Raw genomic sequence first — 56,918 nt, 5'->3', positions numbered from 1 at the left:
TTCTCGGGGGAGAGGCGCCCGATGTAGCCGACGAGCGCCTCGTCGGCGCCGAGTCCGGCGCGGACGGCCTGCGCGTAGGGGGAGGAGCGGCGGCGCGGGTGGAAGCGGTCGCTCTGCACGCCGCGGCCCCACAGCGCGGTGCGCTCGATGCCGGCGGCGGCGAGGTCGTCGAGGGCGCTGGTGGAGGGGGCGAGGGTCAGGTCCGCCCCGGCGTGGATCTGGCGGATCACCCGCCAGGCGAGGGCGCGGGCGCCGCGGATGCCGTAGCGGGCCGCGAATCGCGCGACGTCCGTCTGGTAGATCGCGACACTCGGCACCCCGAGCCGGCCGGCCGAGGCGATGGCGCGGGCGCCGAGGAGGAAGGGCGAGGCGACGTGCACCACGTCGGGCTCGAAGTCGGCCAGCTCCCGGGTGAGGGCGAGCGTGGGGATCCCGACCGGGAAGTCGCGGTAGGCGATCGCCGGATGCTCCACGACGCGGTGGCCCGCGTAGTGGCCCGGCGCCCCCGCGGCCGGGCAGACGACGAGCGCCTCGATCCCGCGCTCCGCGAACTCGTCGAGCACCCGCAGGACGCTCGTGGTCACGCCGTTCAAGGACGGCAGGAAGCTCTCGGTGACGACCGCGACTCTCACGCCCCGGACGCTACGGCGGCGGGATGAACGGCGGCGCGCGCCCGGGTGAACGGACGGTCGCGCTCGGGCTCCCTTGTATCCTGCGGACATGACATCACCTGAGACCGATGGCCGCGCCCCGCTCGACCGCTTCTACAGCGTGATCCCCGCCGGCGGGATCGGCTCGAGGCTGTGGCCGCTCTCCCGGGCCGACGCCCCGAAGTTCCTGCACGATCTGACGGGGTCGGGACAGACCCTCCTCCGCGACACCTGGGACCGCCTCGCGCCCATCTCGGGCGCCGACCGGATCATGGTCGTGACCGGGCGCGCGCACCGCGCCGCCGTCGAGGAGCAGCTCGAGAGCCTCGAGGACCTCAACGTCGTCCTCGAGAGCGAGCCGCGCGACTCGTCCGCCGCGATCGGCCTGGCCGCCGCCATCCTCGAGCGCCGCCAGCCGGGCGTGATCATCGGCTCGTTCGCCGCCGACCACGTCATCAGCGGTCAGCAGCTGTTCCACGACGCGGTCGCCGAGGCCGTCGTCGCGGCGGACGCGGGCTACATCGCGACCATCGGCATCACGCCGACCGAGCCTGCCGTGGGCTTCGGCTACATCCGCACGGGGAAGCACCTCGGGATCGACGGGGCGACCCACACGCTCGCCGTCGACTCCTTCGTCGAGAAGCCCGACGCCGACACCGCGCGCGCCTACCTCTCCAGCGGTCAGTACCTCTGGAACGCGGGCATGTTCATCGCCCGCGCCGACCGCCTCCTCGAGGAGCTCGGCCGCGCGAAGCCGAAGCTGCTCGCCGGACTGCTCGAGCTCGCCGCCGCGTGGGACACCCCGGAGCGCGGCGCGGTCGTCGACCGCATCTGGCCGGGCCTGGAGAAGATCGCGATCGACTACTCCGTCGCCGAGCCGGCCGCGGCCGCGGGCAAGCTGGCCGTCGTGCCGGGCCACTTCTCCTGGGACGACGTGGGCGACTTCGCCTCGATCGCGAAGCTGCACTCGAGCGGGCTCCGCTCGGACCTCGCCATCCTCGGCGAGGACGCCCGCGTGCTGGCCGACTCCGCGACGGGCATCGTCGTCAGCGGCGGCAACCGCACCATCGCCCTCATCGGAGTGAAGGACATCGTCGTCGTGGACACCCCCGACGCGCTCCTGGTGACCACGACCGAGAACGCCCAGAAGGTCAAGGGCGTCGTCGACGCCCTGCGCCTCTCCGGCCGCACCGACGTCCTCTAGCACTCCGTCCCACCCGTCGAAGCGCGGCCCTCCCCTCGGAGGCGCCGCGCTTCGCCGTTCCGCCCCTCGCCTCATGCGCGTGCGGCGGTCCCGATACGCCGTACGCGCGGCCACTCGACCACCCTCGATGACGGCCTCGGCAGTCCCGCTCGGTGCTTGAGGGCGGGTCTCCGCTCGCGCGGCCACTCGACCACCGTGGAGGAGCACCACGTCGTGCACGACCGCGCGCAGCGCGGAGCTCCCCCGAGCACTCTCGACGTCCGGCAGCAGGGGAGAGGGCCGCGAGCCGGAATCGCGTGCCAGCGATTCAGGCCAGCCCGACGCGACCCGCTCTGCGGAACGCACCCGTCGCGAAGCCGACCGCGCCGAGCCGCTCCGCGGCTCGTATTCGAGCACAGCCGCCCGCACCCCGCGACACGCTCCGCGTGTCGCGAAGATCAACACTGTGTAACTCTTCCTGACCACCACCGTCCGGGCGGCTGAGCGGCTTGTCACATTGGGTAACGTGTGGGAATCGACGCCCTGCTGCGCTCGTCGCGCGGGGCCGCATTCCTGGAGGACGACATCTTGACTATCACCTCGCGTAAGGCCGCGTTCGGCGGTCTCGCCGCCCTCGGCGTCACCGCGCTTCTCGCCGGTTGCGCCTCCGCCCCCGAGGAGAGCGGCTCCAGCGCCGCCGCCGGTGGCGACTTCCTGCCCTGCATGGTCTCCGACGCGGGCGGGTTCGACGACAAGTCGTTCAACGAGCTCGGCTACAACGGCCTCGTGAAGGCCTCGGAGGACCTCGGCGTCACGCCGAAGACCGTCACCTCGGAGTCCGAGACGGACTACGCCCCGAACCTGACCAGCCTCGTCGACCAGGGCTGCAACCTGATCATCACCGTCGGCTTCGCGCTGGCCGAGGCCACGTCGGCCGCGGCCGAGGCGAACACGGACATCGACTTCGCGATCATCGACGACGCGTCGATCGACCTGCCGAACGTCAAGCCGATCACCTTCGACACCTCGCAGGCGGCGTTCCTCGCCGGCTACACGGCTGCGTCGTACTCCAAGACCGGCGTCGTCGGCACCTACGGCGGCCAGCAGTTCCCGACCGTCACGATCTTCATGGACGGCTACGCCGACGGCGTGAAGTACTACAACGAGCAGAAGGGGAAGGACGTCAAGGTCGTCGGCTGGGACGTCGACGCGCAGACCGGCTCCTTCACCGGTGGCTTCGCGGCGGGCGTCGAGGCCAAGTCGGCCGCGCAGTCGCTGATCGACCAGAACGCGGACGTCATCCTCCCCGTCGGCGGTCCGATCTTCCAGTCGGCGATCGAGGCGATCCGCGATTCCGGCAAGGACATCGCGATGGTCGGCGTGGACGCGGACCTGTACGAGACCTACCCCGACGGCGCCGACCTGTACCTGACCTCGATCCTCAAGGGGATCGAGGCCGGCACGACCGACGTCACCAGCTCCGCCGGAGCCGACGACTTCGACCCCACTCCCTTCGTGGGCACCCTCGAGAACGACGGAGTCGGCATCGCGCCGTTCCACGACTTCGAGTCGAAGGTCTCGGGCGACCTGCAGGGCGAGCTCGACACCATCAAGGCGGGCATCATCGACGGCTCCATCACCGTCACCTCCCCGTCCGCTCCCGCGGCGTCCTAGCCGTCTCCTCGAAGAGGCCGGCGGGCCCGAGCACACCTCGGGCCCGCCGGCCTCTTCGTCGGTCCGGCGGGCGGATCGGCTCCGCTGCGTCCCTCGATCCCGGCTGACGGCGCATCGTGGCGCGAACCGAAAGTTAGATTGGTCCCATGAAGCTCGAACTGCGTGGCATCACGAAGCGCTTCGGCGCGCTCGTGGCCAACGACCACATCGATCTCACCGTCGAACCCGGTGAGATCCACTGCCTCCTCGGCGAGAACGGCGCGGGCAAGTCGACGCTCATGAACGTGCTCTACGGCCTGTACCAGGCCGAGGAGGGGGAGATCCTGCTGGACGACGCGGTCCAGCACTTCTCCGGTCCGGGTGACGCCATGAAAGCGGGCATCGGGATGGTCCACCAGCACTTCATGCTCGTCCCCGTGTTCACCGTCGCCGAGAACGTCATGCTGGGCCACGAGGAGACGAAGGCCGGCGGGCGCCTGGACCTCGCCGCCGCGCGCGCCCGGGTGCGCGAGATCTCGGACCGCTTCGGCTTCGACGTGGATCCCGACGCCCTGGTCGAGGACCTCCCCGTCGGCGTGCAGCAGCGGGTCGAGATCATCAAGGCGCTCTCGCGCGACGCCCGGGTGCTCGTGTTCGACGAGCCGACCGCGGTGCTGACCCCGCAGGAGACCGACGAGCTGATCGCGATCATGCGCCAGCTGCGCGCGGCCGGGACCGCCATCGTCTTCATCACGCACAAACTCCGCGAGGTGCGCGAGGTCGGAGACCGCATCACGGTCATCCGCCTCGGCAGAGTCGTGGGGGAGGCGTCGCCGACGGCGAGCAACGCCGAGCTCGCCTCGCTGATGGTGGGCCGCGCCGTCGAGCTGACGGTGCAGAAGGAGCAGGCGGTGCCGGGCGACGAGGCCCTCGTCGTCTCGAACCTCACCGTGCGCGACGCCAACGGCCAGGCCGTCGTCGACGACGTCTCCTTCGAGGTCCGCCGCGGCGAGATCCTCGCGATCGCGGGCGTGCAGGGCAACGGCCAGACGGAGCTCACCGAGGCGATCATGGGCCTGCAGGAGCGGGTCGAGGGCTCGGTGACCCTGGACGGGCGCCGCCTCGACGGGCTGTCCGTGCGCCGCGTCCTCGAGTCGGGGGTCGGCTTCGTCCCCGAGGACCGCACCGAGGACGGTCTGGTCGCCGAGTTCACGATCGCCGAGAACCTCATGCTCGACCGCAGCGACCGCGGTCCGTTCGTGAAGGGACTGGGCCTGCGGCTCAAGGAGCTCGAGCGCTTCGCCGAGGAGCGGGTGCGCGAGTTCGACGTGCGCGCCCAGGGGATCGGCACCCACGTCGGCCGCCTCTCCGGAGGCAACCAGCAGAAGGTGGTGCTCGCGCGCGAGCTCAGCCGGGAGCTGCGGCTGTTCATCGCGGCGCAGCCCACCCGCGGCATCGACGTCGGCTCCATCGAGTTCGTCCACAAGCGCATCGTCGAGACGCGCGACACCGGGGTCCCCGTGATCGTGGTGTCGACGGAGCTCGACGAGGTCGCGGCGCTCGCCGACCGCATCGCGGTCATGTACAAGGGCGGGATCATCGGCATCGTCCCCGCCGACACGCCCCGCGAGGTCCTGGGGCTCATGATGGCCGGGCAGACGCCCGCCGAGAAGGGAGCGGCGGCGTGAGCGACGCGCAACTGCCCGCGGTCGATCCCGACGCGGAGACCGAGAAGGCGTCCGGGCTCGAGCCCGGCCAGAAGCCGGATCAGGAGGTGCGCCCCGGCCCGCTCGAGAGCGGCGCCTCCCGCGTCCTGCGCGAGATCCTCTCCGGCACCGCGCTGATGTCGGTGCTCGCCGTGCTGCTCTCCCTCATCGCGGGCGGCGTGCTGATCGCCGCGACCGACAAGGACGTCCAGGCGGCGTCGGGCTACTTCTTCGCCCGGCCGCTCGACACCCTGCAGGCGATCTGGCAGTCCGTCTCCGGTGCCTACTCCTCGCTCTTCCAGGGCTCGGTCTACAACTTCCGCCGCGAGGGCTTCGCCAACGGCATCAAGCCGCTGACGGACACCCTGGCCTTCGCGACCCCGCTGATCGCCGGCGGCCTCGGAGTGGCGCTGGCCTTCCGCGTCGGCCTGTTCAACATCGGCGGCCGCGGCCAGATGCTGATCGCCGCCGCCTGCGCGGGCTGGGTCGGCTTCTCCTTCGACCTCCCGTGGGGCGTGCACCTGATCGTCGCGCTCGCCGCCGGCATCCTGGGCGGCGCGCTCTGGGGCGGACTCGTGGGACTGCTCAAGGCCCGCACCGGCGCGCACGAGGTGATCCTCACGATCATGCTCAACTACGTCGCGTTCTACCTGATCTCCTACCTCCTGCGGACGCCCGGCGCGCTGCAGGCGCCCGGCTCGAACAACCCGAAGTCGCCCGGGATGAAGGAGACCGCGGTCTTCCCGGCGCTCCTCGGCCCCGGATACTCGCTCACGCTCGGCTTCGTCTTCGCGGTCCTCGCGACCGTGTTCGTCTGGTGGCTCCTGAACCGCTCGACGATCGGCTTCAAGTTCCGCGCGGTGGGGGAGAACCCGCACGCGGCCCGGGTCGCGGGCATCGACGTGAAGAACAGCTACGTGTACGCGATGCTGCTCTCCGGCGGCCTGCTCGGCCTCGCCGGCAGCGCCCAGGTGATGGGGACGGTCACGACCGGCTTCACCTCCGGGATCGACGCGGGCATCGGCTTCGACGCGATCACGGTCGCGCTGCTGGGCCGCTCCCGACCCTGGGGCGTGTTCTTCGCCGGCATCCTCTTCGGCGCCTTCAAGGCGGGCGGCTACTCGATGCAGGCCGCCGAGGGCGTGCCGATCGACGTGGTCCTCGTCGTCCAGTCGCTGATCGTCCTCTTCATCGCCGCGCCGCCACTGGTGCGCGCGATCTTCCGCCTCCCGACGCCCGGGGCCGCCCCGAAGCGCCGCAGCCGCCGCACCTCGGAGGTGTCCGCATGAGCACCGCCGTCGCCACCGCCCCCGACCGCGTCGTGATCCGCAGCTGGAAGGCGCCGATCGCGTTCGGCGTCTTCGCGCTGCTCGCCGTCGTCCTCTTCGTGGCCCTCGGCCGCGACGGGACGAGCTCGTTCCGCCTCGCCGCGGGGACCGACTTCTTCGCGCTGCCGGACATCCCGTTCCCGACGCGGGGGACGGGAGTGGTCGTCGCGATCCTCCTGGTCGCCCTGGCCGTCGCGTCGGCCGCGCTCACCCGCGCCGGCCGCCGGATCCCGCTCTGGCTCTCGGCGGTCTTCGCCCTGGTCTTCCTGATCGGGTTCCTCGTCTGGGCGTCGGCCGGTGCCGCGCTGCCCGTCTCGGGGCTGCTGCTCGGGACCGTCGGGCTCGCCACTCCGCTGATCTTCGGCTCGCTCGGCGGCGTCATCTCGGAGCGGGTCGGAGTCGTCAACGTCGCGATCGAGGGGCAGCTGCTCGCCGGCGCCTTCACCGCGGCGATGGTCGGCTCCCTCACCCGCCAGCCGGTGCTCGGCCTGCTCGCGGCGATGGTCGCGAGCGTCCTGGTGTCGTTCGTGCTGGCCGCCTTCGCGATCAAGTACCTGGTCGACCAGGTGATCGTCGGAGTCGTGCTGAACGTGCTGGTGACCGGCCTGACGAGCTTCCTCTACTCCCAGGTCCTCTCCGCCGACGCGTCGACGTTCAACTCGCCGGTGAAGTTCGACCGCCTCCCGATCCCGGTGCTCAGCCAGGTGCCGATCGTGGGCGCCGTCCTGTTCAACCAGACGGTGATCGTCTACCTGATGTACTTCGCGATCTTCGCGGTGTGGTGGGGCCTGTTCAAGACCAAGTGGGGCCTCCGCCTGCGCGCCGTCGGCGAGCACCCTCAGGCCGCGGACACCGTGGGCATCGATGTCGCCCGCACGCGCTTCTGGAACGTCTCCCTCGCCGGGGCGATCGCCGGAGTCGGCGGCGCGTACTACACGCTCGACGCGGTCGGCGCGTTCGGCAAGGAGATGACCGCGGGTGCGGGCTTCATCGCCCTGGCCGCCGTCATCTTCGGCCGCTGGGACCCGATCAAGGCGACGCTCGCGTCGCTGCTGTTCGGCTTCGCGACCAACCTGCAGAACGTGCTCGGCGTCATCGGCTCGCCCGTGCCCAGCGAGTTCATGCTGATGCTGCCGTACGTCGTGACGATCTTCGCGGTGGCCGGTCTCGTCGGCCAGTCCCGCGGACCGGCCGCCGCCGGCAAGCCGTACCTGAAGTCCTGAGAGGAGCCGTCGTGACCGACATCGACTGGGAGGCGCTGCGCGAGGCCGCACTCGAGGCCATGAGCCACGCCTACGTCCCGTACTCGAAGTTCCCCGTCGGGGTCGCCGCGCTCGTGGACGACGGCCGGACGATCTCGGGCTGCAACGTCGAGAACGCCTCCTACGGGCTCACGCTCTGCGCCGAGTGCGCGCTGGTGTCCTCTCTGCACATGACGGGCGGCGGCCGGCTCGTCGCCTTCACCTGCGTCGACGGGAAGGGCGGCGTCCTGATGCCCTGCGGGCGCTGCCGCCAGCTGCTCTTCGAGCACTCGGCCGAGGGCATGCTCCTCCAGACCGTGTCGGGCGTGAAGACGATCGACGAGGTCATCCCCGACGCCTTCGGCCCGCGCACGCTCGAGGCCTACGCCGCCTCCTAGCGCCGCCGTCACCGCCCACTCCCGAACCGAGGACTCCGCATGACCCGCACCACCCCCGTCGAGGACTTCGACGCCGTCGACATCATCCGCACCAAGCGCGACCGCGGCACGCTCTCTACCGCGCAGATCGACTGGCTGATCGACGCATACACCCGCGGCTACGTCGCCGACGAGCAGATGGCGGCCTTCGCGATGGCGGTCCTGCTGAACGGGATGGAGCGCGACGAGATCCGCGACCTCACCCTGGCGATGATCGCCAGCGGCGAGCGCATGCGCTTCGACGGACTCGGCAAGCGCACGGTCGACAAGCACTCCACGGGCGGGGTCGGCGACAAGATCACGCTGCCGCTGATGCCGCTGGTCGCCTCCTTCGGCGTGGCGGTGCCCCAGCTCTCGGGACGCGGGCTCGGCCACACGGGCGGAACGCTCGACAAGCTGGAGTCGATCCCGGGCTGGCGGGCCGACCTCGGCAACGAGGAGATGCTGGAGCAGCTGCGGACGGTCGGCGGCGTGATCTGCGCCGCGGGCTCGGGCCTGGCCCCCGCCGACAAGAAGCTCTACGCGCTCCGGGACATCACCGGGACCGTCGAGGCGATCCCGCTGATCGCGTCCTCGATCATGTCGAAGAAGATCGCCGAGGGGACCGACGCCCTGGTGCTCGACGTGAAGTTCGGCTCCGGGGCGTTCATGGTCGACATCGAGCGCTCGCGGGAGCTGGCGCGGGCGATGGTCGACCTCGGCAACGACGCGGGGGTGCGGACCACCGCGCTGCTGACCAACATGAACGTGCCGCTCGGTCTGGCCATCGGCAACGCGAACGAGGTGCGGGAGTCTGTCGAGGTGCTCGCCGGCGGCGGCCCCTCGGACGTCCGGGAGCTGACGCTGGCCCTGGCCCGCGAGATGCTGGCCCTCGCCGGGCAGCCGGACGCGGACGTCGAGCGCGCCCTCGACGGCGGAGCGGCGATGGACACCTGGCGCGCGGTCATCCGCGCTCAGGGAGGGGATCCGGAAGCGGCGCTCCCCGAGGCCCGTGAGACCCACGTCGTGGTCGCCGAGCGCGACGGCGTCCTGGTGGAGCAGCAGGCGCTGCCGTTCGGCATCGCCGCCTGGCGCCTGGGCGCCGGACGCGCCCGACAGTCCGACGCGGTGCAGCACGCGGCGGGGATCGACCTGCACGCGAAGCCGGGCGACCGCGTCCGCGCGGGCCAGCCCCTGCTCACGCTGTCGGCCGACGAGCCGGAGCGCTTCGCCCGGGCGCTCGAGGCGCTCGACGGTGCCTACCGGATCGGCGACGACGGCGACGAGGTGCTCGACGGCGGCCCCCTCGTGGCGGAGCGCGTCTCCTAGCCCCGCGCCGCCCGGCACGGAGGAGGCGCCGCCCGGCGAGCCGCTCCCGCCGACCCTCTAGGGTGGTCGGCGAACCACCGCCGACCCGCGAGGAGCACCGTGACCGATCAGACCGAGGAGTACCTCCTCCCGGGCGAGGGCGTCCTCATCGACGAGCTCCCCAAGGTGTCGCTGCACGACCACCTCGACGGAGGCCTGCGGCCCGGGACGGTCCTCGAGATCGCCCGCGAGACGGGCGTGCCGCTCCCGGCCGAGGAGCCGGACGCGCTCGCCGAGTGGTTCCGTGCCACGGCCGACTCCGGCTCCCTCACCGACTACATCGCCACCTTCGAGACGACGGTCGCCGTGATGCAGACCGCGCCGGCGCTCGAGCGCGTGGCCCGCGAGTTCGTGCTCGACCTCGCCGCCGACGGAGTCGTGCACGGCGAGGTGCGCTGGGCGCCGGAGCAGCACCAGCGCGCCGGGCTCTCGCTCGACGCGGCTGTCGAGGCGGTCCAGGAGGGGCTGCAGCAGGGCGTGCAGGAGGCGGCGGCGCAGGGACACCGCATCCGCGTCGGCCAGCTGATCACCGCGATGCGGCACGCCGACCGCTCGCTCGAGGTCGCCGAGCTGGCGCTGCGCCACCGCGAGCGCGGTGCGATCGGCTTCGACATCGCCGGAGCCGAGGCGGGCTTCCCCGCCTCGCGGCACCGTGCCGCCTTCGAACTGCTGGCGGCGGCGCACTTCCCGACCACGGTCCACGCGGGGGAGGCGGACGGCCTCGACAGCATCCGCTCGGCCCTGCTCGACGGCCGCGCGCTGCGCCTGGGTCACGGCGTCCGGATCGCGGAGGACATCCGCATCGAGCGCCAGGACGACGACGCGAGCTACGTGACCCTCGGCGAGCTCTCGGAGTGGGTGAAGGATCGCGAGATCGCCCTCGAGCTCAGCCCCTCCTCCAACCTGCAGACCGGAGCCGTCGCGGCGTGGGGCGCCGAGCTCGCCGACCACCCCTTCGACCTGCTCTACCAGCTGGGCTTCCGCGTCACGGTGAACACCGACAACCGCCTGATGAGCGCGACGACCCTCAGCCGCGAGCTCGCCCTCCTGTCCGACGCGTTCGGGTACGACCTCGACGACTTCGAGGCCTTCCAGCTGAACGCGGCTCACGCCGCCTTCCTGCCGCTCGACGAGCGCCGTGAGCTCGTCGAGACGATCAGCGCCGGCTTCGAGGCGGCCTGACGGTGCCGCTCGACGCGCTCCCCGAGGAGGCGGTGGCCCTCCGCCACTCCGCCGGATCATGGCGGGAGGCGGTCCTCGAGGCGGGCCGTGCTCTCGAGCGGACCGGTGCGGTCGACGCCGCCTACTCCCGCCGCATGGTCGAGCAGGTCGACGTGCTCGGGCCGTACATCGTCATCGCGCCCGGGCTCGCCCTCGCGCACGCCCGGCCCGGCAACGATGTCCTCGCGGACGGCCTCTCCGTCGTCACGCTGGCCGAGCCCGTTGCCTTCGGCCACAGCACCAACGACCCGGTGTCGGTCGTCATCGGGATCGCCGCCACCCAGGCGCACGGACACGTCGGCTTCGTCTCCGGGCTCGCCGACGTGCTCAGCCGTCCGGACGCGGTCGGCGCCCTCGCCGCCGCCCGCACCGTCCGCAGCATCAACGCCGTCCTCACCGACAGCAGACCGCACCACCCGCACCACGGAAGAAGCGCATGAAGATCGTCACCCTCTGCGGCGCCGGAATCGGCACCTCCGCCATCCTCAAGCTCGGCGCCGAGCGCGCCCTCGAGACCCTCCACCTCGAGGCCGAGGTGATCGCCTCCGACCTGGCCTCCGTCGACGCGCTCGCCGCCGACGCGCAGGTCATCCTCACCTCCGGCGAGCTCGTCGACCGCATCGGCCGCACCTTCGCCGAGGTCGTCGTCATCGACAACTACCTCGACCAGAACGAGATCACGGAGAAGATCGAGCGGGCGCTGGGCTGAGTCCGTTTCTGAGCCGCTCCCTGCGCGGCTCAGCGCGGTCGGCCTCCCGACGAGGCGCGTTCTCAAGAGCGGGTCGCGTCGGGCTGCCTCGAATCGCTGGCACGCGCGGTGCTCGACTCTGAGCCGCTCCCTGCGCAGCTCAGCGGGGTCGGCCTCCCGACGGGGCGCGTTCTCAAGAGCGGGTCACGTCGGGCTGCCTCGAATCGCTGGCACGCGATTCTCGGACGCGCCCTCCACCTTGCGGGGAGGGGGCGCCCCTGCCCCTGCTGGTCGAGTGGCCGCGGAGCGGCGTGCCGGGAGCCGGCTTCCCGCGCGGACGGCTGCTCGGACCTCGGGGGGTCAGCGGGCGGCGAGCTGCTCGAGGACGGTGCGGATCAGGCGGCGGGCGCGGGCGGGGGAGAGGCGGGCGGGCCGCTCGGACGCGCGGGAGACCGCGATGCCGTCGAGGACCGCGAGGAGCAGCGCGGCGTCGTCGGCGCCGAACGACGCTGCGGGATGCGCGGCGCGCAGCAGCTCCAGGACGACGTCCTCCGTGCGCGACCAGCCGGCGGCGTGGATCGCGCGGATCTCCGGATCGGTGCCGGCGCGGGAGGCGAAGGCGGTCCACACGATCGCGTCGGGCACGTCCTCGTCCGCGACGCACGCGATCTCGTCGCAGAAGACGCGCAGCCGCACCTCGGCCGAGGGTTCGGCCTCCAGGCGGCTCCGCATCCGCTCGCGGAAGCGCTCCTCGACCCGGGCCATCGCGCCGGCCAGCAGCGCCTGCTTCGTCGGGAAGTGGTGCTGGACGGCCCCCACCGAGACGCCGGCCTCGGCCGCGACGGTGCGGATGCTGAGGTGCTCCGCCCCGCGGGTCGAGAGGACGGCGACGACCGCCGAGAGGATGTCGCTCCTGCTCTCGCGCCGATCCGGCATGGCGTCCCTCTCGTTCGACTGCTCGAGCAGGCTACGCTCTCGGACATGACCAATACGACCGTATTGCCGCCCCGTGCCGGAGCCGGCCGCCGCATCGCGACCCTGGACGTCGTCCGCGGTGTCGCGATCATCGGGACCCTCGGCACGAACATCTGGATCTTCTCCCACCCCTGGGGGATGCTCGGACTGCTCTCCGTTCCGGTGACGCCGGAGACCTCCTCCTCCGCCGGGACTGCGCAGCTCCTGCTGATGGCGCTGGCGCAGGGCAAGTTCCTCGCCCTCCTCTCCCTCGCCTTCGGGGTGGGCCTCGCGATCCAGCATGCCTCCGCGGTCCGGCGCGGGACGCGCTGGCCGGGCCGCTACCTCTGGCGCGCGACGCTCCTCCTCCTGGACGGCGCGGTCAACTACGTGCTGATCGCGGAGTTCGACGTCCTCATGGGATACGCCGTCACCGGAGCGGTCGTCGCCTGGCTGCTGCTCACCCGGCCGACGACGCAGCGCCGCGTGATCCTCGTCTGCGGCGCTCTGCACGTCGTCCTGATCTCGGCGCTCGTGGCGCTCGTGGCGGCGAGTCCGGACGGTGCCGGACAGGGGCCGACCGGCCGGAGCCCCTACGCGGACGCGTCGTTCCTCGGCCTCGCCCTCTTCCGGCTGCAGAACGCGGGCGTCTTCCGTGCGGAGCCGGTGCTCATCGGGCTCCTCAGCCTCGCGATGTTCCTCCTCGGCGCGCGCCTCCACCGGGCGGGGGTCCTCGCCGCCGAGGGCGCGTCGCTCCGCCGCCGCCTGATGGTCCTCGGCGCCCTCGCCCTCCCCGTCGACCTCGCGCTGGGCGTCGGGGGGAGCGCCGCCGGTCTGCTCGCCGAGCGCTACCTCGTCGCGCCCCTGGTCGGGCTCGGCCTGCTCGCGGCCCTCGCCGAGGCCTGCCTCCGCCGGGGCGCCGAGGGCTGGGCGGCACGCCGGGCGCGGGAGGTCGGCCGGGTCGCCCTGAGCGCCTACCTCCTGCAGAACCTGCTCGGCGGCGCCCTCTTCTACGGCTGGGGACTCGGGCTGGCGGTGACCGCCGCGCAGTGGCGCGTCCCGGCGACCGTCGGAGCGTTCCTGCTCATCGCGGCGGTCGTCGTGCTCGCGGCGCACCTGTGGCTGCGCCGGTTCGAGCTCGGTCCGGTGGAGTGGCTCTGGAAGCGGGGCGAGCGGATCGGTGTCCGCGCGCCCCGCTGACCGGAGGGGGACCTACGCGAGGAGCTCCGCGGCGCCGGTGCGCAGGGCGGCGAGGCGGGACGAGACGGCCGACCGGCGGGCGTCGGCGTCGGAGTCGTGCGACCAGGCGTCGAGGTAGAGCTTGACCTTCGGCTCCGTACCGCTCGGGCGCGCGATGAGACGGGCACCGTCCAGGGAGAAGCGGAGCGCGTCGGTCGGGGGCAGCGCGCCGCCCTCGGCGAGCAGGTCCTCGCTCCGCTCGACGGCGAGCCCGCCGATCGCGGTCGGAGGCGTCGCGCGCAGTCCGGCCATGATCCGGCCGATCTCGGAGAGGTCGGTGACGCGGAGCGAGATCTGCTCCGATCCGAAGAGCCCGAACCGCTCGGCGAACGACTCCAGCTCGTCGTCGATCGTGCGCTCCTCGGCGGCGAGCGCGCTCGCGAGGGAGAGGAAGGCGAGCGCGGCCGAGACGCCGTCCTTGTCGCGGACCGTCCCGGGGTTCACCAGGTAGCCGAGCGCTTCCTCGTAGCCGAAGACGAGGTCGGGGACGCGCGAGATCCACTTGAAGCCCGTGAGCGTCTCGGCGAAGTCGAGGCCGTAGTCGGCGGCCACGGCACCGAGGGCGGGGGAGGAGACGATCGAGCAGGCGAGCGCTCCTCCGGTGCGGCCCTCTCGGCGGGCCTGCTCGGCGGCGCGCCAGCCGAGCAGCGCTCCGACCTCGTTGCCGGTGAGGCGCCGGAAGCCCTCCGGGGCGGAGGCGTCGGGCACGGCGGCGGCGAAGCGGTCGGCGTCCGGGTCGTTCGCCACGATCAGCTGCGCGCGACCGGAGCGCGCGGTCGAGAAGGCGAGGTCGAGGGCGCCCGCCTCCTCAGGGTTCGGGAACGCGACCGTGGGGAACGCCGCGTCGGGCTCGATCTGCTCGACCACGACGGCCGGCTCGTCGAAGCCCGCCGCGGAGAGCACCCGGTGCGCCGTCTCCCAGCCGACCCCGTGCATCGCCGTGTAGACGATGCGCAGCGGAGCGGACTGGCGGCCGACGGCGGCCGTCGCCTCGATGTAGGCGGCGACCACGGACTCGTCCGCGAGCCGGTACTCGCCGCGCGGAAGCTCCGGAACGCGCCGGTCCCGCGCGACCGCGAGGATCCGCTCGGCGATCTCGGAGTCGACCGGCGGGACGATCTGCGAGCCCTCGTCGGCGCCGCCGAGGTACACCTTGTAGCCGTTGTCCTGCGGCGGGTTGTGGCTCGCCGTGACCATCACTCCGGCGTCGGCACCGAGGTGGCGCACGGCGAAGGCCAGCACGGGGGTGGGCAGGAGCCGGGGCAGCAGCACCGCGTCCACGCCGGCGCCCGCCATCAGCGCGGCGGAGTCCTCGGCGAAGACGCGCGAATTCTTCCGGCCGTCGTAGCCGATCACGACCACGGGCCGCTGGACGCCCTGCGCCAGCAGGAAGTCGGCCAGGCCGACGGCGGCCTGCGAGACCAGCACGCGGTTCATCCGGTTGGATCCCGCCGCGATGGCGCCGCGCAGGCCCGCGGTGCCGAACGCCAGGCGGGCGCCGAAGCGGTCCTCGAGCTCGGCGCGGGCGGAGGCGTCGCCCGAGTCGGAGGCGGTCAGCAGGCCGACCAGCTCCTCCCGCGTCTCCGGGTCGGGGTCCTGGGCGAGCCAGGCCTCGGCGAGCTCCCGGACGTCGACGCTCACAGGGCCCCCGTGATCCCGGCGAGCAGGCGGGCGAGGTCGTCCTCGGCGTCGCGGCCGGCCTCGAGCACCTCCTCGTGGCTGAGGGGGGTCTTCTGGATGCCGGCGGCGAGGTTCGTGATGAGCGACATGCCCAGCACCTCCATGCCCGCCTCGCGTGCGGCGATGGCCTCGAGGGCGGTCGACATGCCGACGATGTGGCCGCCGATGATCTTCGCCATCTGCACCTCCGCCGGGCTCTCGTAGTGCGGCCCGCGGAACTGCACGTACACGCCCTCGTCCAGCTCAGGACGCGTCCCCCGGGCGAGGTCGCGCAGGCGCGAGGAGTAGAGGTCGGTGAGGTCGACGAAGGTCGCGCCCTCGAGCGGCGAGTCGGCGGTGAGGTTGATGTGGTCGCTGATCAGCACGGGGGTGCCGGGCGTCCAGTGCTCCTTGATGCCGCCCGCGCCGTTGGTGAGGATCATCACCGTCGCGCCCGTCGCGGCGGCTGTGCGGACGCTGTGCGCGACGCGGCGCACGCCGTAGCCCTCGTAGTAGTGGGTGCGGGCGCCGATGATCAGTGCCCGCCTGCCGGTGGGGAGCAGGACGGAGCGCAGGGTGCCGCCGTGCCCGTGCACGGCCGGCTTCGAGAAGCCGAGGATCTCGGTGGCCTCCACCGTCGCGGTCGTCTCGCCGATCGCGTCGGCGGCCTTGCCCCAGCCGCTGCCGAGGGTGAGGGCGATGTCGTGCTTCTCGACCCCTGTCGCCTCGGCGATCTGAGCGGCCGCGCGGGCCGCGATCTCGAAGGGATCGGCGTCGGGGGCGTCGAGGGGGTGCAGGGTCTGGTCGGACATCCTCCCACCCTACCGACGGGCTGCGCGGCGGCGGAGGGCGACTCCCGCGGCCGATCCGACACTCCGCGATTGGGCGAACACTCAGCGAGAGAGGACAATGGGAAGCATGGCTTACGAGTTCGAGCGCGCGCAGAGGATCGCTGTACTCGGAGGGGGGCCGGGCGGCTACGAAGCCGCCATCGCGGGAGCGCAGCTCGGCGCCGAGGTCACCCTGGTCGAGCGGGTCGGAGTGGGCGGCTCGGCCGTCATCACCGACGTCGTCCCGTCGAAGTCGCTCATCGCGACGGCGGAGGCCACCAACGCCATCGGCGAGGCCGCCGACCTGGGCGTGCAGTTCTTCACCCGCTCGGAGCAGAACAAGCCGGTGCGCCCGGACGTGGCGGTCAACCTGGCGACGGTGAACAAGCGCCTTCTCGGCCTCGCGCGCCAGCAGTCCGAGGACATGCGCGCGAACCTGGTGCACCACGGCGTGCGCATCGTCCAGGGGGACGGGCGCCTGGACGGATCGAACGCCCTGATCGTCTCGACGGCGGCCGGTGGCGAGGGCATGGACTTCGACCGCATCGAGGCGGACACGATCGTGGTCTCGGTGGGCGCCAGCCCGCGTGTGCTCCCGACCGCGGCTCCCGACGGCGAGCGCATCCTCAGCTGGACCCAGCTCTACAACCTCAAGTCCGTCCCCGAGCACCTGATCGTGGTGGGCTCCGGCGTGACCGGCGCGGAGTTCGCCTCCGCCTACCGTGCGCTCGGCGCCCGCGTGACCCTCATCTCCTCCCGCGACCAGGTGCTGCCCGGCGAGGACGCCGACGCGGCCGCTGTGATCGAGAACGTCTTCAAGCGCAACGGCATGGTCGTGCTCTCGAAGTCGCGCGCCGACCGCGTCGAGCGGACCGAGAAGGGCGTGCAGGCCGTGCTCTCGGACGGACGCGTCGTCGAGGGCTCGCACTGCCTGATGGCCGTCGGCTCCGTGCCGAACACGGCGGGCATCGGCCTCGAGGACGCGGGGGTGCAGCTGACGGAGTCGGGGCACATCCGCGTCAACCGCGTCGCCCGCACCAGCGTCCCCTCGATCTACGCGGCCGGGGACTGCACCACGTTCCTCCCACTCGCCTCCGTCGCCGCCATGCAGGGCCGCACCGGCGTGTTCCACGCCATGGGCGACGCCGTGAACCCGACCGAGGTGCGCAACGTCGCGGCGAACATCTTCACGCAGCCCGAGATCGCGACCGTCGGGTGGAGCCAGCGCGAGATCGAGGAGGGCATCGCGCAGGGTGAGATCTACAAGCTCCCGCTCGCCGCGAACCCGCGGGCGAAGATGATGGGCATCCGCGACGGCTTCGTGAAGCTGTTCGCGCGCACCGGCTCCGGCACCGTCATCGGAGGCGTCATCGTCGCTCCGAAGGCGAGCGAGCTGATCTTCCCGCTCGCCCTCGCCGTGGAGCACCGCCTGACCGTCGACCAGGTCGCGCGGGCCTTCACCGTCTACCCGAGCCTCACCGGCTCGATCTCGGACGCTGCGCGCGCCATGCACATCGTCACCTGACGCGCCCCTCCGCCGGGCCGCGCGCGGTGCGGCCCTTCATCGGCAGAGCGCGCGACCGGGAATCGCGTGCGAAGCGATTCACGGCAGCGCGACACGGTCCGCTCTGCGGTATCCCTCACGTCGAGGAGCCGACCGCGCCGGGCCGCGCGGGGAGCGGCCCGGAACAAGCTCAGACGATCTGGAGGAGCACGTGTCCCGCGGGGACGGTCGCTCCGGCCGTCGCGTCGAGGCCCTTCACGACACCGTCCTTGTGGGCGGTGAGCGGCTGCTCCATCTTCATCGCCTCGAGGACGACGACCAGGTCGCCGGTGACGACCGTGTCGCCCTCGGCGACGGCGACCTTGACGATGGTGGCCTGCATGGGCGAGGCGACGGTGTCGCCCGTGACGGTGCTGACGGAGGAGGAGCCGCGGCGCTTCGGGGAGGCGGCAGCGGCCCCGCGGGCGGGTCCCGAGCCGACCAGGTCGCCGGGGAGCGTGACCTCGACGCGGCGCCCGTCCACCTCGACGACCACGTTCCGGCGGGCCGCCGGCTCGTCGGTCGCTCCGGGCTCGCCGCTCCAGGCCGGGATCGTGTTCTCGAACTCGGTCTCGATCCAGCGGGTGTAGATCGTGAAGGGCGCGCCGCCCTCGGGGGCGAAGGCCGGGTCCTCGACGATCGCGCGGTGGAAGGGGAGGACGGTCGGCAGCCCGGTGACCTCGAACTCGGCGAGGGCGCGGCGCGAGCGCTCCAGCGCCTGCTCGCGGCTGTCGCCGGTGACGATCAGCTTCGCGAGGAGCGAGTCGAAGGAGCCGGAGATCACGTCCCCGGCGACGACGCCCGAGTCGACGCGGACGCCGGGTCCGCCGGGGGCCTTGAAGACGTGCACCGGGCCCGGAGCGGGGAGGAAGCCGCGGCCCGCGTCCTCGCCGTTGATGCGGAACTCGAAGGAGTGGCCGCGGGGCGCCGGGTCGTCGTAGTCGAGCACGCCGCCCTCGGCGAGGCGGAACTGCTCGCGCACGAGGTCGATGCCGGTGATCTCCTCCGACACGGGGTGCTCGACCTGGAGGCGGGTGTTCACCTCGAGGAAGGACACCGTGCCGTCCTTGCCGATCAGGAACTCGCAGGTTCCGGCGCCGAGGTAGCCGACCTCCTGCAGGATCGCCTTCGAGGCGCGGTAGAGCTCGGTGTTCTGCGCGTCCGTCAGGAACGGCGCGGGCGCCTCCTCGACGAGCTTCTGGTGGCGGCGCTGGAGGGAGCAGTCGCGGGTGGAGACCACGACGACGTTGCCGTGCGCGTCGGCCAGGCACTGGGTCTCGACGTGGCGCGGCTGGTCGAGGTACTTCTCGACGAAGCACTCGCCGCGGCCGAAGGCGGCGACGGCCTCGCGCGTGGCCGAGGCGAACAGCTCCTCGACCTCGTCGCGCTCGCGGGCGACCTTGAGGCCGCGACCGCCGCCGCCGAAGGCCGCCTTGATCGCGACGGGGAGGCCGTACTGGTCCACGAACTCGAGCACCTCGGCGGCACCGGAGACGGGGTTGAGGGTTCCCGGGGCCAGCGGCGCGCCGACCTTCTCGGCGACGTGGCGGGCCGAGACCTTGTCGCCGAGGCGCTCGATGGCCTCGGGGCCGGGCCCGATCCAGATCAGGCCGGCGTCGATGACGGCGCGGGCGAAGTCGGCGTTCTCGGCGAGGAAGCCGTAGCCGGGGTGCACGGCGTCGGCACCGGAGCGGCGCGCCACCGAGAGCAACTTGTCGATGACGAGGTAGGTCTCGGCGCTGGTCGTCCCGCCGAGGGCGTAGGCCTCGTCGGCGAGGCGGCTGTGCACGGCGTCGCGGTCCTGGTCGGCGTAGACGGCCACGGAGGCGATCCCGCTGTCGCGGGCGGCGCGGATGACTCGGACGGCGATCTCGCCCCGGTTGGCGACGAGCACCTTCGTAATCTTCGGCATGGTCCCCAACCCTAGGGGGCGGCTCCGCCCGGCCCGGCGCGGCTCACCACAAAGAAGCGGAGGGCCTTCGTCGGTTCCTCACAAGGGCGGGACGGGCCTCAGCGGTTCCAGAGCGCGGTCCAGTCGACGCCGAGGCTCCGCACCAGAGTGCGGAGGGTCGGCACCGACATCCCGATCACCGTCGAGGGGTCGCCCTCGATCGCGGTGATGAAGCCGGCGCCGCGGCCGTCGATGGTGAAGGCGCCGGCCACCTCGAGGGGCTCGCCGGTGGCGACGTAGGCGTCGATCTCGGCGTCGTCGATGTCGTCGGCGAACGTGACGGCGGCGGAGGTGACCGCTCCGGCCTCGGCGACGATCCTCCCGCCGCGGTGGTCGACGAGCCAGTGGCCGGAGTGGAGGCGGCCGGTGCGTCCGCGCTGGGCGCGCCAGCGCTCCCGGGCCCGCTCGGGCTCGTGCGGCTTGCCGTGGACGACGCCGTCGAGGACGAACGCGGAGTCGCCGCCGAGCACCAGACCGTCGATGTCCGGGCGCAGGACGGCGTGCGCCTTGGCGCGGGCGAGCAGCGAGACGGTGGCGTCCGCGTCCAGCGCCGCGCCCCGCTCCTGCTCGGCCCGGGCGACGGCCGCGGGCTCGTCCACCTCGGAGGGGACGACGACGGGCTCGATCCCGGAGGCCCGCAGCAGCGCGAGGCGCGCGGGGGAGGTGGAGGCGAGGTAGAGGCGCACGAGGGCTCCCTGCGGCCGGGCCCACGCTGTGGGATGCTCGACGGATGGCACAGACCCCGTCCCGAGCATCCGCCCGCCCCGACGGGGCCGACGACGCACTCGGGACCGAGATCGAGCTCGACATTAGCAACGTCGCCCACGGCGGCGTGTTCGTCGCCCGGCACGAGGGCCGCGTCGTCTTCGTCCCGGACGTCCTCCCCGGCGAGCGCGTGCGGGCGCGGATCAGCGAGGTCCGGCACGACAGCTTCTGGCGTGCCGAGGCGCTCGAGGTGCTCGAGGCGTCCGAGCACCGGGTGGAGCACGTCTGGCCCGAGGCCGCCCTCGACCGCCGCCCGGGGGAGCGCGTCGGCGGCGCCGAGCTCGGCCACGCCGACCTGGCCTACCAGCGCGAGCTGAAGCGCCTCGTGCTCGTCGACTCCTTCTCCCGCTTCGCCCGTCGCGAGGTCGAGGTGGAGGTCGCGCCGATCGGCGGGGACGACGCGTCCGGCGGCCTCGGCTGGCGCACGCGGAACCGCCTCCACGTCGACGACGACGGACGGGTCGGCCCCTACGCGGCACGCAGCCACCACGTCGTCACCGTGGAGTCGCTGCCCCTCGCGACCGCCGATTCCTCCCTGGCCGCACCGCTCGGCGAGCGCCTCGCTCCCGGCTCGGTGGTCGACCTCGTCGACGCGGCCGGGTCCGAGGGAGCCGCGGTGCTCGTGCACGACCCCTCCGACAAGCGCGCCCGCCGCGACCGCACGGTGGTGAGCGAGTTCGTCGCAGACCGCACCTTCCGGGTCGACCGCACCGGCTTCTGGCAGGTGCACCGCGGAGCCGCCGCCGCGCTCTTCGAGGCCGTGCAGGCCGCCGTCGACGCGGACGCGGCGGACCCGTCGGCCGCCAACCACGACCTCTACGGCGGGGTGGGCCTGCTCGCCGCGGCGCTGGCCGACCGCCTCGGCGCCGGAGTGCGCGTGACCAGTGTCGAGAGCGACTCCCGCGCCACCGAGCACGCACTCGAGAACCTGGCCGACCAGGTCGGCGCCCGCGCGGTGACCGCCCGCGTCGACCGCTACCTCCGCGACGTCGTCGCCCAGGCCGATGCGCGCGAGCGGGCGCGGTGGCGCGCGGCGACCGTGGTCCTCGACCCGCCGCGCTCGGGCGCCGGCCGGGCGGTCACCGACGCTCTGACGGAGCTGCGGCCGGCGCAGCTCGTCTACGTCGCCTGCGACCCGGTCGCGCTCGCCCGCGACGTGGGCGCCCTGACCGGGGCCGGCTACGAGCTGGAGCGCCTCGAGGGCTTCGACCTCTTCCCGCACACCTCCCACGTGGAGGCCGTTGCGCGACTGGTCCGCCGAGAGGACTGACCGCGGGCCCGCGCCTGCGTACCATGGGCGGGATGGAGCCCCACGTCGACGCAGCCGAGGCCCCGCGCGTGCGCGTGGCGATCGTGGACGACCACGAGTCGGTGCGCCTGGGCGTGGCCGCCGCCGTCGAGAGCGCGGGGATGCAGGTGGTCGCCGCCGCCGAGACCGTCCAGGCCCTCGAGAGCACGATCGGCGGCGCCGAGATCGAGGTGCTCGTCCTCGACCTGTCCCTGAACGACGGCTCGAGCATCACCAGCAACGTCAAGTGGGGGCAGGTGCGCGGCTCCGCTGTCCTCGTCCACAGCATCGCCGACCGCGTCGTGGCCGTGCGGGAGGCGCTCGCCGCGGGAGCGGCCGGCGTCATCCCGAAGTCCTCGCCCATGTCGACGGTCGTCGCCGCCATCCGCACGGTCGCCCGCGGCGAGGTCCTCAACAATCTGGAGTGGGCCTCGGCCATCGACGCCGACGACGACTTCGCGCGGGCCGTGCTCGGTCGTCGCGAGCGCGACGTCCTGCACCTCTACGCCTCGGGGCTGCCGCTGAAGCTTGTGGCCGAGCGGCTGCAGATCTCGGTGTCGACGGCGAAGGAGTACCTCGACCGGATCCGCGACAAGTACGTCGAGATCGGCCGTCCCGCCCCGACGAAGGTCGATCTGCTGCGGCGCGCGGTGGAGGACGGCATCCTGCCGGGCATCGACCCGGACGACGGCGATGGCGGGCGCTGAGGCGCCGATCGCCCGCCGCAACGCCGGGCGCGAGCGGATCGACCGGATCATCAGCACGGTCGTGTCGTTCTTCGGCTTCGGCTTCGGCGTGCAGACCGTCCCGCCGATCCTCGCCCAGCTGCCCCTGCTGCGCCCCGAGGTGGCCTGGCCGGTGCTGGTGCTGGTCTTCGGATCGCTCACCGCCGCCGTGGTCACCGCCGTGCTGCGGCGGGGCACGCGGATCACGGCGGTCCTGGTCGCCGTCGGTGTCCTCATCGCCCTCCTGACCTGGCCGGCCGCCGTCTCCACCGGGGGCGCGGACCGCGAGACCCCGTGGATCTGGTACCTGCTCACCATCGGCACCGCTTTCTGCACGATCGCGGCTCCCCTCCGGATCGCGATCGCGTACGTGTCGGTGACGACCGTGCTCTTCGGGCTGCTGCGCGTCCTCCCCTCCGGCGGCGGGGCGGAGCCGACCCGCGCGATCCTCGACGCCGCCTACGTGGGCATCGTCGGCTTCGTGATGCTGGTGCTGATCACCGTGCTCCGGCAGTCGGCCGACCAGATCGACCGTGCGCAGACCACGGCCATGGAGCAGTACGAGGCGGCGATGCGCCAGCACGCCGGCGAGGTGGAGCGGGTCGAGGTCGACGCCCTGGTGCACGACAACGTGCTCGCGACGCTGCTCTCCGCCGCCTCCGCCGAGTCGCCGGCCGAGCGCGCGCTGGTCTCCTCGATGGCGCAGCGCACCCTCGCCGTGCTGCTGCCCGACCACGAGCCGGAGCCGCCCGAGGGGATGGTCCCGCTCGAGCTCCTGCAGCGCCAGCTCGCCCACGCGGCGTCCACCTTCGGGACCGAGATCGCGGTCGCGACGGCCGCCGGAGTGGATCCGCGCGCGACGACGCTGCCGCGCCCGGTGGCCGAGGCGCTGCTCGGCGCGGTCTGGCAGGCGCTCGCCAACAGCGTCCAGCACGCGGGTCCGAGCGGCAGCGTCCACCGCGCCGTGCACGGGCTGCTGGGCGACGGCGCGGTGGAGGTCGTGGTGGAGGACGACGGACGCGGCTTCCGGCTCGCCGACGTCCCGCGCGAGCGGCTGGGCATCCGGCTCTCCATCCTCGAGCGGGTGCACAACGCGCGGGGATCGGCGCGGGTCGACTCGACTCCGGGCGAGGGCACCCGAGTCGTCCTCTCCTGGCGGGCGGACGCGGGAGGAGGGCCGTGATCGCCTACCCGCGCCCCCTGCTCCAGGCGCTCGGCGCCGGCTTCTCGCTGTACCACGTGGTGCTCGCCTTCTTCTCCTTCCGCATCTCCCCGGCCACGCCGGCCGACCTCGTCGCGGTCGCGCTGTACGTCGCGGCGACCGTCGTCGCCCTCTGGCCGGGAGCGACGACCCGGCTCGCCCTGCCCGTCGCGGTCGGGATGACCGCGGTCGCCGTCGCGCTGCCGCTGCTGGTCGCGCCGTCGCTCGATCCGGGCGCCTCCAACGGCTACTCCACCTGGTACATCGCCGCGGTCGGCACCCTCATGACGATCGTGTGCGCCCGCCGGCGCGCGGCCTGCGCCTGGGTCGGCGTCGGCTTCCTGATCGTGCACACCGTGTTCTGGGCCGGCCCGGCCGCGCTGGCCACTCTCGGCGTCGTCGGGGGGATCGCCTGGGTCGCGATCGCGCAGCTGCTCATCGTCGAGCTCGGGCGCGCGGGCTCCGAGGCGCGCGTGCTCGAGGCGGCCGAGCGCGCGGCCGCGTCGTGGCGGGCCGCGGAGGAGGCGCACCTCACGGAGCGCGAGGTCCGGCTGGAGCAGACCCGTGCCCTCGCCGCCGACATGCTGCTGCGCATCGCCGAGCCGGGACCGGGCCTCACCGACGAGGAGCGGCGCGAGTGCCGGCTGCTCGAGGCGGCCGTGCGCGACGAGATCCGCGGCCGGCGGCTGCTGGACGACGAGGTGCGGCGTCTCGTGCTCGACGCGCGGCGGCGGGGGGTGACCGTGTCGGTGCTCGACGACGGCGGCCTCGACCGCACCTCCGAGGGCGAGAGCCGACGGGTGCTGGGGGAGCTCGCCCAGGCTCTGAGCGGGATCCGCGAGGAGGTCGACCGCGTGGTGGTGCGCACCGCGTCGGCCGACTCGGCCTCAGCCGTCACGGTCGTGGGCCTGCGGACGGCCGGCGACGGCAGCGCGGGCGCCCTCGGCTCCGACGACGCCGGGGACGAGGTCGACGCCTGGGTCGAGATCCGGCGCGACGGCGTCGGCGGACGGGACGTCTGAGCGGCGGAGAGCGCGCGGGAGGGCGCGGCCGTCCGCACCCGCAGCGACCGACGGCGGCCCGGGGCGGAGGGCGTGCGGATGTCGGATCGGTGCCGCGGGCGGGACGCTCCGGCTCTCAGCACAGCTCCGGTCTCGGCGCGCCCGGTCTCTCGGAGCGGACCGATCGTCGGCGCGGCACGAGGGTGAGCAGAGCCGTCGTGAGCAGTGCCCGTCGAGCGCAGAGCGCGTGATGAGAAGAGCCTGTTAACGGAGTGCGGCGGGCCGTCCGCTCCTCCGAAGAGGGGGCCCGGCCCGCCGTCAAACCCCGAGTGAGGGTAACAACCCGAATATTACCCTCACTCGCCCCCAACACACCCGCCTGCTTACCCTGGTCGGCGAGTGATTGGCGGTGCCCCTTCCGAAGGAGGAGCACCGTACGTCCACTAGTGTGCTCGCTCCGCCAGGAGGCGCATAGTCAGCACTTTAGGGGACTAATCGGGGGACAAATTTCACGTTCCGCGTCGCGGATCGCTCGTTCCCCGACGGGCTGCGTCTGCGAGTCCGCTCAGCCGGAGAAGGAGCGCCACGCTCCCGGTGCCGGCCGCAGCGGCCCGCGGACCGCCGCGGCGCGGTCGTTCCAGCCCCCGCTGAGCTCCTGCGGGGTCTCCGGCTCGGCCTCGGTGCGCGAGGTCACTGCGGTGACGACGGCCGTGACGGCGGCGATCTCGGCGGCGTCGAGGCCGGGGGTGGAGATGACGACGGCGGGTGCGGAGTCGGAGGCGGTCATCCCGTGACGCTATCGCATGCCGTTCACGGCGCCGGTCGGCGGGGCATGGCTATGCTGACGCCGGATGCCGCCGGAGCGTCGTCCGTCCGTTGCGAACAGGAGCGTCCCCGCATGCCGACGTGGTTCCCGAGGAGCGGTGCCGCGGCGCTGCGCCCCCTGCGTCTGCTGGTCCGGAGGTCGCCTGCGGCCGTCTCGGTCGTCCTGGTCCTCCTGGCCGCGAGCGCGATCACGGGGACGCTCGTCGCCCCCGCGGGAGCCGAGACGACGGCCTGGTGGGCGGCGGGCCCGATGACGACCCTCGACGGCCGTCCCTGGACGGCGGTGACCGCCCTCCTGATCGCGGCGGATCCGCTGCAGCTGCTCCTGGACGTCGTGCTGGTGCTCCCGATGCTCCTCGCCGCGGAGCGCCGCCTCGGCTCGGCCCGCACCCTCCTCGCCTTCCTCGTGACCGGCGCCGTCGGGATCGTCGTCGGGTCCTCCGTGCAGTCGATCGGCGCTCTCGCCGGCGAGTGGTGGGCGGGCGACACCGTCGGCGACCACACCTTCGACCCGCTGATCGGCGCGGTCGGCGCCCTCATCGCCTCGACCGCCTTCATGGGCGCTCTGTGGCGTCGCCGGCTCCGGGTGACCGTCTTCGCCGTCGTGCTGATGTTCGTGCTCTACGCGGGCGACTCCGCCGACGCGTACCGGCTCCTCGCGGGCGGCGCGGGGCTCGTGGTCGGCGCGGTGCTCGCGCGGGGAGTGTCGGGGCTGCGTCCGCAGCGTCCGGCGCCGAGCTCGCACCGCGAGTCCCGGGGGCTGCTGGCGGCGGTCGTCGTCGTCACCGCCATCGGTCCGCTCGTCGCCGTCCTCTCGGACTCGGGCTACGGTCCGTTCTCGTTCCTCGGCCGACTGCTGCAGAGCGCCTTCACGGGGACGACGGACCTCGAGGACCCGTGCAGCCGCGCCCTCCGGCACTGCGCGCACCACGTGAAGCTGAGCCTGGTCGCCCCCGGGCCGATCCTGCTGACGTTCGTCCCGCTCCTCCTCCTGCTCGTCGCCGCCTACGGCCTGCGCTCCGGGCGCCGCCTGGGCCTGCTGCTGGCGGTCGGGGTGAACATCGCGATCGCGATCCTGGAGGTCTTCTCCCTCCAGCGCGCCGCCCGTCACCCCGAGTTCCTGTACTACGCCGAGTACCTGCTCTGGGTGGCGACGACGGTGCTGGTGCCGCTGGCCGTCGTGGCGATGCTCGTGATCGGGAGGAGGCACTTCCGCATCCGCGCGCCCCGTGCCGCTGCGAGGCTCTGGACGCGGGTCGTCGCCATCGCCTTCGTCGTGTCCCTCGGCGGCTACCTGGCGCTCTCGGCAGGCGTGCGCACGAGCTTCGAGCCGCTCCTGGGCCTCGGGAGACTCCTCCTGGACGGGCTGCTGCGCTTCGTCCCGGTGAGCTTCCTCGGCGGCGCCGGACTGCTCGCCGTGCCGCGGGAGCCCGTCGCGCGGATCGTCTTCGAGTGGGTCGGCCCGGTGTTCTGGCTCGTGGTCGTCGTCGCGGTGGTCGCCCTGCTCCGGGCCACCGACGTGCAGCGGAACCGCGGCGACGAGGCGCGGTACCGCGCGCTCCTGTCCCTGCACGGCGCCGGCAGCCTCGGCCACCAGGGGACCTGGGAGGGCAACGCGCACTGGATCTCGGCCGACGGGACCGGCGGAGTCGCCTACCGGGTGATCGGCGGCGTGGCGATCACCCTCTCCGACCCGGCCTGCGCTCCCGAGCGGCGGGAGGAAATCGTGGCCGAGTTCGTCCGGTTCTGCGACGAGAGCAGCTGGACGCCCGTGTTCTACAGCATCCACGACGAGCTGCTCCCCGTCTTCGACCGGCTCGGCTGGTCGCGCCTCTCGGTCGGCGAGGAGACGGTCATCGAGCTCTCCTCCTTCGAGCTCACCGGCAAGCGGTGGCAGAAGGTGCGCTACCCGCTCACGCGCGGCATCAAGCTGGGCATCGAGGCGCAGTGGACCAGCTGGCCCGAGCTCTCCCTCGGCATGGCCAACCAGATCGTCGACCTGTCGGAGCGCTGGGTCGCCGAGAAGGCGCTGCCCGAGATGGGCTTCACCCTCGGTGGCATCGACGAGGTCCGCGATCCCGACGTCGCCCTCCTGCTCGCGGTCGGACCGGACGGCGTGCTGCAGGGGGTGACGAGCTGGCTGCCCGTGCACCGGGAGGGTCGCGTGGTCGGCTGGACCCTCGACTTCATGCGCCGCTCCGACGACTCGATGCCCGGGATCATGGAGTTCCTCATCGCCTCCGCGGCGCTGCGCGTCAAGGAGGAGGGTGCCGAGTTCCTCTCGCTCTCGGGCGCACCGCTCGCCACCGCACCGGTCGAGGAGGGGGAGGAGCCTCCGGAGCCGACGGTCCTCTCGCGCCTGCTCGAGTTCCTCTCGCGGACGCTCGAGCCGGCCTACGGCTTCACGTCGCTGTTCCGCTTCAAGGCCAAGTTCCACCCGCGCTACGCGGGCCTCTGGATGACCTACCCCGACGCGCTGCAGCTGCCCCGGATCGGAGCCGCGCTGGGTCGCGCCTACCTGCCCGATCTCTCCGCCTCGCAGGCGCTGGCGTTCGCGCGGGTGGTCGGGGCGAAGCCGGAGGAGAAGCCGTCGGAGGCGCCCGGGGCGAAGCCGGATGCTCCGGCCGCGAAGGCAGGCGCTCCAGCGGTGAAGGCGGGTGCTCCGACAGCCGAGCCGGACGTTCCTGCGGTGAAGGCGGGTGCTCCGGCTGCGAGGGCGGATGCCCGGGAAGCGGAGCTCGATTCCGCGACAGGGAAGCCGGACGCTCCGGCCGCGGAGCCGGTCGCTCCCGTCGTGCGGCCGGATGCTCCCGCGGAGTCCGCTGCCCGACGGACCGGCCCCGGCTCCTCCGACTGATCGTTCCGCCCCTCCGCCCCGTGAGGAGGTGGGCGCAGCGGAACGCGGCGGCACGGACGGTCTCCCGTCTCCTGCCGCGGCGTCCGAGCAGGCCGGGTCAGAGCGGGATGTTGCCGTGCTTCTTCGCGGGCAGGTTGGCGCGCTTGGTGCGCAGCGCCCGCAGCGCCTTGATGACGGAGACACGCGTCGCCGAGGGCTCGATCACGCCGTCGAGCTCGCCGCGCTCGGCCGCGAGGAACGGGCTCGCGACGTTGTAGGTGTACTCGTTCGCCAGGCGCGTCCGGACGGCTGCGACGTCCTCGCCGGCCTCCTCCGCCTTGCGGATCTCGTTGCGGTAGAGGATGTTCACCGCGCCCTGGCCGCCCATGACGGCGATCTCGGCGGTCGGCCACGCGAGGTTGATGTCGGCTCCCAGCTGCTTGGACCCCATCACGATGTACGCGCCGCCGTAGGCCTTGCGCAGGATCACCGTGACCAGCGGCACGGTCGCCTCGGCGTAGGCGTAGAGCAGCTTCGCGCCGCGGCGGATGACGCCGGTCCACTCCTGGTCGGTGCCGGGCAGGTAGCCCGGGACGTCGACCAGGGTCAGGATCGGCAGCGAGAACGCGTCGCAGAAGCGGACGAAGCGGGACGCCTTCTCGCCCGCCTCGATGTTCAGCGTGCCCGCCATGGCGCTCGGCTGGTTCGCGATGATGCCGACGGAGCGGCCCTCGACGCGGCCGAAGCCGATCACGATGTTCGGCGCGAACAGCGGCTGCACCTCGAGGAAGTCGCCCTCGTCGACGATGTGCTCGATGACGGCGCGCATGTCGTACGGCTGGTTCGGGCTGTCCGGGATGACCGTGTCGAGGAAGCGGTCCGCGTCGGTCGTCTCGAGGTCGACCTCGGTCTCGAAGACGGGGACCGGCGACAGGTTGTTGTCCGGGAGGAAGGAGAGGAGCGTCCGCGCGTAGTCGAGCGCGTCGTTCTCGTCGCTCGCGAGGTAGTGCGAGACGCCCGAGATCTTGTTGTGGGTCAGCGCACCGCCGAGCTCCTCCATTCCGACGTCCTCGCCGGTGACGGTCTTGATCACGTCGGGCCCGGTGACGAACATCTGGCTGGTCTTGTCGACCATGATCACGAAGTCGGTCAGGGCGGGGGAGTAGACCGCGCCTCCCGCGGCCGGGCCGCAGATGATCGAGATCTGTGGGATCACGCCGCTCGCCGCGGTGTTGCGGCGGAAGATCTCGCCGTACTTGCCGAGGGCGACCACGCCCTCCTGGATGCGCGCTCCGCCGGAGTCGAGGATGCCGATGATCGGGACGCCGGTCTTCAGGGCGAGGTCCATCACCTTGATGATCTTCTCGCCGGCCACCTCGCCGAGCGAGCCGCCGAAGATCGTGAAGTCCTGCGAGTACACGGCGACCTGGCGGCCGTGGATGGTGCCGGTCCCGGTGACGACGGCGTCGCCGTAGGGGCGCTTCTTCTCCATGCCGAAGGCGTGGGTGCGGTGACGGACGAACTCGTCGAGCTCGACGAACGAGCCCGGGTCGAGGAGGGTGTCGATCCGCTCGCGCGCGGTCATCTTGCCCTTGGCGTGCTGCTTCTCGATCGCCGCCTCGCCACTGGCCGTGACGGCCTCGTGGTAGCGGTTCCTGAGGTCCGCGATCTTCCCCGCGGTCGTGTACAGATCGGGCGCGGGACGTTCGGTGTTCGCGGTCACCCGCTCACCATACCGGCGGGGCGGACGCCTCCTCTTGTCGCACTCGCACAGGGAGGGCCGCTCCGAACGGGAGGATCCGGACAAGGGCGGGCCGTCGCGAGCGGCGCTCAGAGCGGCCTCGCGGGAGCCGCCGCTACCGTGGCGGCATGCTCCTCCCGCTCTCCTCCGCCGTCTCCCCCCGCGTCGTCGCGCTCGAGTCGGCGGGGTCGACGAACGACGAGCTCCGCGAGCGGGCGGCCGCCGACCCCGCCGCGTGGCCGCACCTCTCCGTCGTCGCCACCGGCGACCAGCGAGCCGGGCGCGGCCGGCTCGGGCGCGTCTGGCAGGCGCCCGCGGGCCGCACGCTCGCGGCCTCGACTCTGGTCGACGCCTCCGCCCTCGGCGCCGAGGCCTCCGGCTGGCTGCCGCTCGTGGCCGGCGCTGCTCTCGCCCGGGCCCTCGCACCCCTCGTCGACGGGGACGTCGCCGTCAAGTGGCCCAACGACGTCCTGATCGACGGCCGGAAGGTCGCGGGGATCCTCGCCGAGCGCCTGCCGGACGGGCGGGTCGTCGTCGGCACCGGCGTGAACCTGCTGCTGACGGAGGCGGAGCTGCCGGTCCCGACCGCCACCTCGCTCGCTCTCGCCGGAGCGCGGACGACGAGCGCCGACGAGGTGCTCGCCGCGTTCCTGACCGGGTTCCAGGCACTGCTTGCTCCGCTGCTCGCCCAGGGCGACGCCGAGGCCTCCGGTGCGGCCGCCGCCGTCCGCGCCTCCTGCGGCACCCTCGGCACGCACGTCCGGCTCGAGCTGCCCGACGGCACGCAGGAGGAGGGGACCGCCGCCGCACTCGCCCCGGACGGCTCGCTCCTGCTCGAGCAGGGCGGTGCGCTGCGCTCGTTCCCGGCCGGCGACGTCACGCACCTGCGCTCCTGATGGCCAGGGCCGACCCCGCCGACCGCGAGCTGGCGCGGCTGACCCCGCGCGCCCGCCGGGCGGTCGCACCGGTCGTCGGCCTCCTCCTGCTCACCTGGACGGGCTTCTACTTCGCCGCGCAGTTCGAGCTCGCCCTGCAGCGCTGGATCATCGGGCTCGGCACCGCACTTCTGGTGCTTCTCCTCTGCGCTCCCGGGATCGCGGGCTGGGCGAGCGTGCGCTACCGCGTCACCGCCTCGGGCCTCAGCGCGCGCCGGGGCGTGGCGTCGATCCGGCGGGCCGAGGTGGTCTTCGATCGGAGGATGGAGGTCGCGGTCGAGCGCACCCTCGGCCAGCGCCTCGCGCGGTGCGGCGACGTCCGGATCCTGCAGGCGGGAGCCGAGGTGTTCGTGCTGCGGGACCTGCCGGACCCGGAGCTCACGGCCGACCTGCTGCGGGAGGCGATCGGCGCGGCTCCCGCTCTCGAGCAGGAGTGGCCGCCGCCCGCGTGAGCGCGTCGGGGCCTCGGTAGCATGGAGCCGCCCCGCGCCAGCGGGCGGAGACGGAGGAGCGCCATGCGCGTCGGCGTGATCGGGGGCGGCCAGCTCGCCCGGATGATGATCCCCGCGGCGGTGGAGCTCGGCATCGAGATCGCCGTGCTCGCCGAGAGCGAGGGCGCCCCGGCGGGGCTCGCCGCGACACGGGTCGGCGACTACCGCGACGAGGCGACCGTGCTCGCCTTCGCCGAGACCGTGGACGTGGTGACGTTCGACCACGAGCACGTTCCCCAGCCGATCCTCCGCGAGCTCGTCGCCCGCGGCGTCGCCGTGCACCCCGGCCCCGACGCCCTGCTGTTCGCCCAGGACAAGCTGATGATGCGGCGCCGCCTGACCGAGCTCGGCGTGCCCGTGCCCGAGTGGGCCGAGGTCTCCTCCGCCGAGGAGCTGGGGGCGTTCCTGGCCGAGCACGGCGGCAGCGCCGTGGTGAAGACCGCGCGCGGCGGCTACGACGGCAAGGGCGTTCGCGTGGTGCGCGGCGCCCACGAGGCGGACGACTGGTTCACCGCCCTCGCCGAGGACGGCCGGGGCGGCTCGCTCCTGGTCGAGGAGCTGGTGGGCTTCCGCCGCGAGCTCGCGCAGCTCGTCGCTCGGCGCCCCTCCGGCGAGAGCATCCTCTGGCCGGTGGTGGAGTCCGTGCAGCGCGACGGCGTCTGCGCCGAGGTGATCGCTCCGGCCCCCGCGTCCGCCGGCCGGCTCGCGGCCGCCGCGGCCGAGATCGCGCAGAAGATCGCCGACAGCCTCGGGGTCACCGGCGTCCTGGCCGTCGAGCTGTTCGAGACGACGGACGACCGGATCCTGGTCAACGAGCTGGCCATGCGCCCGCACAACAGCGGCCACTGGACGATGGACGGATCGACCACGTCGCAGTTCGAGCAGCACCTGCGCGCGGTCCTCGACCTGCCGCTCGGCGCGACGGGCTGCCGCGATCCGTGGACCGTGATGGTCAACGTGCTCGGCGGCCCGGTGGGGGAGTCGCTGACCGACCGCTACCCGCGGGTGCTCGCCGATCACCCGGGCGTGAAAGTGCACAACTACGGCAAGGAGCCGCGACCGGGCCGCAAGGTCGGGCACGTGAACGCCACCGGCGACGACCTCGACCTCGTGGTCTACGAGGCTCGCGCGGCGGCGGCCGTTCTCACGGACTGACCCGTACGATGGTCGCCGTGACGAGCCTGCCGACCTCCCCGACCCCTGCCGGAGCCCTCTCGTGAGCGCGGACGCGCTCGTGAACGGGCCCGCGCCGCTCGTCGGCGTCGTGATGGGGTCGGACTCGGACTGGTCCGTCATGCAGGCGGCGTCCGCCGTCCTCGCCGAGTTCGGCGTGGCGCACGAGGTCCGCGTCGTCTCCGCGCACCGCACCCCGGAGGCGATGATCGCGTACGGCCGCGAGGCCCGCGGCCGCGGCCTGAAGGTCGTCATCGCCGGGGCGGGCGGAGCCGCCCACCTCCCCGGCATGCTCGCCGCCGTGACCTCGCTCCCCGTCGTCGGAGTGCCGGTCCCGCTCGCCCGCCTCGACGGGCTCGACTCCCTCCTCTCGATCGTGCAGATGCCGGCGGGCGTCCCCGTCGCCACCGTCTCCATCGGCGGAGCGCGGAACGCCGGACTGCTCGCGGTGAAGATCCTCGCGACGGCGGACGACGCCCTCTCCGCAGCGCTCGACGCCTTCGCCGCCGACCTCGAGGTGCAGGTCGCCGCGAAGAACGACGCCCTGGTGGCGGGCCTGTGACGGCCGTCGCCCTGCCGCTGCGGCACCCGGACGTCGCCTCCCGCGCCTTCATGACGCGGCGGGCGTGGTGGCTGCTGATCGTCAACCTGCTGGTGCCCGGGTCCGCTCAGGTCCTCGCGGGCAACCGCCGGCTCGGGCGCCTGGGGCTCGGCTTCACCCTCGGGCTCTGGGTCGCCCTCCTGGTCGCGGTGCTCCTCTACTTCGTCTTCCCGACCGGCCTCTACACGCTCGCGACCTTCGACCTCTCGATGCTCGCGCTCCAGGCCGCGCTCGTCGTCTACGGGGTGGTCTGGGCCGTGCTGACGCTCGACACCCTCCGCCTGATCCGCGTCGTCCGGGTGCGCCCGCGGATGCGCGGTGTGCTCGCGTTCGCGACGATCGCGCTGATGGCGGTCTCGGTCGGCACCACCGCCTACGGCACCTACCTGCTCGGCGTGACCCGGGGGACGCTGTCGTCGATCTTCGGCGGCGGAGCGATCGAGCAGCCGATCGACGGCCGCTACAACGTGATGCTCCTCGGCGGCGACGCGGGAGAGGACCGCGACGGTCTGCGCCCCGACAGCATCTCGGTGGTCAGCATCGACGCGTCGAGCGGCAAGGCCTCGATCATCGGCGTCTCGCGCGAGTTCGTCGACTTCCCGTTCCCCGAGACCAGCCCGATGCACGAGCTCTATCCCGACGGCTACGACACCGACAACTGCGCCGTCGACGTCTGCAAGCTCAACTCGGTCTACACCGAGGTCGAGCTGAAGCATCCGGAGCTCTACCCCGACGCCGTCGACCACGGCAGCGAGCCCGGCATCGAGGCGATGCGCGACGCGGTCGAGGGCATCCTCGATCTGAGGATCCAGTACTACGCGCTGATCGACATGGAGGGCTTCGCCCAGCTGATCGATGCGCTCGGCGGCATCGACATCGACTACGTGGCCGACGAGCCGCTGCCCCTGGGCGGGCTGCCCGACTCCGACGGCGTGATGCAGGGGGTCAACCAGTGGATCGATCCCGGGCACTGGCACTTCAACGGCGAGCAGGCCCTCGCCTACGCCCGCTCGCGCTACACCACGAGCGACTACGACCGGATGGCGCGCCAGCGGCAGGTGCAGGAGGCGCTGCTCGCCCAGTTCGAACCGGGCAACGTCCTCGCCGAGTTCCAGGACGTCGCGTCCGCCGGGTCCCAGGTCATCAAGACGGACGTCCCGCAGGGGATGCTCGGCTACTTCGTGCAGCTGGGGCTCAAGACGAAGTCCCAGCCGGTGGATCCGATCGAGCTGGTCCCGCCGGCCGTCGACCCGGAGGACCCGGACTACGACGTCGTGCACTCGCTGGTGAGTGCCGGACTGTCGGGCGACTCCGCGCCGTAGAGGGCCGGGTGCCGCACGCCTCAGAGGTCGGCGTGCAGCGCCCAGACGCGCTCGGCGGAGTCGCGCCAGCTGAAGGCGCGGGAGCGGTCGCGGCCGGCCACCGACATCCGCTCGCGCAGCCCGGTGTCGGCGAGCACGCTGCTCATGGCGAGGGCGAGGCGGTCCGGATAGTCCTTCGCGTCGCCGCGCTCGACGGCGACGCCGGCGTCCGCGGCGACCTCCATCAGCGCGGGGTCGTCGGAGTGCACCACCGGCACTCCGAAGTGCATCGCCTCGAGCACGGGCAGGCCGAAGCCCTCGGCGATGCTCGGGTAGACGAAGAGCGTGGCACGGGAGAGGACGACGGCGAGGTCGGCGTCGCTGAGGACTCCCAGGGCGCGCACGCGCGTCTCGTCGAGGCCCTGCTCGTCGGCGACGGAGGCCACGTCCAGGTCGCCCCAGCCGGTCGGGCCGACCAGGAGCAGCGGGATCGCCGGCGCGGACGCTCCTCCGAAGGCCGCGATCAGCGAGACCAGGCCCTTGCGCGGCTCCAGCGTGCCGACGCTCAGCACGTACTCCGGGGGGAGGCCCAGCGTCGTGGCGCGCTCGTCGGCGTCCTCCGGGACGACCAGGCCGGAGCCGACGGCTCCGCCGATCACGCGCAGTCGATCGCCGAAGTCCATCAGCTGGGCGAGCTGGTGGGCGACCGCGTGAGTGGGGACGACGACGGCGTCCGCGTGCTTGCGGGCGCGCTTGGCCATCGCCCGGTGCCACTTCGCGCCGTGGGGGGTGAGGGTCTCGGGATGCGTCCACGGCACCGTGTCGTGGATCGTGACGGCGATCTGCTCGCCCTCGCTCCCGTCGTGGCTGCGCAGCGGGGCGAAGAGGCTCGGGGCATGGATCATGCCGCCGCCGGCCGGGATGGCGATCCCGTACTGCCAGGCGCGCGAGAGCTCGCGGCGCCCGAGCGGCAGCCGGTGGATGCGCGCGAGGCCGGGCAGGCGCAGACGCAGCTCCTCCTCCTTCTCGGGCGGGTGGGCGGAGACGACGGCCTCCACCTCGCAGTCGCGGGGAGCCGTCGCGATCAGCTCGCGGGTGAGCTCCTCGGTGTAGCGGCCGATGCCGCCGGGCACGCGGGCGAGCATCTGGTCGACGACGACGCGGAGAGTGGTGGTCACGGGGTCACCGCCTCGAGGGGTGCGGCGGCGAGCGCGTCCTGCCAGGAGCGCAGCGGCGGCAGGCCCGCCCGGCTCCAGCCGTCGTGGCCGAGGACCGAGTAGGCCGGACGCGGAGCGGGGCGGACGAACGAGCCGCTGTCGGTCGGGCGCAGGCGCTCGGGATCCAGGCCCGCCTTGGCGAAGACGGCACGGGCGAAGCCGAGCCAGGTCGTCTCGCCGGAGCTGGTGCCGTGGTAGACGCCGGCCGGGGCCTCCGCGTCGACCAGCTCGATCAGGCGCACGGCGAGGTCGGCGGTCCAGGTGGGCTGGCCGTGCTGGTCATCGACCACGGTCAGCGTCTCGTGCGCGCCCGCCAGTCGCACCATCGTCTTCGCGAAGTTGCCGCCGTGCTCGCCGTAGAGCCAGGCCGTGCGGACGACGTAGCCGCGCTCCGGGTTGGCCTCGAGCACCAGGCGCTCGCCCTCGGCCTTCGTGCGGCCGTAGGCCGAGATCGGATTCCGGGGGTGGTCCTCGGAGTACGGGGTCGTCGCGGAGCCGTCGAAGACGTAGTCGGTGGAGACCTGCACGAGTGCGGCTCCCGTCTCCGCGGTGGCGAGGGCGAGGTTGCGCGCTCCGACGGCGTTGACGCGGTGCGCCTCCTCCTCGTCGGTCTCGGCGTCGTCGACGCGGGTGTACGCGGCGCAGTTCACCACGGCGTCGTGTCCCGCGACGGCGGCGCGCACGGCGTCGAGGTCGGTCACGTCGAGGTCGGAGCGGCCGAGGGCGGTGCTGGGGCGGGAGCCGAGGGCCGCGCGCAGGTCGGTGCCGAGCATGCCGGAGGCGCCCGTGATGAGGAAGGTCACCTCCTCATCATGCCCGAGCGGTCCGTCGGCCGACGATCGGCGCTCCGGCACGCCGCCGGGTGGGGCAGAGAGGCGTCGCGGGCCCGTGACACGCCGTCGTTACACTGGCGACCGTGCAGATCCGAGAGCTCGACATCCCCGACGTCTACGAAGTGACTCCGCGCCAGTTCCCCGACGATCGCGGGGTCTTCTACGAGTTCTACCGCTTCGACCGCCTGGCCGAGAAGGTCGGGCACCCGCTCTCGCTCCGGCAGGGCAACACCTCCGTCTCACGGCGCGGCACCGTCCGCGGCATCCACTTCGCGCAGATCCCGCCGTCGCAGGCCAAGTACGTCTCGTGCTTCTCCGGTGCGGTCCTCGACTACGTGATCGACGTGCGCGTCGGGTCGCCGACCTTCGGGCGCTGGGAGTCGATCCTGCTCGACGACGTCGACCGCCGCTCCGTCTACATCGCCGAGGGGGTCGCGCACGCCTTCGTGGCGCTGACCGAGGGCGCCGTGGTCTCGTACCTCGTGAACGCCACCTTCGACCCGGTGCGGGAGAAGGGGATCGACCCGCTCGACGAGCAGATCGGCCTGCGCTTCCCGGAGGAGGCCGGCGAGCTGCTTCTCTCGCCGAAGGACACCGACGCACCGACGCTGGCCGAGGCCGAGGCGCAGGGCCTGCTGCCGACCTGGGACGAGGCGCGGGCCTTCTACACGGAGCTCGACTCCGCGTCCTGACCGCCGATCCGGTGGGCGGGCCGATCGGCGCCGGCCGGGCGGCCCGCCCGACCGGAGCGGATCAGCTCTTCGAGCGCAGGCGCATCAGCGCGACCCGGGCGCCCAGCCCGGCGCGGACCGCCGCACGGATCGGCGCCTGGTACCAGGCCCCGTATTTCTGCGCGAGGTAGAGGTAGGCGCTGCGGTGGTGGACCGCGAGCATCCGCGCCGAGGCCAGGCGGGTGGAGTGCCCGCCGAGGTGGGAGACGACCGCGTCGGCGAGGTAGACGTTGGTCCACCCGCGCTGTCCGAGCGAGTCGCCCAGCTGGACGTCCTCGAAGTACATGAAGTAGCGGTCGTCGAACCCGCCGATCTCCTCGAAGGCCGTGCGGCGCACCATCACGCAGGCGCCGGAGAGCCAGCCCGCCTCCATCCGGCCGTGGCGGAGGGTCTCGACCGCGCGCGAGCGCCGGTAGGTCGCCGACCACGGGTTGCCGGGCCAGACGTGGGCGAAGACGGCGTGCCCGACGCCCGTGCCGAGCGAGGGCAGAGCGCGGGCGGAGGGGTAGATCGTGCCGTCGGAGTCGAGGATCCGGGGCCCGATCGAGCCGATCCGGTCGTCCGCCGTCGCGGCGGCGTAGAGGGCGTCGATCGAGCCGGGGAGGAAGACCGTGTCCGGGTTGGTCACCAGGATCCACTCGACCTCGGGTCCGAGGCGGTCGACCGCGTAGTTGACGGCCCGGCCGTAGCCGAGGTTCTGCCCGGTCTCGTGGAACTCGACCTGCGGCAGGCGCTCGACGACGCTGCGGACGGAGTCGTCCGTGGTCAGGTTGTCGACCACCACGATGCGCACGTCGTGCTCCGTCGCCTCCGGCACGGACTCGAGGCACGCGCGGAGGACCTCACCCGAGAAGTGGGTGACGACGACGACCGCGATGGGCAACGTCGAGCGGGCGATGGGAGCCTCCGGGTGGTGCGGCGTCGACGGGTGGAGTGCCCCGTCGGAAGAACTCGACGAGGCTAGCACGCGACTCGAGCGGTGCCCGGGAGCCTGCGGCCCTCAGCGGACGATGTCGACGGGCTCGGTGCTGACGGCCACGGCGGCGGGGGAGACCGTCTCGATCGCGGGCAGCGCATCGTGCGCCGGACGGCGGAAGACGACGAACTTGTACATGCAGAAGTTCCACACCAGTCCCACGAGGACGGCGACGGCCTTGGCGATGTTGATCGCGAGGAAGGCGTTCTCGCCGGAGCTGGGGAGGAAGAGCAGCGAGTTGCCGAAGCGGGTGTCGAAGAAGACCTCGAAGCCGTAGATGATCGCCGACTGCAGGACCAGCGAGCTGAACCCGGTGACGAGGAAGAACTTCGCGAACGTGGCGACCGAGACCCTGCCCGGGTGGCGGAAGACGAAGAAGTGGTTCAGCGCGTACGAGATCGTGATGCCGACCAGGACGGAGAAGACGTTGGCGACGAGGGTCGGCAGACCGAGCAGGAGCACGAGCGTGTTGAGGATGAGGAAGTCGATCGCCGTGTTGGTGCAGCCCGCGATGAGGAAGCGGACCTTCTGCGATTCGAGGAGTCTCTTCATCTGCGGTGCTCTTTCCCGTCCCCCTCTGGCGTCGATGCCCGACCGTCGGGCTCCGACGGGCGTCCATCGGGGCAGGCGAACAAGGGGTGAACCGCCGTGCACTGTCGTCCATCGTAACCGCGGAGCCCTGCCGGGCGGTCGAACGGCCGGTGCCATGTTCCTGAGAGAGTGCGCGGGCGGGCGGCGGGCCGCGGGGCGCGCTCGGAGGCTCGCGAGCACCGCCTCGTTATACTCGCAGGGCTCTCACCGGTCAGCCGGTGCACCGGAAGAACGGATCCTCCCCGCCTCATGCGCTCCCTCGCCGTCGTCGTCCCCACCTACAACGAAGTCGCGAACATCGCGACGGCGCTGCCGCGGGTCGCGCTCGCGGCGTCCCGCAACCCCGACTTCCACGTGTCCGTCGCCGTCATCGACGACAGCTCCCCCGACGGCACCGCGGACCGCGCGCGCGAGCTCGCGGCCGAGCTCGGATCCGACACCTTCGAGGTCCTCGTGCTCTCGCGCGAGAAGAAGGAGGGGCTCGGCGCGGCGTACATCTGGGCCTTCCAGCACCTCCTCGCGGCCGAGCGCCGCTACGACTACCTGCTGCAGATGGACGCCGACCTCTCGCACGACCCGGACTACATCGACGCCTTCCTCCGCGAGGTGCGCGCGGGCGCCGACTTCGTGGTCGCCTCCCGCTACATCGCGGGCGGGGGCACTCCCGACTGGACGCTCGACCGCAAGCTGCTGAGCGGTGGCGGCAACCTCTACACGCGCCTCTTCCTCGGCTCGAAGATCACCGACTGGACCGGCGGCTTCAACCTCTTCAGCGCGGACCTCCTGCGCACCCTCCACCTCGAGACGATCCGCGCAGCCGGCTACGGCTTCCAGATCGTGCTCAAGTACCGGGCCCTGCGCCGGGCCCGCGGAGTGAAGGAGATCCCGATCGTCTTCCTCGACCGCACGGTCGGCAACTCCAAGATCCCGAGCGACACCCTCCTGAAGAACCTCCTGCTCGTCCTGGCCATACGGTTCGGCGGGAAGCACCGGTGACGGCGGGTCCGACGGGATCCCCTCGGACCCGGAGGGCCCTCCTCGAGCTCGCCGCCCTCGCCGTCGTCGTCAGCGGGACCCTGCTCGTGCTCGGATTCATGGTCGGCACGCCGTGGCGGCCGCTGCTCTTCCGCGACGGCGACTCGCTGGCGCTGCCGCTGATCCTGCAGTCCTCCGCCGAGGGCCGCCCCGCGGCGTGGGTGATGACGAGCCAGCTCTTCCTCTTCCCCGAGCTCCCCGTCTTCGGCGTCGCGTGGCTGCTGACCGGTGGCGATCCCGCGGCGGCGCTCGCGGTCAACGCCGTGCTCAACGTCGTCCTCCTCTACGGCGTGCTCCGGATGCTCGCGCGACGGCTCGTCGAGGACCGGCGCCGCCGGCTGCGGCCCGCCGCCGCGCTCGCCGGCATCGCCGTGCTGCTGGTGCTCTGCCTGACGGAGGGCCGCGCGCTCAACAACGAGGGCGCCCTGGCGACCACCTTCCTCCTCACGACCTACTACTACGGCGCGGTGCTCACAGGCCTCGCCGGGCTCGCCGTCGCCCTGGGCGCGCTGCGCGAGCGCCGTCCGGCCGCGCGTCCGCTGCTCCTGGTCGGAGCGGCCGTAGCCGCGACGACCCTCTCCGATCCCCTCCTCCTCGTGCAGTTCGTCGGCCCCCTGCTGGTGGTCCTCGTCGTGCTGCTGGTGCTCGGTCTCGCTGCTCCCCGCGCGGTGCTGATCGTCGCGGGAACGGTCCTCGGGGCCGCCGCGCTCGGGGCCGCGCTGCGGATCCCGCTCGGCTTCCTGATCGGGACCGACGCCGGCGGGTACCTCCGGCTGCCGCTCGCCGGGACGGCCCTGGACGACCTGATCGTGCAGTTCCTGGTGCTGAAGGCGCCGCTGATCGGCAAGCTCGAGGTGGCGCTGCTGGGTCTGCTGCTGCTGGCGGCCCTCGCCGTCGTCGTGGCCGGTGTCGCCCGACTGGCGCGGGGAGCCGCCCTCGACGAGGCGGCCCGTGCGCGCTTCGCGGTGTGCGCGTTCCTGCCGGCGCAGACGGCGGTGCTCCTGGTGGTGCAGGTCTTCACCGGCAGCTCGGTCAGCCGCTACCTGATGCCGATCCCGGTGACTGCGACCGTGGTCGTGATCGCCCTGATCGGGGCCGCGGCGGCGTACCGGCGTGCTGCGGGCGCGCGGCTGGCGCCGGTCGTCCGCGTCGTCGCCCCGCTGGCTGCGGCAGGCCTCGTCGTAGCCGCCGTGCCGGCCACAACGGCGGTCGCCTCCGCGGCGGCCGAGGCGCGATCGGACCCGGACGCCGATTGCCTGGAGCGCTGGATCGACGGCCGCGAGCTCGCGGGCGTCGGCTCGTTCTGGTCCACGCGGCCCCTGGACCTCTACGGGCCGGCCTCGCTGCACGTCCAGCAGGTCAACTTCGACTTCACGGTGCAGCTGTGGATGAACAACCTGAGCGACTACCGCGACCGGCAGTACAGCTTCGTGCTGGCCGACCGCTCTCCCGACTGGGCGGGGCTCGCGCGCGGGACGCTCGGCGCTCCCTCCGATATCGTCGCCTGCGGGGGGTTCGACATCTACGACTACGCGGGCACCGACGGCGAGACCGAGCTGAACCGGATCGTCCAGACCAGCGTGGAGGAGCAGCGCCGTGAGCGCGGCTACTGACGTGCGCGGCCCGCGGACGGCGAGTCGGCGGCGCCGGACGCTCGTCGAGCTCGGATGGGCCCTCGTCGCCGCCCTCGTCTCGGTCGTCGCCGCCGTGCTCGCGCTCGGGATCGGGCCGCAGGACCTGACGGCCCGCTGGACCGTGGGCGGCGACGACCAGATCCTGCACTACACGCTCTTCACCAGCGCCACGCAGGCGTTCCCGTTCGACGGCAACGCGGCGCTCGGCTTCCCCGACGGGTTCAACGCCTTCTTCAGCGCGCAGTTCGACGTCGCCTCCGCCCTCGCCGTGTCGGTCCTGGCCCTCGTGGTGCGCGACGGGACGACGCTCCTGAACGTCTTCTACCTGGGCACGTTCGCGACGGTCGCCGTCACCGGCTACGTGTTCTTCCGCGCCCTCCGCACGCGGCCCTGGGTCGCGGCGTTCTCCGCGGTCCTGCTGTCGCTGCTGCCGTACCACTTCCTCCGGATCGGATTCGGCCACGCGTTCCTCGCCAACTACTGGGCGATCCCGCTCCTGGGCGTGATGGTGCTGATGGTCGCCGGACCGCGCACCGATCCTCTCCGAGCCTGGGCCGAGCGGGGCGCGACGCGGAGGAGCCGCGTACTGCGCTCCGTCGTCCCGGGAGTCGTGCTCGGGCTCCTGGTGGCGAGCACGGGCGGCTACTACTACGTCTTCGCGGTCCTGGTCCTCGGAGCGACCTGGGCGGTGAGCACGGCCGCCGGGCTCCTCTCCCGCGAGCGGCTGCGCGTGCTCGCTGTCTCGTCGGTGCCGTTCCTCGCGCTCGGCGTGTTCGTCGGGCTCTCGCTGCTGCTGCTCTCGCTCGACTTCGGGGAGCGCTACAGCCCGTACTTCACGTCGCGGACCGTGGGGGAGTCGGAGGCCTACGCCGGCAAGCTCGTGCTGCTGGGCCTGCCCTGGTCGGGGACCGGGCTGCCGCAGGGGTACGGCCTGCTGAACACCTACGCGGGCCAGTCCGGCGTGGCGCCGACGACGGAGCCGCCCGGGTTCTCGATCCTCGCCAGCGTCGCGCTCCTGATCACGCTCGTGGCGCTTCCGATCACCGCGCTCGGCGGCGGACGGGCGCTCCGTACGACCGCGATCGGCCGGTTCTTCTCGGACGCCCGCGTGCGCGTCCTCGCCGTGGCGACGCTGGCCGCGCTCCTCTTCTATACGGTGACGGGCCTGGGCGTCGTGGTCTCGCTGGTGGCGGGGCCGACGATCCGCGCGTGGGCGCGGATGTCGATCGTCATCGCGGTCCTCGTCCTCGGCGTGCTCGCGCTTCTGCTCGATCGGATCACGGCCCGTGGCGGTGTCCGGATCCTCGTGGCGGCGCTCCTCGCCGCCGTCGCCGTGGTCGATCAGCTGGCCGGAGTATCGGCCGCGGTGCCGATCGCTCCCACCGACGACTCCGAGATGCGCTCGTTCGTGTCGGAGGCCGACGCGCAGCTGGACGACGGCTGCGGAGTGGTGGAGCTCCCCCTGAAGAGCTTCCCCGACAGCGGGCGGATCGGAGCGCTCTCCGACTACGACGAGGCACTGCCCTACCTCGCGACCGAGGAGGGACGCCTCCGCTGGAGCTACGGGGCGGTGGAGGGCACCTACGGCTGGGACGTCTGGGGCGACGTCGACGACCCGGCGGAGTTCGCCGACGCCGTGGCGGGCAGCGGCGCCTGCGCCGTCTACGTGGACACCGCCGGCTACACCGACGACCCCGACGGCTGGCGGGCCTACGTCGAGGCGGCGACGGGGGACGTCGAGCCCGAGGTCGCCTCCGCCTCCGGGCGCTGGCTGCTGTTCACGACCCGGCGCTGATCAGCGGTCGTCGAAGGCCAGCTCGAGCAGGCGCCGAGCGGTGCGGTCCCACCCCGGGATCGGCTCCGGTGCGAGTCGCCGGGGACGGCGCAGCGCCTCTCCGATCGCGGCCGACCACCCGGTGCGGTCCGCCGGGTCGATGAAGACGGCGGCGGACTCCCGCCCGGCGAGCGCGTCGCGGAGGCCGGGGATGTCGGCCGCGAGCACCGGAGTGCCACAGGCGACGGCCTCGAGGGCGGGGAGGCCGAAGCCCTCGTGCCAGGAGGGCATGGCGACGGCGTCGGCGCCCGTGAGCAGGGCCGGCAGATCCTCGTCGGCGACGTAGGAGGAGGCGAAGCGCACGTCGGCTCCTGCGGCGACCGCGCGGGCGACGGCGGAGTGGACGTCCTCGTTGTCCCAGCCGTCCCCGCCGACCAGGAGCAGGGTGTGGTTCTCCGGCCGCTCGGCCTGCCGGTACGCGTCCACCAGGGTGACGAGGTTCTTGCGGCGCTCGATCGATCCGACGAAGAGCAGGTAGGACCCGAGCCCGTGCTCCGCGCGGACCCGCGCCACCTCCTCCTCGCCGCGGGCATGGAAGAGGTCGGCGTCGATCGTGGTCGGCAGCACGCGGACGCGCGCCGGATCGACGCCCAGAGCGCTCTCGACCTCGGCTGCGGACGACGGGGTGCCGGTCAGGACCAGATCGCTGCGTCGGATCCACCGGGGCACGGACCGCGACAGCAGCTCTCGGCGCTCGCGCGGAACGAGCTCGGGCATCACAGCGAAGCAGACGTCGTGCACGAAGGTGAGCGAGCGGGAGCGGGCGAGCGGCCAGCTCCGGAAGTTCGGGAAGAAGTAGGCGCCGCGGCCGAGCAGGAGGTCGATCCCCGGCGCGGGCAGTCGGGTCAGTGCGCTCCACACCGGCCGGGGCAGCGGCACCGGTCGGACGCGCAGCGTACGGAAGCCGAAGCGCTCGAGCGAGCCGGCCTCGCTCGCCGGCACGACGAGAAGCACCTCGACGTCTGCGGCGGTCGCGTCGGTGTCCAGGGCGTGCAGCAGGCCGAGCAGGACGCGGCCGACCCCGGTCAGGCGCGGCGCCGCGAGGGCGGTCGCGTCGACCAGGAGGCGGCGGCGCCGCGCGGTCACGGCCTGCTGAGGCGGACGGTGGAGTCGATGTCGACGACGCCGTCGTGCACGGAGGCCCGCTCGACCGTGAAGGTCGCGGCGACCGGGATCCGCATGGTCTCGCCCTGCGAGAAGGTGGCCGAGGAGGCGTGCACGGCGTAGTTGCCGGCGCCGAGGTGCAGGTCGGGGAGGGTGAAGGTGACCGTCATCTCACCGTCGACCGCGCTCAGCGGCGTGCCGATGCGCTCGGTGTTCGTCCCGAAGACGCGCTGGCCGAGGGGCGTGTCGATGCCCATGCCGATGTTCCAGTCGTCGACCGGGCGGCTGGTGCGCACCGTGACGTCGAACTCGAGGGTCTCGCCGCTGCGGACGACCGTGCCGCCGTGCTCGATCGATCCGCCGCGCAGTCGGCAGCCCAGGATCTCGATGAGCTGGGAGGCGGGCTCGTCCGCGGCCTCGGCGGCCTCGGCCTCGCGCTCCTGGCGGGCGGCCCGACGGTCCTCGAAGCTCTCGCGGAGGACCTGGAGCCCCTCGGAGGTCTCGCCGTCGAAGACGACGGTGCCCTTCTCGAGGACGATGGTGCGGTCGCAGAGCTCGCCGACCTGCTCGAGCGAGTGGGTGACCAGCACGATGGTCTTGCCCGCGCGCTGGAAGGCGCGGATGCGGTCCATGCACTTGCGCTGGAACGGCTCGTCGCCGACGGCGAGCACCTCGTCGACCAGCAGCAGGTCGGGATCGGTGTGGATCGCGATCGCGAAGGCGAGCCGCACGTACATGCCCGACGAGTAGAACTTGACCTGGGTGTCGATGAACTCGGCGATCTCGGAGAAGTCGACGATCGAGTCGAACTTGCTGTCCAGCTCGCTCCGCGAGAGTCCGAGGATCGCGCCGTTGAGGTAGACGTTCTCGCGCCCGGTGAGGTCGGGGTGGAAGCCCGCTCCGAGCTCGAGGAGCGCGGCGAGGCGTCCGCGGCGCTCCACGGTGCCGGTCGTCGGCTGCACGATGCCGCCGATGAGCTTGAGGAGCGTGCTCTTGCCCGATCCGTTCGCGCCGATGAGGCCGACGGTCGAGCCCAGTGGGATCTCGAGGTCGACGTCGCGGAGTGCCCAGAACTCGTCGCGGTGCTTGCGCCCGCGGCCGAAGTTGACGATCCGCTCCTTGAACGACTTGTCCTTGCGGATGACGAAGCGCTTGGAGGCGTTGCGCACCCGGACGACGGTCGGGGTGCCGGAGGAGGCGGGCACGGACTCCTGCTTACTGGTGAGGGTCACGATCAGATCTCCTGGGCGAAGTTGCCCTCGAGGCGGCGGAAGATCCGGTGGCCGATCCACACGAACACCAGCCCGACGACGAGGACGATGAGAAGGCGCAGCTCCATGTCCGGCGGCCATACCTGGGGGGCGATCTCGTTGCCGTCGATGATGCTGACGCGCGAGCCGTCTCCCCAGATCGCGCGCTGGAAGGCGAGGATCGCGTTCGAGATCGGGTTGATCAGGTAGAGCTGCTCGGCCCAGCCGTGGCCCGCTCCGGTGGAGGCGGCGACGACGAAGTTCCACGCGTAGACGATGGGGGAGAGCCAGAAGAAGATCTGCAGCCCGACCTCGACGAGGAACTGGACGTCGCGGAGGTAGACGTTGAGGGCCGAGAGGGCCAGGGCCAGCGCGAGGCCGTACACGAGCACGATCGCCAGCGCGGGCACGATGTAGAGGAGCTGGACGCCGAAGATCAGCGAGCCCGTGAGGACGGCTCCCGCGATCAGGACGACGAACTGCACACCGAAGTTGAAGAGGGCCGAGCCGATGGCCGCCACCGGGAAGATCTCCCGCGGCAGGTACACCTTCTTGATCAGTCCGCCGTTGCCGAGGATCGACGTGGTGCCCGCGGTCACGATCTCGCTGAACAGGCCCCAGAGGGTGAGCCCCGAGAAGACGAAGATCGCGAAGTTCGGGACGCCGCGCGAGGCCCCGAGGATCTGGCCGATCGCCACGTAGTAGATGAGGAGCATGATCAGCGGCCGGACGAGGCTCCAGACGAAGCCCAGGCTGCTGTCCTTGTAGCGCGACTTCAGCTCGCGCCCCACGAGCAGGCGGAGCAGCTCGCGGTGCCGCAGGATCTCGGCGAGGGAGGCGACGAAGCCGCCCGAGCCGCCGCCGACGGCCGACGTGGTGCCGGCGATCTGGAACGGCTCGTCGGCGATCGCGCGCGCGCGATCCACAGCTTTGCTGGGCATGGAACTCCAAGCTCTCGGCCTCCGCCGGGCGACGGACCGCATCATTATACGTGCGGCCCACCCTGGAGCCCCCTGGCTGGCGTGCCGGTGCGCGGCGCATGGCGGGTAGTCTTGCTCCCGCTCGCCGACTGAACGACACGAACGAGGTGTTCGCCATGCCCACGCAGCCTTCCGACGTCCCCCTGGACCCGGCGCCGCAGAGCGCTGGGGACCCCGCCCCCGTCCTCGGCGGCACGGGCGAGGACGCTCCTCCCGCTCCCGACCCGAGCCTCGAGTCGGCCGTCGGCGACGCCGCTCCCGCAGCCGTCCCGGCGGAGCCCGAGCGCACATCCGGGGCTCCCATCGAGCCCCGTCTCGCCGAGCCCGAGTCCCCGGACGAGGAGCTCGCCCGCCTGCGCGCGCAGGTCGACTCCCTCCTCAACGACCCCTTCGACGAGTGGGTCGAGCGGATCCAGGTGGGCGGAGTGACCGCCTCCGGCTTCGAGCGCACCCTCTCCTGGCGGGTGACGAAGCCGCTCCGCCTGGTGCGCACCTTCCAGATCCGAGTCGAGCAGCTCGGGCTGTCGGGCGCCGTCGGCCACAGCGCGCGCTTCGTGAAGCGCCGTCTGTCCGGTCGGGCGCGATGAGCGACCGGTCGCAGGTCTCGGCCGCCGGCCCGGCCGCCGCTCGCGCCCACCGCACGGAGGCGATGCTGCAGCGCCTGGAGCAGATCGGCGCGCTCCTCTTCGACGAGGAGCGCCGCGCCTCGCTGCGCACCCGCGGGCCCGGCCCGTACCTCGACGAGGTGGCCCGCGAGATCCGCTCGCGCCAGGACGACGAGCTGACCTGGGTCGCGCTGGTGTCGTTCACGGCCGCGTACCCGACGAGCGAGCTGTTCGACTGGTTCCGCCGCGCCCTCGAGCTCGCACCCGAGGAGGCGGCGCTGCGCATCTTCCTCGAGGCGGGCTCCCGCACCGCGACCGGGTTCGCCGATCTGGACGCCCGCGTCGAGGTCGTCACCGGGGCCGTCCTGATCGACGTCGACTTCCCCGCCCGCCACGGGCACAACACCGGCGTCCAGCGGGTCGTGCGCCAGACCGTGTCCCGCTGGGACGCCGAGCACGAGATCGTCCCGGTCGCCTGGGTCCATGGATCGATGTCCTTCCGGCGCCTGAGCGCGATCGAGCACGAGCGCGTCGTCGACTGGTCCTCCGCCGGGCGGCGCGACTGGGAGCACGGCGATCCGGAGCGCATCGAGTTCGTCGTGCCCTACCGCAGCGTCGTCGTCATCCCCTCGGTGCCCGACTACAACCAGTGCGGGCCGCTCGCGGCCCTCGCCGAGTACTCCGGCAACGAGGTCGTCGTCCTCGGCCACGACGCTATCCCCGTCGTCAGCGCCGACACGGTGCCGCCGGAGGAGACGGTGCGCTTCGTCAACTTCCTCTCCGTGGTCAAGCACGCCGAGCGCGTCGCCACGGTGAGCGCCGCGGCCGCGCTGGAGTTCGAAGGCTTCGTGCGAGCGCTCCCCGCTCAGGGCCTCACCGGCCCGACCGTCGTCCCGGTCCCGCTGCCCGTGGAGCTCCCGGACGGCCTGCGCTCCGAGGGGCGGAGCGCGTCCGGCCTGCCGCTCGTGCTCTGCGTGGGCAGCCAGGAGCCCCGCAAGAACCATCTCGCGGTGCTGCACGCCGCCGAGGTCCTCTGGCGCGAGGGCCTGCGCTTCCGCGTCCGCTTCATCGGCGGGGCCAACCCGTGGGCGCACCAGGTCTTCGATCCCCGCGTCCGCGAGCTGGTCGCCGCCGGACGCCCGGTCGAGGTGCTCCGCGGAGCCGACGACGACGTCCTGATCGCGAGCTACCGGGAGGCGCTGTTCCTGGCGTTCCCGTCGCTGCACGAGGGGTACGGCCTGCCGGTCGCCGAGGCGCTGTCGATCGGGCTCCCCGTGCTGACCTCGCGCTACGGCAGCACGGCGCAGATCGCCGAGCACGGCGGATGCGTCCTGATCGACCCGGAGTCCGACGAGGAGATCACCGACGGCATGCGCCGCCTGCTGACGTCGCCGGAGCTCGTCGACGAGCTCCGCCTCGAGGCGGCAGAGCGGCCCGAGCGCACCTGGGACGACTACGCCCGGGAGTTGTGGGCCGCCCTGATCGGCCCCTCGGCCCTCATCGAGCACGAGGAGGCGCCCCGTGCGCTCTAAGCAGTACCTGGTCGACCGTCTCGCCACCCTGGTGCGCACCCTGGCCCCCACCGTGGAGCCGCTGGGCAGCGTCGACGCCCTCACCGGACAGCTGAGCGTTCTGCTGCCCGCCCCCACCGACCGCGAGGTCTGGCTGGTGCTCGCCGTCCTCCGCGGCACGCTCCCGCGCCGGGAGGACGTCGTCGACGGCCGCCGCCGGGCCCGGCTGGACGGCACCGCCGGTCTGCTCACCCACGCCGCGTCCACCATCGCCTCGAACCGGGTCTTCGCCCGCTTCCACCACCCCGAGGTCGAGGTGGTCGTCGGCGCGGTCGTCGTCGACGTGCACCACACCGCGCGCACGGGACTGGCCACGGGCATCCAGCGCGTGGTGCGGCAGAGCCTCGTCCGCTGGACGCGCGACCACGAGATCCTGCTCGCCGGCTGGGACTCGACCCACGAGTCGCTCGTCATGCTCACCCCGGAGCAGAGCCGGAACGCCGTCTCGGGCGACGTGCCCGACGCCGCCGAGGACCGCTCCCGCGTGATCGTCCCGTGGCAGGGCACCTACCTCCTGCCCGAGCTCGCCGTGGAGGACGAGCGGACGTCGCGCGTCTCCGCCCTGGCCGAGTTCAGCGGCAATCGCACGGGCACCATCGGCTTCGACTGCGTGCCGGTCACCACCGCCGAGACGGCGAGCACCGGCATCAGCGCCGCCTTCTCGCGCACGCTCGTCGCTGTGTCGCACATGGACCGCATCGCGACCATCTCCGAGGCGGCCGCGACCGAGTACTCCGGCTGGCGCCACATGCTCGGCAGCGTCGGGATGCAGGGGCCGGACATCCGGCCGATCCTTCTGCCCTCGCAGCCGGAGAGCGTCTCGGACGAGGAGCTGGCCACCGCCGCGCGCTCGCTGGTGACCGGTGACCTCCCGCTCGTCGTCTGCGTCGGCAGCCACGAGCCGCGGAAGAACCACCTGGCGGTGCTCCAGGCCGCCGAGCTGCTCTGGCGCCGGGGCGTGCGCTTCAGCCTGGTCTTCATCGGCGGCAACGCCTGGAGCAGCGCCGAGTTCGAGTACCGACTCGAGGTCCTCGAGGGCCAGGGCCGTCCGGTCCGCTCGCTCTCCAAGATCACCGACGCGCTGCTCTGGAGCGCCTACCGCCTGGCCCGGTGCACGGTGTTCCCCTCGATCAACGAGGGCTACGGTCTCCCGATCGTGGAGTCGATCTCGGTCGGCACCCCGGTCGTGACCTCCGGCTTCGGCAGCATGCACGAGGTCTCCGCCTCGGGCGGCGCGCTGTTCGTCGATCCGCACGACGACCACGACATCGCCGCGGCCCTCGAGCGGCTGCTGACCGACGACGAGCTGCACGCGCGGCTCTCGGCGGAGGCGCTCGCGATCGACGGCGGCACCTGGGACGAGTACGCCGCCCGCGTCTGGTCGTACCTCGTCGAGGGCGAGGGCGTCGACGAGCGGGGCCGGGCCGAGCAGTCGGACGCGACCGCCTAGGCGTCCTCGACCCACCGCGTGCAGAAGGCCCCCGCTCCAGGAGCGGGGGCCTTCTGCACGCGGTGGGCGCGGCTCAGCCGGAGCGGCGCGCCAGCTCGATGTCGTTCTCGACCATGCGGGCGACGATCTCCTCGAAGCCGACGGTCGGCGCCCAGCCGAGCACCTCGCGGGCCCGGGAGGCGTCCCCGCGCATCTCGGGGGCGTCCACGGGGCGCGCGAACCGCGGGTCGATCGTGACCCGCTGCTCCCAGTCGTCGATGCCGGCCGCGGTGAAGGCGGCACGGACGAAGTCGCGGACCGAGTGCGCGACTCCTGTCGCCACGACGTAGTCGCCCGCCTCGTCGGCGCGCGAGGCGCGCACGAGGGCGTCCACGTAGTCGGGGGCCCAGCCCCAGTCGCGGCGCGCGTCGAGGTTGCCGAGCGAGAGCTCCGACTCGGCGCCCGTCGCGATCGCCGCGACGCCGGCGGTGATCTTGCGGGTGACGAAGCCGAGCGGCCGACGCGGCGACTCGTGGTTGTAGAGGATGCCGGACGAGGCGTGGAGCCCTCGGCCGCGGTAGACCGTGACGAGGTGGTGCGCGAACGCCTTCGCGGCTCCGTAAGGAGAGACGGGGCGGATCGGGGTCCGCTCGGTCTGCGGGTTCTCGGTCGCGGCCCCGAAGATCTCGGAAGAGGAGGCCTGGACGAAGCGGACCTCCCGGCCCGCCGACTCCTGGAGCGCCAGCGAGGCCTCCAGGAGCGCGGCGACCGCGGTGCCGGTCACCTCCGCCGTGAGCACGGGCTCCTTCCACGAGAGCGCGACGGAGGAGAGGCCGGCGAGGTGGAAGACCGTGTCCGGCTGCGCCTCCGCGACGATGCGGCCGAGGCCGGAGGCGTCGCGGAGGTCGCCCTCGAAGGCGCGGACGGCGGCGGGAAGAGCGGCGTCGTCGGTCCCGCGCACGAGCGCGGAGACCTCCCAGCCGTCGGCGAGCAGGCGCTCGACGAGGTAGCCCCCGTCCTGACCGCTCGCTCCGGTGACGAGAGCGGCAGGCATGACTACTTGATCAGCGCGGACTGCTCGGCGAGGTCGTTCTCGACCATCATCGCCACGAGCTCGGGGAACGAGACCTTCGGCTCCCAGCCGAGGACGTCCCGCGCCTTCGCCGGGTCGCCGATCAGCAGGTCCACCTCGGCGGGACGCATGAACGCGGGGTTCTGGGTCACGTACGGGGTCCAGTCCTCGATGCCGACGTGGTTGAAGGCGATGTCGAGGTACTCGCGGATCTCGTGGGTCTCGCCGGTCGCGACCACGTAGTCGTCGCCCTCGGGCTGCTGCAGCATGCGCCACATCGCGTCGACGTAGTCGCCGGCGAAGCCCCAGTCGCGCTTCGCGTCGAGGTTGCCGAGCTCCAGCGTCTCCTGGAGGCCGAGCTTGATGCGGGCGACCGCGAGGCTGATCTTGCGGGTGACGAACTCCGGGCCGCGGCGGGGCGACTCGTGGTTGAAGAGGATGCCGGAGGAGGCGTGCATGCCGTACGACTCGCGGTAGTTGATGGTCATGTAGTGGCCGAAGACCTTGGCCACGCCGTAGGGCGAGCGCGGCCAGAGCAGCGTCTCCTCGCTCTGGGGGACCTGCTGGACCTTGCCGAACATCTCGGAGGAGGAGGCCTGGTAGAACTTCACGCGCGACATGTCGGAGCCGGCGTAGAGGCGGGTCGCCTCGAGGATGTTGAGCACGCCCTTGCCGGTCACGTCGGTGGTGAGCGACGCGTTCTCCCACGAGTAGGCGACGAACGAGATCGCACCGAGGTTGTAGACCTCGTCGGGCTGGGCGGCGGCGAGCACGCGCACGAGGCTCGACACGTCGGTCAGGTCGCCGGTGAGCAGGGTCACCTCGGGCACGGTGCGGCGGACCAGCTCGTACTTGGGGTTGTTCTGCCCGCGGACGAGCCCGAAGACCTCGTAGCCCTTCGAGAGGAGGAGCTCGGCGAGGTAGAGGCCGTCCTGGCCGGTGATTCCGGTGATCAAAGCGCGGGGCACGTGGTGGTCCAATTCGTCGGGGTCGATGACAGCGGGACACATACTACCCACGGGCACGGCCGGGCGCCGGGAGCGGTGCGGCCCGCCGGTATCCTGGCCGGGCTTCGGACCGATTGGACGCCATGCCGGAACTCCGCCCCGTCACGCTCGCCGTGCTCACCGTCGACCCGGGCGGGATGGGCGGCGGCGAGACCTACGCGCGCGCGCTCACGCGCCTCCTGGCGCCGCGGCCGGGGGAGGAGGGGCCCGCCGTGCAGGTGCTCGTCCCCGAGAACGCGCGCGGCTTCAGCGAGGGCGTGCCCGAGGTCGTGGCCGAGGGGGTCGTCAGTGGTGCGGGCCACCGCCGCCGGGCCGTGGGGATGCTCCAGGCCCTCCTGCGCACACCGCGCCTGCGCCGGCGCCTCGGCCGGGACGCGGTGCTCTACTTCCCCTTCACGGTCCCGCTGCCGTGGCCGTCGCGGCGGCAGGGGCACGTGCAGATGCTGTTCGACCTGCAGCACCGCGACCTCCCGCACCTCTTCCCCCGTGTCGAGCGCGTCTTCCGCCGGCTCGCCTACGAGGCGACCGCTCGCCGCGCCGACGCGGTCATCACCATCAGCGCCTTCACCAAGGGGCGGATCGTCGAGCTGCTGGGCATCCCGGAGGAGCGGATCCACGTGTCGCATCTCGGCGTGGACACCCGGCGCTTCGTCGCGAATCTGGGCACACGCGAGGACTTCGTCTTCTACCCGGCGCGCGCCTGGCCGCACAAGAACCACGCCCGCCTGTTCGAGGCGGTGCGCTTCCTGCGGGAGGAGGGGCACTCCCTCCGGCTCGTGCTGACCGGAGGGGATCTGGACCGCCTCGGCCCGCTGCCGGACTTCGTCGAGTGGCGCGGCCACGTCACTCCGGAGGAGCTCGCCGACCTCTACCGCCGAGCCGCGGTGCTGGCGTTCCCGAGCCTCTACGAGGGCTTCGGCCTCCCGCCCATCGAGGCGATGGCGTCGGGATGCCCGGTCGCCGCCTCCGACGCGGGCTCGCTCCCGGAGATCTGCGGGGACGCCGCGGTCTACGTCGATCCGCTCGAGCCGCGCTCGATCGCGGACGGGATCCTCGAGGCGATCGAGCGGACCGGCGAGCTCGGCCCGCTCGGCGTCGAGCGCGCCCGGTCCTTCAGCTGGGAGCGCTGCCGGGAGGAGCACCTCGCCGTGCTCCGCCAGGTGGCGCGGCGGCGCGGGCGCTGAGGAGTCCGGTCAGTCCCGCGGGTGCAGGAGGCGGCGCCAGCTCAGTCCCTGGGCCGCGCGCATCGCGCAGAGCACCACGAGCAGCCAGCCGGCGTCGAGCAGGATCGAGCTCTCGGCCAGCGCGGTGACCATCAGCACGGTCAGAACCAGCACCGGCCAGACGTGCACGACCGCCTTGCGCTCGGAGGCGATCAGCCAGGAGCGCCAGAGCGCGAGGCCGATCAGCACGACGAAAAGGACCACCCCGACCGCGCCGACCTGCAGGGCCACGTCGAAGAGGGCGTTGAGGCTCGACGAGTGCGGGCGGCCCGAGAGGTAGTCGATGGCGGTGAAGGGGTAGAGGTCGGGCCGCCAGTAGCCCACCCAGCCCCAGCCGACGATCGGAGCGAGGTCCGTGAAGCGCCAGACCTGCTGCCAGAGCCGCAGCCGGAACTCGAACTCGCTGCCCGCGTTCAGCAGCTCGATCACCCGGTAGCGCAGGAGCCACACGGTGAGGGAGGCCGCGGCGGCGACGCCGAGCACCGCGACCTGCCGCCGACGGCGGTGGGTGCCGTCGCCGTGGCGCACCCAGCGCAGAGCGAGGGCGACGACGACGGCCACGGCGAGCACGCCCGCGCTCACGGCGGAGCGCGTGAAGAGGAGGGTGACCGCGGCGAGGGCGATCGAGGCGACGGCCGGCCCGCGGGCGACGGAGCGGGTCATCAGCTCCACCGAGAACGTCACGATCGCCAGCAGGCAGACCAGCCCGAGCTGGTTGCGGGTGCCGACCAGTCCCTGGATCGGCCCGCCGACCGCGAGCAGGCCCTCCACGCCGAGGAAGCGCAGCGGCTGGTCGATCAGCACCCCCGAGAGCACCTCCACGGCGAGCGAGGCGATCAGCACGACCCGCAGCACGTCGCCGACCGAGCGGATGATCTGGATGATGTCGCGCGTCAGGCCGATCGCGATCGCCAGGAACGCCAGGGCGAACTGGTAGACGACGCTCGAGACCGTGGCCCAGGTGTAGTCGCTCCACAGCACGCTGAGCGCGATCCAGCCGAGGAACACCAGGATGCTCGTGGGCAGCAGGCCCTCCCAGTCGAGCCGCCCGCGCCGCAGGACGAGCATGACCGCCGCGAGGGCGGTGAGCGTGGCGACGGCGGCGATGTAGCCGGGCCAGCCGAGGAGCCCGCGGACCGCCGGGGCGCAGAGGACGGTGACGAGAGTGGTCTGCGCGAGGGCCGCCGCGAACTGCGGGGACGCCGTCGCGTCGGCGACGGAGGCGGGGAGCGAGGGGCGGCGGGGCCTCATCGCCTCGGGGAGGCGTCGGCGTGGGGGAGCGGGGTCGCGGCGAGGACCTCGGGCGTCTCGGTCGCCGGCCGCTTGGTCTGCACCGCGAAGAGGACGAGGAGCAGCCAGCCTCCCTCGATCAGGATCCGGCTCTCGAACAGCGACTGCGCCAGGAGGGCGACCACGATCAGCAGCGGAGCGAGGCTGACGGCCGTGTAGGGGAGGGTCGAGGTCGCGTCGCGCCGCGGGCGGTCGACCGCGCGGAACCAGGAGCGCCACAGCGTCGAGACGGCGAGCGCCGCGAAGAGGACGAGGCCGACCGCTCCCAGCTGGAGGGCGACGTCGAGCCAGGCGTCGTGGGCCTGCAGGTAGAGCACGCCCTTGCGCTCGGCGAGGGTGTCGAACGGGGCGGCCCAGGGAGCCCAGTAGCTGACCCAGCCCCAGCCGAGGACCGGGCGCTGCAGTGTGAGCGCGATCACCGAGTCCCAGATGTCGAGGCGGCCCGTGGCGTCCTCGCTCTTGCCGAGCAGGCCGAGGAGGGCGCCCCAGCCCGCGGCGCCTCCGGCGACGGTCGCCACCGCCAGCCCCGCGGCGGTCAGGTAGACGGGACGGCGGCGGGACTCGCCCCTCCGGCGAGCCCAGAGCGCGAACGCGGCCGCGAGGACGACGGCGACGAGGCAGAGCAGGACGGTCGCCGAGCGGGTGAGCAGAAGGGTCGCGACGAACAGGGCGACCCAGACCGCTCCCCAGCGGCGCCGGATCGAGTGGGCCGCCAGCTCGATCGCGATCACGATCAGGCCGAGCAGGGCGAGGAAGCCGAGGAGGTTGCGGTTGCCGACGATCCCCTGGACGGGCTCGCCGGTGAAGAGGGCGGCCTGCGACCAGTAGAAGGCGTCGGGCGTCGGTCCGTCGGCGGGAGGCTCGACGCCGAACGGCAGGACGGGCTGCCGCACGACGACCGCGATCACGAGCTCGAAGAGGAGCGACAGGCCGACCGAGAGGCGCAGGGCCCGTCCGAGAGCCGTGAGCAGTTCCCGGCTGCTCAGCGTGAGGGCGAGGACGACGCCGCCGAGCGTCGTCGCGAGCTGCGCCGTGACTCCGATCGCGCTCGCTCCCGGATAGGCGGACCACAGCAGCGAGAGCACCGCGAGCCCGAGGAAGAGGACCAGCGACTTCGGCGTGCGGGCCCAGCGCAGGCGGGGACGGGCGCGGACGAGCACGGCGATCGAGGCGCCCAGGAGCACCGCGACGACGACGCCCCAGCCCCACCATCCGGCGAGGTTCCGCAGCGACTGGCCGGCCAGCAGCACGGCCAGCACCGCCACCGCGAGCGCTCGGGGAGCGGCGGGGGCGGCGCGTCGGATCATGGCGACCAGTCTAGGGAGCGGGGGCGGCGCGGCGGCGTGCCGGGCGCGCCGCCGCTCGCTCCCCGGCCGGGGAGGCTCAGACGAACGCGGCGGTGCCGGTGATCGAGCGGCCGACGATCAGCGTGTTCATCTCGCGGGTGCCCTCGTAGGAGTAGAGGGCCTCCGCGTCGGCGAAGAAGCGGGCGACGCCGTAGTCGAGGACGATGCCGTTGCCGCCCATCACCTCGCGGCACCAGGCGACGGTCTCGCGCATCCGGGCCGTCGCGTAGGCCTTCGCGAGGGCGGAGTGCTCCTCGCGCTGCTCGCCGGCGTCGAGCATCTCGGACACGCGGGTCGCCAGGGCGATGCTGGCCGTGATGTTGCCGATGCTCTTGACCAGGAGGTCCTGCACCAGCTGGTGCCCGACGAGCGGCTTGCCGAACTGCACGCGCTCCTTCGCGTAGCGCAGCGCCGCGTCGTAGGCGCCGATCGCGACGCCGATGGCCTGCCAGGCGACCTCGGCGCGGGTGAGCCGGAGCACCTTCGCGGTGTCGCGGAACGAGTTCGCGCCCTGCAGGCGCAGCGACTCCGGGACGCGGACGCCCTCGAGCACGATGTCGGCGTTCTGCACCGTCCGCAGGCTCTGCTTGCGCGCGATGGCGGTGGCGCGGTAGCCCGGCGTCGAGGTGGGGACGAGGAAGCCCTTCACCTGGCCGTCCTCCGCGTCCTTCGCCCAG

At 72.8% G+C, this 56,918-nt stretch carries 50 protein-coding genes (1 of these 50 running past the window's edge); 30 read left to right on the top strand and 20 right to left on the bottom strand.

The annotated features are described in order from the left end of the window. Positions 1-632 carry the 5' portion of a glycosyltransferase family 1 protein gene (locus C5C27_RS00250; protein ID WP_181133401.1) on the bottom strand. It extends 493 nt beyond the left edge of the window, so the window shows 632 of its 1,125 coding nt (coding positions 1-632); it begins with the start codon at positions 630-632; its stop codon lies beyond the left edge, outside the window. 88 nt (positions 633-720) lie between these two features. Here C5C27_RS00250 and C5C27_RS00245 point away from each other — a divergent pair, with 88 nt between their 5' ends. From C5C27_RS00245 to C5C27_RS00200, 10 genes are all read left to right on the top strand, one after another. Then, positions 721-1,854, top strand: a complete 1,134-nt coding sequence (locus C5C27_RS00245) for a mannose-1-phosphate guanylyltransferase (protein WP_104223184.1) — start codon at positions 721-723, stop codon at positions 1,852-1,854. Positions 1,855-2,421: 567 nt separating this feature from the next. Then, positions 2,422-3,507 carry a BMP family protein gene (locus tag C5C27_RS00240; RefSeq protein ID WP_104232890.1) on the top strand — a complete coding sequence of 362 codons (1,086 nt, stop codon included), beginning with the start codon at positions 2,422-2,424 and terminating at the stop codon, positions 3,505-3,507. A 146-nt stretch (positions 3,508-3,653) separates the two neighbouring features. After that, a complete protein-coding gene (locus C5C27_RS00235) occupies positions 3,654-5,174 on the top strand; it encodes an ABC transporter ATP-binding protein (RefSeq protein ID WP_104223182.1) in 1,521 nt (506 codons plus the stop codon). Continuing rightward, positions 5,171-6,481, top strand: coding sequence for an ABC transporter permease (locus tag C5C27_RS00230; RefSeq protein ID WP_219812488.1), 1,311 nt, complete (start codon positions 5,171-5,173; stop codon positions 6,479-6,481). Before C5C27_RS00235 ends, C5C27_RS00230 begins: the two co-directional genes overlap by 4 nt. Then, positions 6,478-7,743, top strand: coding sequence for an ABC transporter permease (locus tag C5C27_RS00225; RefSeq protein ID WP_104232837.1), 1,266 nt, complete (start codon positions 6,478-6,480; stop codon positions 7,741-7,743). The genes C5C27_RS00230 and C5C27_RS00225 overlap by 4 nt, the downstream gene beginning before the upstream one ends. Positions 7,744-7,754: 11 nt before the next feature. After that, positions 7,755-8,159 carry a cytidine deaminase gene (locus tag C5C27_RS00220; protein ID WP_104223180.1) on the top strand — a complete coding sequence of 135 codons (405 nt, stop codon included), beginning with the start codon at positions 7,755-7,757 and terminating at the stop codon, positions 8,157-8,159. A gap of 39 nt (positions 8,160-8,198) precedes the next feature. Further along, a complete protein-coding gene (locus C5C27_RS00215) occupies positions 8,199-9,506 on the top strand; it encodes a thymidine phosphorylase (RefSeq protein WP_104313120.1) in 1,308 nt (435 codons plus the stop codon). Positions 9,507-9,605: 99 nt separating this feature from the next. Next, positions 9,606-10,727 carry an adenosine deaminase gene (locus C5C27_RS00210; RefSeq protein WP_104313118.1) on the top strand — a complete coding sequence of 374 codons (1,122 nt, stop codon included), beginning with the start codon at positions 9,606-9,608 and terminating at the stop codon, positions 10,725-10,727. 2 nt (positions 10,728-10,729) lie between these two features. Then, positions 10,730-11,206 carry a PTS sugar transporter subunit IIA gene (locus tag C5C27_RS00205; RefSeq protein ID WP_104251228.1) on the top strand — a complete coding sequence of 159 codons (477 nt, stop codon included), beginning with the start codon at positions 10,730-10,732 and terminating at the stop codon, positions 11,204-11,206. After that, positions 11,203-11,475, top strand: a complete 273-nt coding sequence (locus tag C5C27_RS00200; RefSeq protein WP_104313116.1) for a PTS sugar transporter subunit IIB — start codon at positions 11,203-11,205, stop codon at positions 11,473-11,475. Before C5C27_RS00205 ends, C5C27_RS00200 begins: the two co-directional genes overlap by 4 nt. 339 nt (positions 11,476-11,814) lie before the next feature. Here C5C27_RS00200 and C5C27_RS00195 read toward each other — a convergent pair whose 3' ends face one another. Continuing rightward, positions 11,815-12,390 (bottom strand): TetR/AcrR family transcriptional regulator, encoded by a 576-nt coding sequence (locus tag C5C27_RS00195; RefSeq protein WP_104313114.1) that lies wholly within the window; start codon positions 12,388-12,390, stop codon positions 11,815-11,817. A gap of 45 nt (positions 12,391-12,435) precedes the next feature. On the opposite strand from C5C27_RS00195, the gene C5C27_RS00190 reads away from it, so the two are divergent. Next, positions 12,436-13,608, top strand: a complete 1,173-nt coding sequence (locus C5C27_RS00190; protein ID WP_104313112.1) for a DUF418 domain-containing protein — start codon at positions 12,436-12,438, stop codon at positions 13,606-13,608. 12 nt (positions 13,609-13,620) lie between these two features. Here C5C27_RS00190 and C5C27_RS00185 read toward each other — a convergent pair whose 3' ends face one another. Both C5C27_RS00185 and C5C27_RS00180 read right to left on the bottom strand, forming a co-directional pair. Continuing rightward, the gene (locus tag C5C27_RS00185) at positions 13,621-15,288 is read right to left on the bottom strand and encodes a phospho-sugar mutase (RefSeq protein ID WP_104313110.1); all 1,668 of its coding nucleotides are present in this window, start codon (positions 15,286-15,288) and stop codon (positions 13,621-13,623) included. Beyond that, on the bottom strand, positions 15,285-16,118 hold the full coding sequence (locus C5C27_RS00180; RefSeq protein WP_104238027.1) for a purine-nucleoside phosphorylase: 834 nt from the start codon (positions 16,116-16,118) through the stop codon (positions 15,285-15,287). The genes C5C27_RS00185 and C5C27_RS00180 overlap by 4 nt, the downstream gene beginning before the upstream one ends. 106 nt (positions 16,119-16,224) lie before the next feature. Between C5C27_RS00180 and C5C27_RS00175 the strand changes: the two genes are divergently transcribed. After that, complete coding sequence (locus C5C27_RS00175; RefSeq protein ID WP_104223171.1) at positions 16,225-17,661, top strand: NAD(P)H-quinone dehydrogenase; 1,437 nt, start codon at positions 16,225-16,227, stop codon at positions 17,659-17,661. Between the two features lie 169 nt (positions 17,662-17,830). Here the strand turns inward: C5C27_RS00175 and C5C27_RS00170 are convergent, their stop codons facing one another. Both C5C27_RS00170 and C5C27_RS00165 read right to left on the bottom strand, forming a co-directional pair. After that, complete coding sequence (locus C5C27_RS00170) at positions 17,831-19,591, bottom strand: biotin carboxylase N-terminal domain-containing protein (RefSeq protein ID WP_104249484.1); 1,761 nt, start codon at positions 19,589-19,591, stop codon at positions 17,831-17,833. Positions 19,592-19,689: 98 nt separating this feature from the next. Further along, positions 19,690-20,316, bottom strand: a complete 627-nt coding sequence (locus C5C27_RS00165) for a nucleoside triphosphate pyrophosphatase (RefSeq protein ID WP_181027094.1) — start codon at positions 20,314-20,316, stop codon at positions 19,690-19,692. A 44-nt stretch (positions 20,317-20,360) separates the two neighbouring features. On the opposite strand from C5C27_RS00165, the gene C5C27_RS00160 reads away from it, so the two are divergent. From C5C27_RS00160 to C5C27_RS00145, 4 genes are read left to right on the top strand one after another with little or no spacing between them, the layout of a single operon-like run. Continuing rightward, positions 20,361-21,665 (top strand): class I SAM-dependent RNA methyltransferase, encoded by a 1,305-nt coding sequence (locus tag C5C27_RS00160; RefSeq protein ID WP_146079578.1) that lies wholly within the window; start codon positions 20,361-20,363, stop codon positions 21,663-21,665. 23 nt (positions 21,666-21,688) lie between these two features. Next, positions 21,689-22,390, top strand: a complete 702-nt coding sequence (locus tag C5C27_RS00155; RefSeq protein ID WP_104223169.1) for a response regulator transcription factor — start codon at positions 21,689-21,691, stop codon at positions 22,388-22,390. Beyond that, a complete protein-coding gene (locus C5C27_RS00150; RefSeq protein ID WP_104313108.1) occupies positions 22,377-23,591 on the top strand; it encodes a sensor histidine kinase in 1,215 nt (404 codons plus the stop codon). The genes C5C27_RS00155 and C5C27_RS00150 overlap by 14 nt, the downstream gene beginning before the upstream one ends. Then, the gene (locus tag C5C27_RS00145) at positions 23,588-24,631 is read left to right on the top strand and encodes a hypothetical protein (protein ID WP_104225461.1); all 1,044 of its coding nucleotides are present in this window, start codon (positions 23,588-23,590) and stop codon (positions 24,629-24,631) included. Before C5C27_RS00150 ends, C5C27_RS00145 begins: the two co-directional genes overlap by 4 nt. A 544-nt stretch (positions 24,632-25,175) precedes the next feature. Here the strand turns inward: C5C27_RS00145 and C5C27_RS00140 are convergent. Further along, positions 25,176-25,397, bottom strand: coding sequence for an acyl-CoA carboxylase epsilon subunit (locus tag C5C27_RS00140; protein ID WP_104313106.1), 222 nt, complete (start codon positions 25,395-25,397; stop codon positions 25,176-25,178). A 111-nt stretch (positions 25,398-25,508) separates the two neighbouring features. Here C5C27_RS00140 and C5C27_RS00135 point away from each other — a divergent pair, with 111 nt between their 5' ends. After that, a complete protein-coding gene (locus C5C27_RS00135) occupies positions 25,509-28,292 on the top strand; it encodes a DUF2156 domain-containing protein (protein WP_181133400.1) in 2,784 nt (927 codons plus the stop codon). A 97-nt stretch (positions 28,293-28,389) separates the two neighbouring features. Here the strand turns inward: C5C27_RS00135 and C5C27_RS00130 are convergent, their stop codons facing one another. Then, entirely contained in the window at positions 28,390-29,994 is a 1,605-nt protein-coding gene (locus C5C27_RS00130) for an acyl-CoA carboxylase subunit beta (RefSeq protein WP_104223164.1), read from the bottom strand. Positions 29,995-30,140: 146 nt separating this feature from the next. On the opposite strand from C5C27_RS00130, the gene C5C27_RS00125 reads away from it, so the two are divergent. The 5 genes from C5C27_RS00125 (at position 30,141) to C5C27_RS00105 (ending at position 34,534) form a co-directional block, all read left to right on the top strand. After that, positions 30,141-30,908, top strand: a complete 768-nt coding sequence (locus C5C27_RS00125) for a biotin--[acetyl-CoA-carboxylase] ligase (protein WP_104313102.1) — start codon at positions 30,141-30,143, stop codon at positions 30,906-30,908. Next, a complete protein-coding gene (locus tag C5C27_RS00120) occupies positions 30,908-31,399 on the top strand; it encodes a PH domain-containing protein (protein ID WP_104313100.1) in 492 nt (163 codons plus the stop codon). Before C5C27_RS00125 ends, C5C27_RS00120 begins: the two co-directional genes overlap by 1 nt. Positions 31,400-31,462: 63 nt before the next feature. Further along, positions 31,463-32,593, top strand: a complete 1,131-nt coding sequence (locus C5C27_RS00115; RefSeq protein WP_104313098.1) for a 5-(carboxyamino)imidazole ribonucleotide synthase — start codon at positions 31,463-31,465, stop codon at positions 32,591-32,593. 112 nt (positions 32,594-32,705) lie between these two features. Beyond that, the gene (gene purE, locus C5C27_RS00110) at positions 32,706-33,173 is read left to right on the top strand and encodes a 5-(carboxyamino)imidazole ribonucleotide mutase (protein WP_104249647.1); all 468 of its coding nucleotides are present in this window, start codon (positions 32,706-32,708) and stop codon (positions 33,171-33,173) included. Beyond that, positions 33,170-34,534: an LCP family protein gene (locus C5C27_RS00105; protein ID WP_258066451.1), complete on the top strand. Its 1,365-nt coding sequence runs from the start codon at positions 33,170-33,172 to the stop codon at positions 34,532-34,534. The genes purE and C5C27_RS00105 overlap by 4 nt, the downstream gene beginning before the upstream one ends. 20 nt (positions 34,535-34,554) lie before the next feature. Here C5C27_RS00105 and C5C27_RS00100 read toward each other — a convergent pair whose 3' ends face one another. Continuing rightward, positions 34,555-35,691 (bottom strand): glycosyltransferase family 1 protein, encoded by a 1,137-nt coding sequence (locus C5C27_RS00100; protein ID WP_258066450.1) that lies wholly within the window; start codon positions 35,689-35,691, stop codon positions 34,555-34,557. Then, positions 35,688-36,533 carry a dTDP-4-dehydrorhamnose reductase gene (gene rfbD, locus C5C27_RS00095; protein WP_104313096.1) on the bottom strand — a complete coding sequence of 282 codons (846 nt, stop codon included), beginning with the start codon at positions 36,531-36,533 and terminating at the stop codon, positions 35,688-35,690. Before rfbD ends, C5C27_RS00100 begins: the two co-directional genes overlap by 4 nt. A 113-nt stretch (positions 36,534-36,646) precedes the next feature. Between rfbD and C5C27_RS00090 the strand changes: the two genes are divergently transcribed. Continuing rightward, positions 36,647-37,255 (top strand): dTDP-4-dehydrorhamnose 3,5-epimerase family protein, encoded by a 609-nt coding sequence (locus tag C5C27_RS00090; protein WP_104232821.1) that lies wholly within the window; start codon positions 36,647-36,649, stop codon positions 37,253-37,255. A 61-nt stretch (positions 37,256-37,316) separates the two neighbouring features. Here C5C27_RS00090 and C5C27_RS00085 read toward each other — a convergent pair whose 3' ends face one another. Together C5C27_RS00085 and C5C27_RS00080 are read right to left on the bottom strand one after the other, a co-directional pair. After that, the gene (locus C5C27_RS00085; RefSeq protein WP_244229466.1) at positions 37,317-38,177 is read right to left on the bottom strand and encodes a glycosyltransferase family 2 protein; all 861 of its coding nucleotides are present in this window, start codon (positions 38,175-38,177) and stop codon (positions 37,317-37,319) included. 117 nt (positions 38,178-38,294) lie between these two features. Next, positions 38,295-38,822, bottom strand: a complete 528-nt coding sequence (locus C5C27_RS00080; protein WP_104223158.1) for a GtrA family protein — start codon at positions 38,820-38,822, stop codon at positions 38,295-38,297. A 288-nt stretch (positions 38,823-39,110) separates the two neighbouring features. Here C5C27_RS00080 and C5C27_RS00075 point away from each other — a divergent pair, with 288 nt between their 5' ends. From C5C27_RS00075 to C5C27_RS00065, 3 genes are read left to right on the top strand one after another with little or no spacing between them, the layout of a single operon-like run. Next, the gene (locus C5C27_RS00075) at positions 39,111-39,857 is read left to right on the top strand and encodes a polyprenol monophosphomannose synthase (RefSeq protein WP_104313094.1); all 747 of its coding nucleotides are present in this window, start codon (positions 39,111-39,113) and stop codon (positions 39,855-39,857) included. Further along, positions 39,854-41,509, top strand: coding sequence for a hypothetical protein (locus C5C27_RS00070; RefSeq protein ID WP_104313093.1), 1,656 nt, complete (start codon positions 39,854-39,856; stop codon positions 41,507-41,509). The genes C5C27_RS00075 and C5C27_RS00070 overlap by 4 nt, the downstream gene beginning before the upstream one ends. Beyond that, positions 41,493-43,325 carry a hypothetical protein gene (locus C5C27_RS00065; protein WP_146079577.1) on the top strand — a complete coding sequence of 611 codons (1,833 nt, stop codon included), beginning with the start codon at positions 41,493-41,495 and terminating at the stop codon, positions 43,323-43,325. Before C5C27_RS00070 ends, C5C27_RS00065 begins: the two co-directional genes overlap by 17 nt. On the opposite strand, the gene C5C27_RS00060 is transcribed toward C5C27_RS00065, so the two are convergent. Genes C5C27_RS00060 through C5C27_RS00050 form a run of 3 tightly spaced genes read right to left on the bottom strand, consistent with a single transcriptional unit; the run spans position 43,326 to position 46,659 of the window. Next, entirely contained in the window at positions 43,326-44,450 is a 1,125-nt protein-coding gene (locus tag C5C27_RS00060) for a glycosyltransferase family 1 protein (protein WP_104313091.1), read from the bottom strand. It abuts the gene before it with no gap. Beyond that, a complete protein-coding gene (locus C5C27_RS00055) occupies positions 44,447-45,700 on the bottom strand; it encodes an ABC transporter ATP-binding protein (RefSeq protein ID WP_258066449.1) in 1,254 nt (417 codons plus the stop codon). Before C5C27_RS00055 ends, C5C27_RS00060 begins: the two co-directional genes overlap by 4 nt. A gap of 2 nt (positions 45,701-45,702) precedes the next feature. Next, entirely contained in the window at positions 45,703-46,659 is a 957-nt protein-coding gene (locus tag C5C27_RS00050; RefSeq protein WP_104223153.1) for an ABC transporter permease, read from the bottom strand. Positions 46,660-46,814: 155 nt separating this feature from the next. Between C5C27_RS00050 and C5C27_RS00045 the strand changes: the two genes are divergently transcribed. The 3 genes from C5C27_RS00045 to C5C27_RS00035 are packed head-to-tail and all read left to right on the top strand — an operon-like array spanning position 46,815 to position 50,324. Beyond that, positions 46,815-47,285, top strand: a complete 471-nt coding sequence (locus C5C27_RS00045) for a hypothetical protein (RefSeq protein WP_104313089.1) — start codon at positions 46,815-46,817, stop codon at positions 47,283-47,285. Beyond that, entirely contained in the window at positions 47,282-48,835 is a 1,554-nt protein-coding gene (locus tag C5C27_RS00040) for a glycosyltransferase (protein ID WP_104313087.1), read from the top strand. The genes C5C27_RS00045 and C5C27_RS00040 overlap by 4 nt, the downstream gene beginning before the upstream one ends. Further along, positions 48,825-50,324 (top strand): glycosyltransferase family 1 protein, encoded by a 1,500-nt coding sequence (locus C5C27_RS00035; RefSeq protein ID WP_104238038.1) that lies wholly within the window; start codon positions 48,825-48,827, stop codon positions 50,322-50,324. Before C5C27_RS00040 ends, C5C27_RS00035 begins: the two co-directional genes overlap by 11 nt. A 73-nt stretch (positions 50,325-50,397) precedes the next feature. On the opposite strand, the gene C5C27_RS00030 is transcribed toward C5C27_RS00035, so the two are convergent. Next, entirely contained in the window at positions 50,398-51,357 is a 960-nt protein-coding gene (locus tag C5C27_RS00030; RefSeq protein ID WP_104313085.1) for a GDP-mannose 4,6-dehydratase, read from the bottom strand. 2 nt (positions 51,358-51,359) lie between these two features. Beyond that, the gene (locus C5C27_RS00025; RefSeq protein WP_104275317.1) at positions 51,360-52,343 is read right to left on the bottom strand and encodes a GDP-mannose 4,6-dehydratase; all 984 of its coding nucleotides are present in this window, start codon (positions 52,341-52,343) and stop codon (positions 51,360-51,362) included. Between the two features lie 122 nt (positions 52,344-52,465). Between C5C27_RS00025 and C5C27_RS00020 the strand changes: the two genes are divergently transcribed. Beyond that, a complete protein-coding gene (locus C5C27_RS00020) occupies positions 52,466-53,566 on the top strand; it encodes a glycosyltransferase family 1 protein (protein ID WP_104313083.1) in 1,101 nt (366 codons plus the stop codon). Between the two features lie 9 nt (positions 53,567-53,575). Here C5C27_RS00020 and C5C27_RS00015 read toward each other — a convergent pair whose 3' ends face one another. From C5C27_RS00015 to C5C27_RS00005, 3 genes are all read right to left on the bottom strand, one after another. Then, the gene (locus tag C5C27_RS00015; RefSeq protein ID WP_104313081.1) at positions 53,576-54,856 is read right to left on the bottom strand and encodes an O-antigen ligase; all 1,281 of its coding nucleotides are present in this window, start codon (positions 54,854-54,856) and stop codon (positions 53,576-53,578) included. Then, on the bottom strand, positions 54,853-56,202 hold the full coding sequence (locus C5C27_RS00010; protein WP_104313079.1) for an O-antigen ligase: 1,350 nt from the start codon (positions 56,200-56,202) through the stop codon (positions 54,853-54,855). The genes C5C27_RS00015 and C5C27_RS00010 overlap by 4 nt, the downstream gene beginning before the upstream one ends. Positions 56,203-56,278: 76 nt before the next feature. Beyond that, positions 56,279-56,918, bottom strand: a 640-nt coding sequence (locus C5C27_RS00005; protein ID WP_258066447.1) for an acyl-CoA dehydrogenase family protein, incomplete at its 5' end; no start/stop codon positions are given.

The organism is Rathayibacter sp. AY2B7 (assembly GCF_002931635.1).
Taxonomy (GTDB): Bacteria; Actinomycetota; Actinomycetes; order Actinomycetales; family Microbacteriaceae; genus Rathayibacter.
The sequence above is the reverse complement of the archived record's forward strand: the minus strand, read 5'-3'. Positions and strand labels throughout refer to the sequence as shown.

Excerpts from the sequence above, each read along its gene's own strand:
- C5C27_RS00245 (WP_104223184.1), top strand. The coding sequence starts at position 721 with ATGACATCACCTGAGACCGATGGCCGCGCCCCGCTCGACCGCTTCTAC.
- C5C27_RS00235 (WP_104223182.1), top strand. The coding sequence starts at position 3,654 with ATGAAGCTCGAACTGCGTGGCATCACGAAGCGCTTCGGCGCGCTCGTG.
- C5C27_RS00225 (WP_104232837.1), top strand. The coding sequence starts at position 6,478 with ATGAGCACCGCCGTCGCCACCGCCCCCGACCGCGTCGTGATCCGCAGC.
- C5C27_RS00215 (WP_104313120.1), top strand. The coding sequence starts at position 8,199 with ATGACCCGCACCACCCCCGTCGAGGACTTCGACGCCGTCGACATCATC.
- C5C27_RS00200 (WP_104313116.1), top strand. The coding sequence starts at position 11,203 with ATGAAGATCGTCACCCTCTGCGGCGCCGGAATCGGCACCTCCGCCATC.
- C5C27_RS00195 (WP_104313114.1), bottom strand. The coding sequence starts at position 12,390 with ATGCCGGATCGGCGCGAGAGCAGGAGCGACATCCTCTCGGCGGTCGTC.
- C5C27_RS00190 (WP_104313112.1), top strand. The coding sequence starts at position 12,436 with ATGACCAATACGACCGTATTGCCGCCCCGTGCCGGAGCCGGCCGCCGC.
- C5C27_RS00180 (WP_104238027.1), bottom strand. The coding sequence starts at position 16,118 with ATGTCCGACCAGACCCTGCACCCCCTCGACGCCCCCGACGCCGATCCC.
- C5C27_RS00175 (WP_104223171.1), top strand. The coding sequence starts at position 16,225 with ATGGCTTACGAGTTCGAGCGCGCGCAGAGGATCGCTGTACTCGGAGGG.
- C5C27_RS00170 (WP_104249484.1), bottom strand. The coding sequence starts at position 19,591 with ATGCCGAAGATTACGAAGGTGCTCGTCGCCAACCGGGGCGAGATCGCC.
- C5C27_RS00160 (WP_146079578.1), top strand. The coding sequence starts at position 20,361 with ATGGCACAGACCCCGTCCCGAGCATCCGCCCGCCCCGACGGGGCCGAC.
- C5C27_RS00155 (WP_104223169.1), top strand. The coding sequence starts at position 21,689 with ATGGGCGGGATGGAGCCCCACGTCGACGCAGCCGAGGCCCCGCGCGTG.
- C5C27_RS00150 (WP_104313108.1), top strand. The coding sequence starts at position 22,377 with ATGGCGGGCGCTGAGGCGCCGATCGCCCGCCGCAACGCCGGGCGCGAG.
- C5C27_RS00140 (WP_104313106.1), bottom strand. The coding sequence starts at position 25,397 with ATGACCGCCTCCGACTCCGCACCCGCCGTCGTCATCTCCACCCCCGGC.
- C5C27_RS00135 (WP_181133400.1), top strand. The coding sequence starts at position 25,509 with ATGCCGACGTGGTTCCCGAGGAGCGGTGCCGCGGCGCTGCGCCCCCTG.
- C5C27_RS00125 (WP_104313102.1), top strand. The coding sequence starts at position 30,141 with ATGCTCCTCCCGCTCTCCTCCGCCGTCTCCCCCCGCGTCGTCGCGCTC.
- C5C27_RS00120 (WP_104313100.1), top strand. The coding sequence starts at position 30,908 with ATGGCCAGGGCCGACCCCGCCGACCGCGAGCTGGCGCGGCTGACCCCG.
- C5C27_RS00115 (WP_104313098.1), top strand. The coding sequence starts at position 31,463 with ATGCGCGTCGGCGTGATCGGGGGCGGCCAGCTCGCCCGGATGATGATC.
- purE (WP_104249647.1), top strand. The coding sequence starts at position 32,706 with ATGGGGTCGGACTCGGACTGGTCCGTCATGCAGGCGGCGTCCGCCGTC.
- C5C27_RS00080 (WP_104223158.1), bottom strand. The coding sequence starts at position 38,822 with ATGAAGAGACTCCTCGAATCGCAGAAGGTCCGCTTCCTCATCGCGGGC.
- C5C27_RS00075 (WP_104313094.1), top strand. The coding sequence starts at position 39,111 with ATGCGCTCCCTCGCCGTCGTCGTCCCCACCTACAACGAAGTCGCGAAC.
- C5C27_RS00050 (WP_104223153.1), bottom strand. The coding sequence starts at position 46,659 with ATGCCCAGCAAAGCTGTGGATCGCGCGCGCGCGATCGCCGACGAGCCG.
- C5C27_RS00045 (WP_104313089.1), top strand. The coding sequence starts at position 46,815 with ATGCCCACGCAGCCTTCCGACGTCCCCCTGGACCCGGCGCCGCAGAGC.
- C5C27_RS00040 (WP_104313087.1), top strand. The coding sequence starts at position 47,282 with ATGAGCGACCGGTCGCAGGTCTCGGCCGCCGGCCCGGCCGCCGCTCGC.
- C5C27_RS00030 (WP_104313085.1), bottom strand. The coding sequence starts at position 51,357 with ATGCCTGCCGCTCTCGTCACCGGAGCGAGCGGTCAGGACGGGGGCTAC.
- C5C27_RS00020 (WP_104313083.1), top strand. The coding sequence starts at position 52,466 with ATGCCGGAACTCCGCCCCGTCACGCTCGCCGTGCTCACCGTCGACCCG.
- C5C27_RS00015 (WP_104313081.1), bottom strand. The coding sequence starts at position 54,856 with ATGAGGCCCCGCCGCCCCTCGCTCCCCGCCTCCGTCGCCGACGCGACG.
- C5C27_RS00010 (WP_104313079.1), bottom strand. The coding sequence starts at position 56,202 with ATGATCCGACGCGCCGCCCCCGCCGCTCCCCGAGCGCTCGCGGTGGCG.